We start from the raw sequence: 57671 nt of genomic DNA, 5'->3' as shown, positions 1-57671 counted from the left end.
GTTAAACAATCTTGCAATCTGTACCAGATAATTACAGATCGTCTTAAATACCTTAACGGTAGTATTGTAATCTTCCTGCCACTCCACCGGGTAATCCAGGATCTTCACGCCCCGCTTCTCCGCCCGTAACAGGAATTCGATCATATAGAACCAGCCGTTATCCTGACTGCAGCCCTCAATCAGGGAAAGAGCAGTCTGTCTGCGTACAAAGGTAAAGCCGCAGATGGCATCCGTGGACTTCATCCGCAGGAACAGTTTCAACAGAATCAACAGTCCCTGGGACGTGATCCTGCGATACCATTTTCTTCCCTTTGTATCGGATTCTCTGGCGAAACGGCTGCCGTTAATGTATTCGATCTGAGGCTGTGTTTCAAAAAGATGGATTGCCTCTCCCAGATGTTTGATATTGGTAGACAGGTCAATGTCCATATATCCCACCACGTCACCGTGGCTCAATTCCACACCTCTGCGGAAAGCCGCACCGACACCGCGGACATTGATTCTCTCATATCTTACTGTTTCATATTTCTGACAGAGCATCTCCGCGATCTGCGGGGTCTCGTCCTCGGAACCGTTATCCACAATAATGATCTCATAATTTTCAAATGCGATCTTGCGCAGATACTCCACCGTCCGTGTCACACCGCTTTCCAGCCGCAGACGCTCATTTAATACCGGAAAAATTATCGTAAACATCATTTTGTCAGTTTTTCCACTCCTTCTATTACATAACGCTGTCTCTTAAAGCTCATATTCAGAATGACGGACAGGTATTTGAAGATCAATGTCAGCATCACCGACATCATGAAAAATCCAAAAGAAATCAGAGTCATCAGGCTCATCCAGCCTTCCACCGGGCGTACCGTGCTGAAGATGGAATAAACGATCCACCCGAACATGATCACCATGACTGCAAACAGAATACTACTGATCAGCATGGAAAATTTCTCCAGTACATCCGTGAAAATGATCAGCGTATCCAGAGCCAGACTGCTGCGGGTATTCCGCTCTTCCCGGTTCCTGGTTCCCTTTGCCATCTCTTTATTGTCATAGACTATGGTCTCCGCCCGCAGTCCGCAGTTCATATACATGGCCTTGCGGTAAGGAATATACGCATTCATCTGATTCACACGGTTCACTGCCCGTCTGGAAATAATGCGGAAACGTTCCTGACGCAGCTTATGGGTATTACGGCTTCCCAAATTGTACACCGCATAGAAAAGTCTGGAGGTAAATGCTACATCCCGCTTCGGTGCCGCAGCCACCACGTCATAGCCTTCCAATGCCTTATGATAGATATCCATGATCAGGGACGGTTCAAAATCCAACAGACAACGGTCGAATTCAAAGAGAAAATCTCCAACAGCCAGATCTCTTCCGGCATTCATGGCCATTTCCACCCCCTGATAAAAGCTCAGATTGATCAGGCTCACCACATGGCGGGTATTGCTTTCTTCCAGATACCGGTGGATCTCCTCAATGGTATCATCCATGCAGCAGTCATTCACACAGACGATCTCATATTTTTCAAAATTCTGTTCCATGGTCCCGCAGACAGTCTTCAGGAACTCTCTGATATTTTTTCCATCGTTGTGCAGATACAGCACGCAGGATACGAAATTTTTCTCTTTATTCTGTATTGCTTCTTTCTCCATAATGTTTCCTTTTTCTTCGCGATTAATCTAAAAACGGATCCAGATCATATACGGTATTGATCTTGCCCGATAATACACTGATAAAAACAGGATCTTCGGAAAGAGCCCGGATTACTGTGGGTCTCGAATCGTCGATCTCCGAAGCCTTCAGAATGGGCTTCATGGAAAACAAAGATTTCTCATAGCTGAACGCATACTCTTCCCGCATATATTTCCGTGCCAGTGTGGACATATACTCCCAGGCGCTCTCCGGTCTGCCGGGGCAATCGTTACAGTTCCCCAGAAAACCTCCCTGACAGCAGTTGCCATTCTCTCCCACACAGGGAAACTGTGGTGTCGCATCATAGCTGGTCTTATGAGGAGTAAAGGTTACCGAAGTCAGGGAATGATAACCGGTCTTTCCAAACGGCATAATGGAGAAAAAGGGGCCATCCATTACCGTAAAACCGATATTCCGGATCTTATCGCTGGCTTTGCAGAGAATGATCTCGCACAGTTCATATTTCAGTCCGAAATCCTGAGTCTCTGCGCCCTTTACTTTCCTCAGGATCTGATTCACAGAAGCATAGGTGGCATTCAGGACAAAGGGAGCCCGGTAGACCTCCTGTTTTCCTTCGTGAAGTGCCGTCACCTCATAACAGTCCGTCTGCTTTTCGATCTCCGTGATCTTCCGTCCGAAATGCAGCTTTATGCCGGGATATTTTGCAATCTCCTTCATGAGGTAATCCCGCAAAATATGGGCATCGTACGTATATTCCTCCGTCAGGAACGCTCCATCACACAAGCCAGGCTGAAAATACTCTTCCACCGGAAGAGGTTTGCAGGGGATCCCCGCATCCTGACAGAATTTGCGGAACTCGGTTGCGTCTGTCCAGGAAAAATGGCTGGAAGTCGCGTAAATCTGCTCAAACTTCGTATGAATACAGAAGGAATAGTCCTCCACAAAACGCTTGAAATACCCCGCTGATTTCATAGCGGTGGACAGAGATCTGGGATAATGGTAGCCCATGTGAACTCTGGCCTGATTGATATATGTGGCTCTGGTAAAAGGAGCCTGTTCGATCTCCAGTACCTCTACCTGTTGTCCTCTTTTTCCACAGTACAGGGCCGCGTACAAGCCATACAGTCCCGCACCGATGATCAGTTTATCCATTTTTCCTCCTGCCGGTGACAAGCGCCAGTACATAAGGCAGCGCCAGCATCACCGGATATACATATCGCATCTGTACGGTGGGCCCGAACAACATGGTCCCGTAATAGCCTGCCACAATGGCAAGGGGCAGACAGAACCGCTTCCTGTCTACGATCACCAGCACTGCTGCCAGGGCCAGATACAGCCACAGATAGCTTCCCGGCACGAAGAGATATTTCAATACCGGAGTCCGCAGATAACTGTTGTTCTCCGCCCAGCTCTCCAGCTGTTCAAAGAGCCACGGCCATTTGCTGTCCTTGTAGATCCCTCTGTCATTCAGCGTGTCTTCTTCCCATCTGGTCTGCACATAGCTTAATCCTGCTCTGCCCTCCACACGGTTCACATCCGCATGGGTCGTATCAAACGGAGACAGGAACCCGGCATTGGTAGCCAGTGCCGCATTGATCATATCTCCCGGATACTGCGTCAGCAGGTGCAGATATACCCGGATAAATTCACCGGAACGGTAGCGTGCCACATAAGTGTTGGTATGTCTTTTGACAGGATCCGCAATTCCGGGATCATAATCCCGATACGCCTCATCCAGAATAAAATCATTGATCAGTGCTTTGTCCGCCGCATCCATGGTATTGTCATCCTCCGCAAGGACGCTGACTCCCCCGTGATAGATCATACAGCGGGATAACTGCTGGATCGGCATGCTCAGCATCTCCCGGCGGTCTCCCTGTTCCGCATGCGTGACGGAAAATACCGCAGACAGCACAAAAAGCCCTACGCAGAAAGCTGCTCCGCATACCACCAGCAGTCTCCCCCAGAGCTTCCTCGCTTTTTTTCCGAAACAAAAGGTCAGGAATGTAAAAGTCAACAATACGATCATTGCATATTTTCCGTTGTTACGGAATAAGATCATCCCCACGGTTCCCAGGGCAAACAGCAGATCCCGGATCCCGGGCCGCCAGGCATTGCGGTCTTCCCACAGCAGATCTGCGAGACTGACCAGCTGCAACAGCAAAAATGCACTGAATACCGTGTCCTTGGTCATGCTGACACTCATATACCAGTGAAACGGGAAAAACATCCCCAGTAACTGAATGGCCAGCTGCCACCCTGCGGCAGTTTTCCGGTGATGCAGTACCAGCATTCCATAAGCCATGCTTCCCGAAAGTAACAGCATCTGTACTGCCGTATAGAATGCCATTCCGGCATTCACACTGCCGAAGATATGACTTCCCAGCCACAGCATCCCCTGCAGAAACAGAGTGTGCACAATGGGGTGATGATCGAAATAATAATGTTCCATGATCTGTCCCGTCTGCACCGGTGCATCATAGGCACAGATTCCGGGATAATATGCCAGATATACCGGCAGCCAGGCCAACAGCAGAAACAACAGACTTCCGAAAAATATCTGCACACCGGAGCGGCGCTGCAGCCAGGCGGAAAGGCGGGCATACCATGCAGCCTGCTTTTTCCCGGTGTCTTCGGCGGTCTGTGCCCGGTTCCAAAGTCGATGCACCACCCAGGTTCCAAGAAATCCCAGAAGGCACCCCAGCACTACCGTCCACAGCAAAGTACTTCCGATGTAGCCTGCCGTCCACAGGATGTTTCCCGCAGATGCCAGGTCTTTTTCTGTTTTTGCAAAAAATACAAACAGACATCCCAGAACACTCAGCAATACAACGCCTTTGCGTCTGGGAAGAATTTTCTTTTCCTGCATATTACAACCCTTTACGCACCTGATGCTCCCCATGGACGCGATTCAGGCGATATTCAAAATCTTTCCGGTCCTTGGCCGCCATGACTTCCAGCATCATACCGGCAAAAAACGACTGGATCCCCGCCAGCAGGATAAAGCCACAGGCGATCAGTGTCGGGAATCTGGGTACCAGACCGGTATTCAGATATTCCAGGAAGACCGGTACGAACAGGATCGCGGAAACAGCGATCAATAACAGGGCCAGCATACCGAAAAAGTGCAGCGGCTTGTAATTTTTGTACAGCTGCATCATTTTACGGATCACACGGAAGCCATCGCTGTAGGTATTCAGCTTGGACTCACTGCCCTGGGGACGATCGCGGTATTCCACCACTACGTTTTCCACCTGCATGTTGTAGTTCACCGCGTGGATCGTCATCTCTGTCTCGATCTCGAATCCCTTGGAAAATACCGGGAACGTCTTTACAAATTCATAGCTGAAAGCGCGATAGCCAGTCATGATATCCTTAATGTTGGCATGAAACAGGCTGTTGATCCCCGCCCGCATCAGACTGTTGCCGAAATTGTGGAACGGGCGCTTGTTCTCCGTAAAATAAGTAGAGGAAAGCCGGTCTCCCACCACCATATCCGCCTGGTGCTGCAATACCCTGTCTACCATCTCCTGTGCGCAATCCAGCGGATATGTGTCATCTCCGTCGATCATCAGGTAACATTCCGCATCGATCTCACGGAACATCCGGCGTATTACATTTCCCTTTCCCTGTGCATATTCATAGCGTACGATTGCTCCTGCCTCCGTAGCCAACTCCACAGTGCGGTCGGTGGAATTGTTATCATATACATAGGCCACTGCCTGGGGCAGGAACTTTTTCACATCCGACACCACCTTGGCGATGGTCTTTTCCTCGTTATAGCAGGGAATCAATACCGCAATTTTATCCATTTTCCATTCCTCGTATTTCATTTTATCATTCAGAGCATCACATAAATTTGCAAAACCGCCTGATAAATCAGGCTTTCCTTTTGCATATATAAAACTATTGTACCACGCTTATTGATTTACAGCCACTGTTTTTTTATGCTATAATCAAGCGTGAAAATGCAGCGCTCAAAAGTTCCGGAAGACTTCCTGTCTCTCGCCGGTGCTTGCTGGCAAGAAAGGACTTTTCCCATGCAAAAGTTTTATCGTCTGTCTGTAAATATCGTAAAGCTCCTGACACTGCTGCTGGCAGTTTTTCTGTTTATTGGCAGCTTTCTCACTACCTGTTATGCCGAAAACATGGAGACCCAGCAGGTGCTTCTGCGCTTTGACAATCCCTTGTGGAATCTGCTGGAGCTTGCCGGATACGGGCTTTTATTTGCCTGTTGTCTGTCTCTGTCCGGCAAGGCCGGTGTGAAATTCCGCCGCGGGCTGCTTGTTTTTACTCTGGGGCTGATCCTGCTTCTGGGTGGGATGCTCATCGTCTTCGGCCGCACAGTTCCTGCTGCGGACGCCTTATCTGTATATAATGCTGCCGCTGAATGGATCCTTGGAAATAAAGATATTATCCACCCCACTGTCTCTTATCTGTCCTATTATCCACAGCAGATCGGCCTGATGGCCTTTCTGGAGCTGTTGCTCCGCCTGTGGAATCTCCCCGGGCTGAGCGCTCCCGCCTGGCATTTTGTCAAGCTGGTCTATGTCTGCCTGCTGTGCGTGGCCGTTCTGTTCCAGTACCGTTCCCTGCGCTATCTGTGGCCGGATGATTGGGAACCGGTCTCCTGCTGTTATCTGATTCTGGTATGCTGTAACCTGCCTATGATCCTGTACAGTTCCTTCGTCTATGGCGAGATCCCTTCCTTCGCAATGCTTTCTGTGGGACTATTTCTTCTGTTAAAGCTGTTGGCAGACTGTATTCCGGCACATTCCGTGGAGACCACTTCCCCGGACGACACCCGCGTCGTGGGTACTTCCCACGCATTATCCGCAGTTACGGTCTTTACCGCCCTTGGCAGTATCCTGTTCCTTACTTTAAGTGTGATGCTGCGCAAGAACTCCCTGATCCTCATTATTGCTGTGCTGCTGGTGCTGTTCTTCGAAGCGCTGCGTCCGGGACGCAGCGGCAGGGCGTGCATCGGCCTGATGGCTATGACAGTCTGTCTTATCATTACCTCCGTGGGAGTCCTACCGCTGGTGCAGAAGTGCTACGAGAAAAAAGCCGGCAATACCTTAAGTTCCGGTGTCACCGCCATGTCCTATTTTTCCATGGGGATGCAGGAATCTTCCCGGGGATGCGGCTGGTACAACGGCTTCAATATCGATACCTATGATGCTGCCGGGATGAATTCCGACGCAGCCAATGCAATCAGCCGGGCGGCGATCAACGAGCGTATAGCCTATTTCCGGGAGCATCCCGGCTATGCCGTGAACTTCTATCTCCACAAGCATCTGTCTCAATGGGCAGACGGTACTTATGCCAGCCGGCAGGCCACTCTGGCCACCTACGGTGGGCGAAGCGACTTTTTGAAGGAAGTCTATGAAGGTTCTCTTGCCTCTGCTTATATCGAATGGGGCAATGCCTGGCAGAATGTGTTGTATCTGGGCATGCTGTTGTTCTGTATTGCTACAGTCAGAAAGCGCCGTCCCGGCAATGGCTCCGCGAATGCCACAGCCAACGACGATTTCCGTTTCCGCAACAACTGCCTCTACACCTATACGGGACTGATCGCCGTGCTGGGCGGTTTCCTGTTCCACACGATCTGGGAAGCCAATTCCCGCTATATTTTCGTGTACAGCCTGCTGCTGATGCCTTACTGTGCCGCCGGGATCCATGATGGACTGGTGCGTCTGGCAGCATGGCGCAGCAACAGAACGCTGACACGTCACTCAAATTCATAAAAGCAAAAAACTCCCGTGAATCGAATAAAATAACATTCCATTCGGTTCACGGGAGTTCTCGTTTGTATTTTAAACCTCAAAATTCACAAATAAAATACAAAAATATGTTTTTTCAAGCCTAAAAAAATTATTATTTTCGTTAATAAAATATTTTGAACAAATTTCGTACAAAAAATCCTATCTTACCATACTTTTTGTACGAGAATGCTTATAAACGGCTTATTTACGAAAATCCTACGGAAACAGTATTTTCTAATAATACATGGCCCCCTGTAAAAATCCCCAGAAATAATACAATCCACACACCAGATGCCACAGATAGGCCAGCCATTGTATCGCAGCCAGTCCCTTTTTCTTCTTCGTATCCGCCTTTCCGGTAGCCCGCAGCAATACCAACAGTGCTCCCACAAATGCAAAAAAGATACCGTACATATATCCCCAGGAAAAGTTAAAATCCATCTCCCGGAATCCCTTCTCGTACAGGCAAAACGCCATCAGAAAACTCATACCGTAAATCTGCCAGGAGAAGCGGTAAATGCTGTCTCTGCACAACTCCTTATAGTTCAACAGAAGCACCAGGATCGGGAAACCGACAGCCAGACCGATAGCCAGCGGAAGATTACTGCAATACTGCAGCCACACATGTCCCAGCGTAAAACCGATGCCGCCTTCCTGTCCCTCCTGCGGGACGAACACACCGCGGAACTGGTACAACAGATCCGCAAAAGTAGGAAGGAAGCATACTCCCAGCCAAATGGTGGGCATGAAGTTCCGGAATTTGCTGTGGAACATTCTCCACAGCATCAGAATTCCCGCGGCCCCCACCAGTACGATCGTAAAGCTCGGCTTCGCCATCGTTGCCAGTAACAGATAAACAGAAAAGAGGATATAATCTCTTCCATACTCCTTGTGGGCATTGTCCTGTTCATACAGAGGCATCAGCTCTGCATACTTGAAAAATGCCAGGATTGCAAAGGGTCGTGCCGCCATATAAGTAGCGTTATGGAAAGGATTTGCCGTAAATACTCCCAGATACTTGTACTTGATCCCCGGCAGATAGATTCCCGTTGGCGGATATACCATGGATACGAAAAACAGGGATACCGCTACCGTTCCTGTGAGTACGCCGGGAAGCCAGGCTTTCCCGGGCATGGCTTTACTCAACTCCGCCCCCACGTGCCTGTCCAGCATTATTTTCAGGGCGATCATCGCTGCGCTGTTCAGCAACATCGCTGCCAGCGCCATGGCCAGTTCCGTTCCGGTGGGCAGACTGCCTGTGACCAGATGGATCACTGCCGCCAGCTTGAAGAGGATCGGATAGGGAAAGCTGTAACCGCTGTCCAGTCCCTGCATTTCCAGAATGTATGCCTTCATATCGGAATGATACAGTCCCGTCCCCAACATACTTTCCACGCACTGCCGGTAAAACAGCCAGAGAGTAACCGCCGAAGCAATCCCCACCAGTACGGCAAACACAACGATCTCTATGAAATTTTCGACATTATTTCTTTTTCCCGTACTGTTTTCTGCTGTTTTCTGTCTCATGCCGCCTTTTCCCGCTATCCGTCCAGGTTTCACAGTCGGATCCTATTTCAGCTTCGTGTAATATGCTACCACTTTTTTCACCGCATGGATCACATCTTCCACGTCTTCGTCGGTCAATCCGTAGTACAGAGGAATACTCATGACTTCGTTGTAGTATTTCTCCGCATTCGGGCACAGCCCTTTTTCATAACCCAGTTTTTCATAATAAGAGTGCCAGTATACCGGCAGATAATGTACCTGTGGGCAGGTATTCTCTGCATACAGCGCGTCAAAGAACTGCCGTCTGTCGCAGTTCAGATTCTCCAGATTCAGATGCAGTACATACAGATGCCAGGTCGTGTCAGACTCCGGGATCTCCTTCTGCAGGATCAGTTCCGGCATGTCTGCGAAGGCTTCGTTGTAGCGTTTGCGGATTTCCTTTCTACGTTTCTCAAAAGCAGGAAGCTTCTTTAACTGGCTAAGTAACAATGCTGCCTGAAAATCCGTCATACGATAGTTAAAGCCCAGTTCCACCTGCTCGTTGTACCACAGAGCATCTGTAGGATGTACCATTTCCTCCGGATTTCTCGTAATACCATGAGTTCTCAATCTCATCAGATGGCGATATAGTTTCTCATCATTCGTTGTAATTGCTCCGCCTTCTCCACCGGTTACTGTCTTCACCGGATGGAAACTGAAGCAGGTCATATCTGCCAGGCTTCCCACCGGCTGTCCCTTATAGGTTGTCCCAATGGCATGCGCCGCATCCTCGATCAGGAGCAGGTTATGCTCTTTGCAGATTTTCCTGATCTCATCCAGTTCCACAGCCTGTCCGGTGAAATCCACTGCGACAATTGCCTTGGTTCTGGGGGTGATCAGCTTCCGAATGGATGCCGGATCAATATTATAAGTCTCCGGGTTAATATCCGCAAAGACCGGCTTTGCACCGGCATATAATACACAGTTGGAAGAAGCTGCAAATGTAATGGAGCTTACGATAACCTCATCCCCTTCGCCAAAACCCGCTGCCAGAGCCGCCAGATGCAGGGCTGCCGTTCCGTTGCATACTACTACTGCATATTTGGCATGTGTCAATTCACACAAATGTTCTTCCAGTTCCTTTACCTTAGGTCCACAGGTAATGTAGTCGCTGGTCATTACTGCTGCCACTGCATCTACATCTGCCTGGTCAATATATTGCCGTCCGTAGAAAATTTTATTCTCTCGTACAGGTTTTCCTCCAAAAATAGCTAATTCTTCCATAGGGGCCTCCTTTGGTCACTTTTTGCCTATTTACTGACTCATCTTATCATATTGAAGAAAGAAAAACAACAATGGTGTTGGCATCCATCGCTTTGCTGCGGTATAATAAAACCGTTATAAATCCATACTTACTGTTCACAGAAAGGATCTCTTCGCCTTATGAGTTCAAATACGAAAAAGAGAATAAAATCATGGAAACTCTTTTCCGGTATCGTTATTGTAGTTCTGCTGCTTGCCGTAACAGCCGCCGGAATTCTCTATGTGAAAATATATGAACCCGGAAAACGTTCCGCCGATCTTGGGCGCCTGCAGCAGGAATCCTATCAGGGGGTCTTCTGCTCCATGTATGCGCCGGAAGCTTTCCCGGAAGACATTTACTCTACCTATATGGGTTACGATGCTGTCAGCTGTTCCCATCGCCTGACTTCCTTTTCCGATATCTCCGATTATCTGGAAACTGCTTTTTCCTCCGGAAATGAGGTCACTCACGTATTGCTCATTTTGGACCCCTTACTGCTGTGGAACAGCAATTTCCATAATAACAGTCGATTTTATGCCTCTTTCGATGAGGATCTTTTGGCATATGTCGATTCTTATTCCGGTGTTGAATTTACCATAGTATTCTCCTGTCCTTCTCTGAAATACTGGCAGGCCCACAGCAGTGACACCGAAACCTACGAAAATCTGGTGCAGGTTCTGGCAGCTCCCCTGTCTGTCCGGGAAAATGTCTCTCTGTTCTTCCCCGGCGGAGAAGAATGGCTGATCTCCAATCCTGATGCCTATGACACTCCTCTGGAATTAAATGCTGTCGCTGCCCGCTCCGTCATGCTGCTGGTATTGAGCGGCACCTTGCAATACCATGGTATAGATGCTGATAACTCCAGTCTGACACAGTTTGATACCCTGGTGCAGGCAGCCATTAATGCCCCTGCTTCCTACTCCGATCTGTCCGATTATAACATCGTCTTTTTCGGTGACAGCGTATTCGGAAACTATCAGGATTTTGCCTCCATCCCCGGCGTTATCGGTGCCCTGACGAAAGCCTCCGTTCACAACCGTGCCATCGGAGGTTCCTCCGCCACACAATTGACCCCCGATGACAAATCCTTCCCCAGTGCCGTACAGCGCTTTTTATCGGAAGATACTGCCGAAATCTCCGGGGAGAAAAAACTTTGTTTCGTAATCAATTACGGATTGAATGACTATTTTACGGGATATACTGTGGAGCAATACCGTGACGGTCTGCAAGCAGGGGTGCAATCTCTGCAGGATGCTTACCCGGATGCTGAAATTCTGATCGCTTCCTCGAATTTCATTACAGCGTTCGACAACGGTACCGCTTTCAACAATGATCTGGATGAAATTCTGAACGATTATGTGACCGGTGCCGAAGAAACCGCGGCGGCCATGAACGTTTTCTTTCTCAATACCAACGAGGCACTGCAATGGAATCCCCAAAATGCTGCCTGCTATCTGGTGGATGCCGTTCATCCCAACGAAGAGGGACGTTTCCTGTTTGGCACAGCAATTATAAAGGCTTTAGAGGAGGATATTTTTTCTTATCCTGTACACTGATATCTTTTCCCAGCTGTACTTCGATCACCTGGAGCTCCGTGTCTGCCAGAAGCATATGCCGGCATCCCGCCGGCATCCGCAGCACATCACCGGTCTTTACTCTGCGTTCCTCACCATCTATCACTGCCCGGCCTTCTCCGTAAATCACCGTCCATACCTCATCCCGGAATTCATGGCTGTGATAATTCATCTTATGTCCGGGATTCAATGTCACTTTGATCGTCAGACTTTCCTTTTCCACATCCATGATCCGGAAGCTACCCCAGGATTTTTCTGCGAACATGACCTGCTGGGTAAAACTGCTCACATATGGTTTGATATAGCTTGACTGCTCTTTGTCCGATACCAGAATCCCCTCGGGGCTGGCCGCCACGACAATATCCTGCAATCCCATACACAGCACCGGCATATCCAGCTCATTCACCACATGGACATTCCGGCAGGTCTCATTGAGCACCGCCTCCCCGACGCATGCACTGTCCATGGCTTCCGTCAGGGTGTTCCAGGTACCCAGATCCTTCCAGGTTCCGGCAAAACGCATGACCTCGATCTCAGGTTCCTTCTCTACTACCGCATAGTCGAAACTGATCTTCTGTAGGGTTTCATATTTTGCCAGCAAATCTTCATAATCGGTAAACTCTATGAGTTCATGAGCTTTCTGCAACACGTAATTCAGGCGGAAGGCAAACACTCCGCCGTTCCACAGCGCTCCCTGTCTGATATATTCCGCTGCCTGCTCCTTGTCCGGTTTCTCCTTAAACATTTCCACCGGGCTGATATTTTCCGCTGTTTTCGGAATGATATAGCCATATTTTTCGCTGGGATACGTCGGTTCCATACCCATCAGCACCAGATGGGCCGCACTCTGTGCCGCACGCTCCTCCAGCCGCCGCAAAGCTTCGAAATAATCCTTTTCCACGTACGGATCCACCGGACATACGATCACCGGCTCTTCTCCCGTCACTCCCTGCACATCCTGCAGATATGCCACCGCCAGTGCAATCGCCGGGAAGGTGTCTCTTCTGCAGGGCTCCATGCTGATACCGACATTTTCTCCCAGCTGGTTGTGGATGGAAGAGATCTGTGCCTTGGATGTGGCAATCGTGATCTTTGCCTCCGGATCCGCCTCCCGGATCTGCCGGTACACCCGCTGCACCATGGACTCCAGGCCGCCGTCTTCCGTATGGAATATTTTGATAAACTGCTTGGAACGGATCTCGTTGGACAGGGGCCAAAGCCGCTGTCCGGAACCGCCCGATAAAAGTATGATATTCATAAGCGTCCTCTCTTAATTCTGTACGGTAAGCAGCAGATAATCTCCTACCGTATCCACTACATCATAGGAAAAATCAATGTATTGCAGATCTCCCTGATACAATACCAGCAGGCCGTCTCCCACCATCTACACCAGTTCTGCTGCCTGTTGCTCTGGATAGATGTAGTGATACCGGTCCGCATAAGCCGGAAGCTCTCTTCCGTTGGAGACATTACTCTTCCCCTGATAATACTGTGCGTCTATCTTACAGACATACTGGGTCAGGATCTCCGTGGCATCCCGGTTGAACTGCCAGCCCAGATTGCCGGTGATGTACAGACTTTCGTATTCCTCCAGAGAATCCGCTTCCGCCACCGCCTCCATGAAATCTTTGTTATAGTACTCTCTGCTTTCTTCCGCATAGGTAGTAAAATAAGTCCCGAAGAACAAAATACTGCTGATTCCATAGGCAGCTGCGACCACCGGCCACAGCTTTTTCCATTTTCGAACCGCCAGACCGATTCCGTAGGCACATAACAGGATGATCGGATAGAAAATAATATTCACACGGTTAATGTTGACTTCGTAAGTGATCAGGCCGACCCAGATCCTGGTGACCAGGAAGCCCCATAATGCCAGCATCTGTGTCTGTTTTTCAATATTTTTCTCCCGGAAGAGCTGTATGGTAAATACAATGATCCCCACAAAGACAAATGGGATCGACACATGGTACAACGGGCCAAAAGCCGGAATCGAATTGAAGAAAATATCCGGCAGCTGCAGGAATACATGGCTGAACAGAGCCCAGGCATTTTTCCCCAGCTGTGCAAAGGAAAAGTTCAAAAGCGGAATTTCAGCCGGCGCTTCCACAGGCACCATATGAAGAATACAAAAAGAAATGCAGTTACGGAATAGGCAGCGATACCGTAACAGTAAAATGTCAGTCCGAAAAAGCCCATGGACAAGTATAAATAGCGTCGTTTTTCCAATCCAAGAAGCAGTAAATAAAATCCCAGCAGGAAAATATGCGGGAAGAGATTGCAATCCAGCGACCAGCGGCTCTGCATAAACTGCCAGGGATTCACAGCGGTCAGCAGCATTGCCACCAGGGCGATCCGTTCAGAGAATAATTTCCTGCCCACAAGATATACCAATGCCACCGCGCCGAAGGAGATCAGTACCATCGGCAGCCGCACCGTTACCGTGTTGAATCCGAACAGTTTGATAAAGGGGACCATGCAATAGGCAAGGAGAACGCTCATCTGACTGTATCTCCAGGCAGTAAAATGAACCGGCAGAAAAGTACCATATCTGTCGGTTCCGTATTTTGATAATGCCCAGGCATCCACCGCTCCCATGGCCTCGTCCTGGTTGATACCGTCCGGCACTGTGGCAAAACGGATGCAACGCAGGATCACGGCAAGCGCAAGGATGCTCCAGAAGAAAATTTTTCTGTTTTTATTGTTCCAAAGACCGGTGGAAGAATCCTGTGTCATAGTATTCATAATCGTACGATACCTTTCGATGTTCTCTTTCAGGCCTCCTGCGTCATTTTTTCCGCCGCATATGGCCTGTCACTATCACATCATACCACAGAATGTTGCATTTGTCCCTAGTCTTCCGTATACCGGTCCAGCATTTTGAGATATTTCAAAACCGCTTTCTTCTTATCCTCCGGAAGATTACGATATGTATGCAATATCAATTCTTCCTCCTGTGCATGTACTTCCACCATTTCCCGCTCATCGAAGATATCTTTGATCGAGATTCCCAGCTGATTGCAAAGAATCATCATGGTATCGATTCTGGGAACAGTCTTGCCGGTCAGAAAACAGCTTACCGTAGAGGATGACAGTCCCGAATGCCTTGCAATCTTATAAGGTGTCGTGCCTCTTTCGGCACAGAGCTGTTTGAATTTTTCTGCAAGTTCCCTGCATTTTTCTTTGGTGTCGTACATATTGTTTTACCGCCTTTGTCATTTATTTAGGTCTCTATAAAGTACATGACAAAAATCGACGAATTCTTACAAAATTTTTTTGTGTGGTGTACGCTGTATGCGTTTCACAGAAAGGAAGCAAAAAGACCTGCCTGTCGGCAGATCTTTTAAGTATTATAATATTTTCTGTTTTACATCATCAGCAGGCTTTCATGATTTATTTCATCATAAATAAATTCCGCCCATTCCTCAACAGTATCATGGTCGACAAAATCCTTGTCCATTGCCAGTGCCTTGGATAAATAAGAATCACGAACGGCACGAGTTGCTTCCACTTCATTCAAATGATACTTCCTGACCAAGGTATCCCGTACATAACTCTTAAATTCCCTGATTTCCGCATTTGTCATACCATTCACCTTCTTCCCCTTGCGTTCAAATATTTCTTCTTGTTATTTATCATATCACAAGATAATACTTTTATGCAAGAGACCGCTTTTACTGCATGAAATTCAGTATCCGGAAAGGAAGTAAACAATGGAGTGTTTACACACTAACAGTCCATCTCTTTTACAGCACTTCATCCGTCCATCCGATGTCCTCACCGTCTCCACTATCCGCAGTGTCTCCACCGGTGTCATCTCCGGAGCTGCCACTGTCTGAGCTGCCACTATCTGAGCTTCCGCTATCGGAAGAATCATCATCGTCATCATCGTCGTCTGAATTATCATTGATTACCGGCTGATGCGTTGGCGCAGGGGTTGCTGCCGGAGTCGTTACCGCCAGAGGATTGTTGCCGGTTGTCTGCGGTTTTGCTGTCTGAGCAGCTGTCTTATTGACAGCACTCTGTACCTGGGACGCAGATGCCAGCGTTGCCCCTGCCAATATGCCCTGCTTTGCCATCAAAGGTGAAATCTGCTCTGCGCCAGCGGTTCCATTCTGTACTGCCTCACGATTCTGTGTGATCAGTTCCTGCATCTTATTTCTTCCTGCCAATACCGGATCTGCCTGCTGCAGATCCGCTACAGGTGCCACATCCACCCACTGTTCGTTTTCATCCTGTTGCTGAAGTATGCCGTTCATAACACGAACCGCCTGCATATTGTGTGCACCTGCAAGTTGTTGCCGGCTCTGATTCGTTTCTGCGGTTATCGTATTGGTCTGCCCCTCTGCAAGCTGTACCCGCACAGCTTCCAGAGTACTGTGGGAACGATACAATGCCATTGCCAACACTACTGTTGTCAATGCAAAAATGCATGTGAATACTATCCACACTGTGTTTTTCTTATTTTTACTTTTCATCCAGAATAGCTCCTATCTTTACTTTTCAACGCTGTCTACAATATTTTTCAAAAATTTATATCCGGATGTTCCCGGTTTAAAATCTCCGCGGTTCAGGATCTGTTTGCAGACAGTATACATACTACGGGACATTTCCGGTCCATAGATCACCACACTGCTGCCATCCTTTTCCATCACCGCATAGGCCCGGAAGATGTACGACGTGTTATAGCGTTCCGGAGGAAGTTTTGTCAGAACGTTTGCGAACTGGTCTCTCCCATTCACTCTCCGGATCACTTTATCACTGAATTTGCCGTTTATTACACCGTATGTTTTTCCGCCTCCCAATTTGTTGCTTCCATAGACCATCGGATATTGTGCATGAAGATCAGGGCGCATGATCAGCGTTCCCATCTCCGTGATACGATACCCTGCCAAGCCGGAGCCGCTGATCAATTGTGACTTTTTCGCCGTATCAATACCGAAGGTACACCGTAAACCGGTATTTCCTGTATAACGTACGGAAAATCCATGGTAGGAAAACAGATTCTCAAACTCCGGAATTGCTGTTGCCGTATAACAGCTTCCGTTATAGGAAAGTCTCCAGACATACATGTCTGTAGGGATACCGGATGCATTATATTGATATGCGGCTGCGGTCTTTGCCGTTGTTCCCGGCTGGACAATGCTGTTTATTGCCACCAGCCGCCTGGCTTCGTCATTCTGCCATGCTGTGCTGGCAGCCTCCACTCCATCAATATAAATCTTAGCACTACTGTCATAACCTGCCGGAAGAGCCAGGACAACATTACCATTTCCCACTTCAGGCTCGGTCACAGGCGGATCCGGGATTCCTTCCACCGTCTTCATTGTCTTCACAGAAGCAATACCATTGGTTGTAGCTCCGACAGCATACAACGTATTGTCTCCGCAAAAAATGTCAAAGCCATTGATATCTGTCCCTATAGTGGACGCAAGCTTCTGCCAGCTGTCATCCTTCAGATATGCTGCCTGCAGTGTCTTCTCATTTCCTGACGTCCAGAAGACATATGGTATCCTGTCCTTTACCACAAGTCTTACAACATCCTTGCTCTGAATATCCGTCAGTATATTTTCATTCCATTGCTGTCCATCATATGTAAGCATTGCTGTCGCGGCATTGCTATTGTTTGCTGCTGCCAGATACAATTTGCCACCTGCTACACATGCATCGACAGAGCTGGCTTTTCCGAGTTGGTCCATCGTATAAAGCTTCTGCCAGTATCCATCCTGCAGCACAGCAATACAACCATTACCGCCTGTGCCCTGTGCAAAATAGTCACAATAAACCGCATACCACTTATTGTCATAAAAGAAATGTTTGGTTCCGGAGATGCTGATCCCCGACACTGTCAATGGCGGAAGTGAGCTCTCCGGATGCCATACATTTATCATCTGTAACGTATTTACTGCTGCATAGCTGATCCACAGGCTGTCCTGCTCATACAGCAATTCCATTCTCGGAGGATAGATTGCTGTCTGAGAGCGGTATATCTGCTGCACATTTTCTGCAGAGACCTGCAGCACACACAGATAACCCGAAGCATCCGTATAAGCCACATAGACCTTGCCAGCCACACTCAGAATATCCACCTGGGATCCCCCGTCAGCATCTGCTGCAGCCTGCATTACTTTCCAGCTGCTGTCGGAAGCCTCCAAAGAATATATTTTCAACTGATTTTTTCCATTTTCATTCACAATGCCAGCCAGATACAGGCTGTTTCCTGTCGTATCCCCGGTAATTGCCGGAGAAGAGAGCCCATTGATGCTCTCCCCCTTCGGCAGCCAGTAACTGTCGGCCGAAAGTACCGGAAACTCTACATCAAAGGATACGCTGCCGTCTTCCTTAGTAACAACATTGTCAATCACAATTCCACTGTTGCTGCCATCAGAATAAAAAATAGTATCCGATGTATAATGAGCATTCAGATCGCTGCTTCCCAGTGAACTGCGATACTGTCCACCCACTGTAGCCTTAGATGCATCCTCTTGTGCCTTAGCCGGATCCGTTGTGTCCTTGCGGAACACATAAATATAGTTATTTCCTTCTTTATTTGTATGATAATCGACCGCATTGTTCACCCGATAGACGATCAATCCGCTCTCTGGAATATAGTAATCATAGTCCTGCCTGTTTTCGTTTTCCGGCTTTTTCCGGTATTCCACTACAAAAAACTCTGAATCGCTGCGGGATGTCTTCAGAATATACGCACGGTTACCGGATACTCCTTCCGCCGGCCACAAGGTATATGTCCCACTTTCTTTTAACGTTTCGATCTGCATCCACCCAAGCTCACTGCGCATATACGCCAATGGATAACTTGCAGTAAAGTTGGCTCCTGCCATCAGGTCCCACCAGCGTCCTACCGGGTGCCCAACCTCTCCCGCAGTACGATACAGATCCGGTGCTCCCAACGTATGCAGAAATTCATGCGAAGCCAAGGCATATCCCTGATCATAATCAGTTCCTAATCGAAGCATATTGGTCGGAAGAACATTATAAGCGCCCACATGCCAGCCATGCAACAGTGTCTGGTTATCTCCCCAGTCTGCTTTGCGGGAACTAAACGCACCACTGGTATTGTTCCCATCTATCTGGACAATAATCGTCAGATTATCGATATAACCGTCACCACGCATACTGTCCAGCTTCGTCGGGAAAGACAGTCCACTCGTATTTTGTGCCGCTGTAATCACCTGCTGGACAAATTGCTCACCAGAGGATGCATCCGGATAGTCCGATGCCGACCCTTGAATGGTGACCGGCAGGAATACATTATTCACCACCTGTGGGAAATAGGTATTTACCATCACCTGTCCATCCGATACGGTTGAAATATATTTGCTCAAGGACCGGTTCGGTTCTGATTCCGGGCCGGTGTACATTTCCTGATATCTGCTAAAATTAGTCTGGAAGGTATTAGCACCGTCCTCGCTGAAATTCACCATAAGTACCAGATTATCAACCTGTGTTGCTGCCTCCGCCTGAACAGGCTTCCACAGCAGCAGGCCGCATACAAATAATGCTATACTCAATAAACTTTTTTTCATATGTGTCATAAATAACTCCTGTTGAAAAACATATCCCTGTGCCTATTCCCAGATATTGCAGATTCCCATCCGGACCGGTGCAAATGCATCATTGCCATCTTCTGCAGTCATAGTCAGGTAATAGATATTTTTCCCTTCCTGCCTGGAAGCATATGCCATCTGTCCTTCTTTACTCAGATATTCCGGGGTTGCTGTCTCTGGCCTTCCTTCCGCAGTAAAATCTCCGTCGTAGCTGACTGCCTGAGCGCTACGGTTACGGAAAGCATCTGCTGCTCCGCTACTCAGGTCTGCGGTGCCCATATGTACCGTAAATGCTCCCTCCGGACGGTTATTCGAAGACAAAGTTCCCTCGTATCCTACGTAAGTGCCATCCGTCAGATTCAGGCTTTCACTGACAAAAGAGCCTGTCCGCTCTGCCGCGCATACATAATACCGAATTTCCGGATCCGTTACCTGCACATAGAATTGTCTGCCATCCGCAAGCGGATATTCAATTGCTGTGCAATGCTGTCCCAGTTCATCCGCCAGAATCGTCATTCTCCACTCACCGTTGTCCGCTGCTCCTGTATAGTTTCTCTGCTCGATCAGAAGATCTGACAGCATTACTGTATACCAGTCTTCCGTCAGAATACTGTCTACTGCTGTCTCTGCGTCACCTCCAGCCATGGCTTCCAACAGTACCTGCGCCTTACTCTGTACTTCATCTGTATCCTGTGTCAGATCCACCGTGATCTCTGCCAGCTGCGCCTGTCTCTCAGAACTGTAGTCCAGACGCTGCTCCCACTCCAGGGCATCCCGCTGTGCCAGGGGGCTTTCGGTGTCTGCCGCCACTTCCGTATTTGTGTCCGTTTCCCGGGTACCATCCGTCTGAGTCACTTCTTCTACCATTGTCAATGTTTGGGAATTCTGCGTTCCACAGGCAGTCAGTGCCAGAGTAAGCAGCAGAGGGATTGTGGAAGTTACTTTCATGATTTTTTTATTATTCATATTGATTTTCTCTTTCTGTATTTTGTTTGTAATTGTTATATATGGAGGATTTCCGATCACATAAGAATATTTCTTCATTTGTGCCTTCAGATAATCCCTATTATGTATATTCCATCTTACTCCATCAATATCGTATTCTCTTAAAACAGCATTTAGTCTTTCCTTGCATATTTCTATTTTTTCTTTGTCTGTTTCATAGGCTTCAATATCTCTTTCCCATATAAACCCTTTTGATACCCCGCATAATCCAGCATCGTCTTAGCATACTTTGTACTGCAATTCGCCGTTCGCCACTCATGCAAGCATATTGGCTCACTTGCGCTCATTATAACATAAGCCCAGTCAAACAAATGTCTGCTTTGCAGCCACTTGTTTTTCCTTGAGGCTCATTATATCAGAAAACACAAATGATTGCGAACATAGATTTCGGAGTGACCACAAAAGGATCACACTCGATGTGATCCTTTTCCGTTCCCAATTTTTTATTCCACCGTAACACTCTTCGCCAGATTCCTGGGCTTATCTACATCCAGTCCCTTTGCGACACTGACATAATATCCCAGCAGTTGCAGCGGTATCACCGCAAGGCTGGCCATGAAATGCTCGTCCACCTTCGGCACATAGACAGCGAAGTTCACCTGATCTTCGATTTCGTAATTGCCATAGGTAGTCATGCCCATAAGGTATGCACCACGGCTCTTGCACTCCAGCATATTGCTTATGGTCTTCTCGTATAACTCGTTCTGAGTCAGAACACCGATCACCAGCGTTCCCTGTTCGATCAGGCTGATGGTTCCGTGCTTCAGTTCCCCGGCCGCATATGCTTCGGAATGAATGTAGCTGATTTCCTTCAGTTTGAGGCTTCCTTCCAGACAAACAGCATAGTCTATACCACGTCCTACGAAGAATACATCCGACGCATTGGCATACTTTGCGGCAAACCATTGCAGGCGCTCCTTGTCTTCCAGAATTTTCTGTATCTTCTCCGGAATCGTCAGCAGTTCGGCAATATAATAACCATACTGCTCTTCTGTGATCTTACCACGAACTTTGGCAAACTGCACTGCCAGGCAGTACATTGCTGCAAGCTGCGCACTATAGGCCTTCGTGGTTGCCACCGAAATCTCCGGGCCTGCCAGTGTGTAAAATACTTTGTCTGCTTCTCTGGCAATACTGCTGCCTACCACATTGACAATGGCCATAGTGGTAATGCCCTTTTCTTTTGCAAGTCTTAATGCAGCCAAAGTATCCGCTGTCTCACCGGACTGGCTGACCACGATCATCAGTGCCTTCGGGTTCAGGGACATTTTCCGGTATCTGAATTCTGATGCAAGTTCCACACGCACCGAAATATCTGCCATGTCTTCCAGAACATACTGTGCCGCCATGCCTACATGCCATGCAGAACCACAGGCTACAATATAAATCTGTTCAAATCCCTTGATCTCATCTTCGGTAATTCCCACTGCTTCGAAGTCAATCCTGCCATCCTTGATCACAGAATTCAGTGTATCCTGAACTGCTTTCGGCTGCTCATGGATCTCTTTCATCATGAAATGTTCAAAACCGGCCTTTTCCGCCGCTTCTGCATCCCATTTGATTTCCGTAGTCTGCTTCTCGATTTCATCCCCGTCCAGGTTATAGAAATGAGCTTCTCCCGGAGTCAGCTTTGCAAACTCAAGGTTGCCTATATAATACACATTTCTGGTATATTTCAGAATTGCCGGAACATCAGATGCCACATAGGTCTCCCCATCCGCAATACCAATGATCATCGGGCTGTCCTTACGAGCTACCCAGATCTCACCGGGATAGTCACGGAACATCAGCTCCAACGCATAGGATCCGCGAATGCGCACCATGGTTTTCGCAATGGCATCAATGGGACCGAGTTTATACTTCTTGTAGTAATAATCCACCAGCTTGATCGCTACCTCTGTATCGGTCTGGCTGTAAAATGTATAACCATGCTTCAGCAGTTTTTCTTTCAGTTCCGTGTAATTTTCAATGATACCATTATGTACGCCAACGACTTCCGATTCTACCGCGCCGGAACCGGATCTGCTGCAGTTGCCGGAGACATGGGGATGGGCATTGATCTGACTGGGTTCGCCATGGGTTGCCCAACGGGTATGTCCAATACCACAGGTTCCTTTCAACGCATTTCCATTGTCCGTTTTCTCGACCAGATTCGAAAGACGGCCCTTCGCCTTTACTACCTGTGCCAGGGCATCGCCATCGCGGACTGCCAGTCCTGCAGAGTCATACCCTCTATATTCCAATTTTGACAGTCCGTCCAGAAGGATCGGTGCTGCCTGTCTATTTCCTGTAAATCCTACAATTCCACACATATGCTAATACTTCCTTATCATTCTACCGTGATTCCACCAAGTACGGGAATCTCCAGTCGTTTCAGTAACTCTAATTCTGCAACAATCTCATTATACAAGGTCGATCCTGCCTTTTCTACCAGAACCGCTCCCTGGGCTGCACTTACTTTCTCCATAGCTTCGGCATCATACAGCACGTTATTCAGTATTGTAACGCTAAGGCCTTCCTTTTCCAGAGCAGCCTTAAGTCCTTCACATACCTTGTCCGCTCCGGCCCCCAGATTGCATCCCATCAGACAGATACTGTTCTGTCCGTTCTTGGCAGCTGCTATCTTTATCGCTGCGAACACCAGCTCCATGGACTGCTCTGCAGTAAATTCGCGCTTGCCGTAATGTCGTAAACCGTTAACCCATCTATCCAGGAACAGCTTTTTCTTGGAATCTTTTACCACCACGCCAATCTGAGGAATACCATATAGATCCTGCAATCCATCGTTTACACGAATTCGACTGTTAAAAATATACCCCATACACAGGACCGCAGCATATATAAAGGCGAACAGGACAGCTCCCAGCACCACATATTTCTTGCTTACCGCAGGATTTTCCGGAACCAGCTGCTCCTCTTCCACAATGCTCTGTTCTGCGTCTGTCGTATCTTCCAAACCGTTTTCCTTCATCAGAAGCGTATAATACTGTTTTTGGTCTTCTGAAAATGCTGCTTTTGCAGCGGCAATGGTTGTTTCCAGGCCATAAATCGAATTTCTGTAAGCTGTCTGTTGATTCATCACATCCATGTTCATTATGTTGCCAGACACTTCAGAAAGCAACACCAATTCATGACTTCCCAACCGGGTGTTCAAATTTCCCTGTTGCTGTTCCATATAAGTCTTTACCGCTTCTGCAATTTTCCCGCAAGACTCTGCATCGACTCCTCGGATTATTATTTTCAGACTATCGCTTCCTCCAATAGTCAAGGGCTCCCCATTGGTAAGCGTCAAACCGGAATCCACGCTGACAGAGACCAGTTCCCCTACATATGCAGCTTCCAGTCCGGTCTGTTGTTCTATCCAGTCGTACAATCCGACACTGTTAAGGGTATTTCTATAGATTGTTCCCAGGCGCTGAGATCCATTTTCATCTTTTTCCTGAATATTGTAAATCAGTTCCTCCTGTGCAACATTCATAGGATCTAACTGCATATAGATGGATTCCTGCACATATTGCTTCTTCAACGCATATTCTTTTGCATCATCAACAGTCGTCAATACCGCTGTCAGCTGACTATCATCCAGATTTTCACTTAATTGTGCTAACTTTTCTTCTATAGCCATCTCATCCTCAGATGTATTTTCTGCCTCCTGTGACTGCATATTCTGCATATTCTGCATATTCTGCATATTCCGATAAGATCTCGTATAACTGAATGCTCCCAGCAGAACTGCTCCCAGAACTATGGCTATCAGTAATCCTCTCCAATGTGACAATATATCTGCTATCATATCCAGCAAATCAATTTCTCGTTCTTTCATTTTTTTCTTTGCCCTCCTGTATTCCATGATTCGCTTCTGTCATTCCATACTAATAATTCATTTTCCTACACCGGTTCAAAAAATGTATCCGGATGTCCCGGATCAAATATTTCATTACAGGTCATAACCGTTATCAGATTTTCCGTTTCAGACAGATTTATAATATTATGGGACCATCCCGGTATCATATATATTGCTTCAATCTGGTCTCCGGATACTTCGAATTCGATTTTTTCTCCGGTATTGATATTCCGTTCCTGTATCAGTCCATGGCCGGACACTACAATAAACTGTTCCCACTTACTGTTGTGCCAATGTTGACCTTTTGTGATTCCCGGCTTACTGATATTAATGGATACCTGACCGCAATTCACCGTATGCATCAATTCTGTAAAGGACCCTCTCGAATCCGCATTCATCCTCAGCTGATATTTGAATTTTTCCGTCGGTAAATAAGTAAGATACAGGGAGAACAATTTCTTTGCAAAAGACCCCTTCGGCATTTCCGGCATAAGTAACGAAACCGGCTGTTCCTTAAATTCCTGTAACAGATCCACGATTTCGCCTAAAGTAACCTTATGCGTTACCGGTACACAGCAATACCGTCCATCTTCTTTCAGAACAGTATCAACACCGTCAAATTCGCAACGCTGCTCCTTACCTTCCATGAGATCAAACATACCTTCTATCAGATCGTCTATGTACAGTAATTCCAGTTCTGTTGCCCTGTCGTTTACCGTAAATTCTTCATCGTTCGCAACAGCCCAACAAAATGTGCTGACTGCGGAATTATATTTAGGCCTGCTATGTCCCATCAGATTAGGAAAACGATACACGGCAACTTTGGCATCGGTCTCTCTCGCATATTGAAAGAAAAGCTCTTCTCCCGCCTTCTTTGAACGACCATATTCGGAATCTCCAAATCTTCCAGCCAATGTTGCCTGAATGGAAGACGACAGCATGATTGTCGCTTTATTCCCATACTTTTTAAGCGTATCAAGTAGCTTCGATGTAAATCCAAAGTTCCCCCGCATAAAATCTTCCGGATTCTCCGGGCGGTTTACTCCTGCCAGATGGAATACAAAATCAGCTGACTTGCAATAAGCATCCAATTCCGCTTCTGTCGACTGTATATCATATTCATAGATTTCATCGACATGAATGTTCGGTCTGGTTCTGTTCTTATTCTCTTTGATATTTTTCAGGTTATTGACGAGGGCAGTTCCTACCATCCCCTTAGCACCTGTAACTAATATGTTCATCAGTTATCTCCGTACTCTCTCTTTTCGTTACTGCTCTTTTCTCCATACCATCTTATTCACGACATTTACATAGCCCTGTATGATCCGCACTACCTTCATAGATACGTTCTCATCCGTATAATCCGGGCACGGTTTTCCTAGAACCCCCTTCTGTTTCATATCAATAGCCATACCGGTTGCCTGCAGAAGTTCCTGTGTCGTAATTCCGGCCAATATGAAATTCCCGGATTCCAGTGCCTCCGGTCGCTCTGTGGAAGTCCGAATGCATACCGCTGCAATAGGATGTCCGATTGACAGATAAAAGCTGCTTTCCTCCGGCAATGTACCGGAGTCAGATACGATCGCCAATGCATTCATCTGAAGTTTATTGTAATCATTAAATCCCAACGGTTCATTTACCCTTACGCGGGGATCTAATTTAAATCCACTGGACTCAAGCTTCTTCCTGGATCTTGGATGACAGGAATAGAGAATCGGCATATCATACTTTTCTGCCAATGCATTAATTGCTTCAAACAGAGAAGTAAAATTCTTATCCGTATCAATATTTTCTTCTCTATGCGCTGACAACAGAATATATTTATCCGGCTGCAAGTCCAGTCTGTCCAACACCTCCGATGCTTCTATTTTGTCAAGATTACCATGCAACACTTCTGCCATCGGAGATCCTGTTACATAAGTTCTCTCCTTAGGCATTCCCATCTCATGCAGGTATTTTCTGGCCGGTTCAGAATACGGCAGATTCACATCCGAAATCACATCCACAATTCTCCGATTCGTCTCTTCCGGAAGGCACTCATCCTTGCATCTGTTTCCGGCTTCCATATGGAAAATGGGAATATGAAGCCTTTTTGCGGAAATGGCTGACAGACAGCTGTTCGTATCTCCAAGTACCAATAGAGCATCCGGCTTAATCTCTGTCATCAGTTCATAACTTCTCGCAATAACATTCCCGCAGGTCTGTCCCAGATTCTCTCCTACGACATTCATCCAGACATCCGGTCCACCCAGTTCAAAGTCAGACCAGAAAATATCGTTCAGATTCTTATCATAGTTTTGCCCAGTGTGGGCCACACAGCAATCAAAATATTCTCTGCAACGCTTAATAGTTGCTGCCAGACGGATAATCTCCGGTCTTGTCCCAACTATAATCAACAGTTTGATTGATCCATTCTCTTTCCACTTAAAGTCAAACATTGATTAATCCTCCGCCAGTCTTTCCTGGATATATGCCAGTTTTGCAATCGTAGCCTTAGTTTCCTCCAGACTTAACATCTTAGTATTATTAGAATTAAATTCTGTAAGTGTGTTTCTCTTAGCATCTCCATCTTTGAAATACTTATCGTAATTCAGACCACGGTTGTCCGCAGGCACTCTATAGAAACCTCCAAGATCAATTGCTTTTGCGCACTCCTCATTTGTGAGCAGCGTTTCATACATTTTTTCACCATGACGAATACCGATTACTTTAATATCTTCCTTCTTACCTCCGAACAGCTCGCACACTGCTTCTGCCTGTGTTCCAATCGTACAGGCTGGTGCTTTCATGATCAACAGATCTCCGTTTTCTCCCTTTTCAAATGCAAAAAGTACGAGATCCACCGCTTCCTCCAGGCTCATAATAAAACGGGTCATGGACGGTTCCGTCACAGTAATCGGATTGCCGGCTTTAATCTGATCAATCCACAGCGGAATTACGGACCCGCGAGAGCACATGACGTTACCATAACGGGTACAGCATATCTTCGTCTTTCCGGAATTTCTGGATTTTGCCACTGCTACCTTTTCCTCAATCGCTTTTGTAATTCCCATTGCATTAATGGGATATGCTGCTTTATCCGTAGAAAGGCATATTACTGATTCTACACCTGCTTCAATTGCGGCGGTCAGGACATTATCTGTTCCAATAACATTCGTTCTAACAGCTTCCATCGGAAAAAATTCACAAGATGGTACCTGTTTCAAAGCTGCTGCATGAAAAATATAATCTACACCATACATAGCAGAACGAACTGAATTAAGGTCTCTCACATCTCCAATGTAAAATTTGATCTTATCCGCCACTTCTGGCATCTTCGCCTGATATTCGTGGCGCATATCATCCTGTTTTTTCTCATCTCTCGAAAAAACACGGATTTCTCCAATATCTGTCTGAAGGAACCGATTCAAAACTGCATTTCCAAAAGAACCTGTTCCACCAGTAATCATTAATGTTTTTCCTGTAAATAAAGACATATTTTTCTCCTCTCATAACTACTTTTCTGCCGAATTAAACCATTCTACATAGTCAAAATCATCATAATATTTTTTGTAAGAAATTTTACTTTTATAGGCCATGCATGGTCCAACACACCCATCATTTTCAAATCCTCTAATATATACTGCTGATTTTATATTGGGATGTGGTTTGTTAACAAATATTACTTTATTCTTATATGGCAAATTATCAAACTCTACGATATCCTGCTCAGTGCATCCATCTCTATCTGTAAATAGAATAAAGAGTTTATTATAGTCCATTCGCTTCGCCCGTTCATTCCATTTTGCTTTTGCCTCTTCTTCTGTCTTATAATGTTGAAAGTAAATCTTAATATCCTTCAATAAGCCAACAGGGTACTCTATTCCTTCCTCTGTTGTAAACTTCAAATCATACCCCATATATTCTCTCAGTGATGATAATAACTTTATGAAATCCTTAGGTCTTAGCCAAAGATTAACAAAAGGACTTTTAAATTGTAACCCCAAATCATGAAGTATCATTGCCCCGTTACAATTGCTGGCAATCAGGCAAATATCCTTATTAACGAGTCGTTTCCTTTGCTTAGATAAAAACATTATATTTCTATATTCATTTCTCAGTTGCCTAAGTGCGTCCATCTTGCGCTTCCTTTCTTGGCCGTCACACCTTTTGCAAATACTACAACTACTCATTCCTTTTACATATATTACAAAAGCATACTTTGTCTTTCATAACTTCTAGCCCTATATCACATTAATTAATAATTATCGCATTCATTTTTTCTTATGCAATTCTGTTTTCCCAAATTTGTTTCTGTATAGATTGATTTAATATTCTATAAGCATTTTTAGAAAGGAAATTTATACTGTAATTATCTATTATTTACATAGTATTGTGATCTTTTATTCTCGCCGGTACCCCATACACCAATGTTGCAGCTGGTACATTATGTGTTACAACACTTCCCATTCCCACTTTAGAATTTTCTCCTACCACTACTCTATTTAGTATAGATGTATTTACACCTATCCACGCTTGATTTTCTACTACACAGCTTCCACAAAGTATTGTACCTGCTGTAATAACCGCATTATCTCCTATGAAAACATTGTGACCAACGTGAACCAAATTATCTATTTTCGTATTTTTTCCTATGTGTGTGTTCCCTTCAAATAGAGAATTGCATACATCTGTATTATCCCCAATGCTTACATCCTTATCAATAAATACCCCTCCACAATGTTTTACCTTTCTGTTTACTCCATCTATTCTAAGAACCTGAAAACCTTCAGAGCCAATTGTTGTATTGCATCCGATTACACAATCATCACTTATTGTTGTTCCTCTCTTTATTACGGTGTTATGTCCAATCACTACCCTATTTCCTATTTTTACACCATCTTCTATAATTGCACCTTCTTCAATACTACAATCGCTGCCTATTTCCTTTACAAAATTATATTTTTCATAAAAATGCTTCTGATAATATAAATAATCATGTATATCATAAAATATTTTTTCAGGACATTTGCAAACAATATAAGTATATTTTTCCCCCAAGCTCATAACGTATTGAAAATAGTTCTTTTTATCTAACACAATCGCCGCAACTGCGGAATTATTTTTTATAATATCAACATATTCTCCCGAGGTAACATACGTCAAAATTTTACTATATTGACTGGGTCGATTACAAAAATTCAAGCCATCAATTTCTATATCATTACCCTCATAGGTTAATCCAAATGTTTTACATATTTCTGATATTTTAATACCTCTATTCATGTTTATCTCTCTTTCACTTATTATCTTGGGTCCACCAACCGCATGGTAATGCGACAAATTTTGAATAAAACTCACTTACACCAGGCAATGCACTCTGTTTTCCAAATATTGTGTATCTATCATTATTTAAGTGTACCCCTGATGCATACCATCCTTTTTTTCTATAATCTTCTATCACTGCTCTTTTATTTGCAACCAGCATTCCAAAGACCCAGTAATTAGGATTTATCTCCTTTCTTTCAATAATTTTTATATCTTTGCTGTCTTTCAGCCTATTCTTCCACATTTCAGCGCAAATTTTCTGTTTCCTTATAATATCTTCCATGCACTTCATTTGTTCTATTCCAATATAGGCATTTACATTACTCATTGTTGCACTATAGCCTCTTAGTGTTATATCACATTGTGGGTTTATTTCTCCTAAGTCATCTCTAAAAATAGATCTGTCAATTCCACAGTCCCGAATCAACTCTGCATTTTTTAATAGCTCTGCATTATTTATAATAATGGCCCCACCATCTATTGTATTTGGTAATCGAACTGCATTAAACGAAAAAATAGTGATATCGGTTCCGCAATTGCCTATTTTTTGCCCTTTATATTCACTTCCAAAAGCCTCTATCCCATCATCAATGACAGGTATCCCATATCTTCTGCCCAGCTCATTTATTTCATCAATATAACCTGGGTATCCGCAAAAGTGATTATGTATTATTGCTTTTGTTTTTGAAGAAATTTTTCTTTCTACGCTTCCCGGGTCAAGTGTTCCTGTTGTCGGATCAATATCTGCCCATTTTATGTTAATTTCATGTGCAACAAAAGGCTGTGTAGATGCTAAACATGCCATTGGCGATGCTATAACTTCATCACCAGCATGTATATTCAGCACTGAATTTACTACAGCTATTGCCATGTTAAATGAGTTCGTTACAAGAACTCTGTTCTTCACACCCAAAAATTCACGCAACACTTCTTCAAATTTTAAAGAATACTTTCCATATGCAAGCTGTCCAGAATAAAGGATTTCTTCTAATTCAGGTAATTGGGGCATATGTGGTTTATATAAAGGTATCATTCTACCATCCTCTTTTTATAATATCTACAATGTATTCTCTGTCTTCGTCACTTACCCACCAGCCACACGGAATATGAACAAATTTCGAATAAAAATCATCTAATGCCGGCAGTTCACATTTAGATTGTTCAAAAACACTATGCGTATCACTTCTATGATGCAATTGAGATGCTGTAATTCCATGCTCTTGTAACATTTTACAAAACTCGTCTCTGTTTTCAACTTTCATAGTATACAACCAATACGATGGCTCTGTGTTCGAATAATATGGAATTAATTCTACTCCCGGAATCCCTTGCAATGCTCTATCATAATATTTTCCATTTTCAATATGTCTATTAATAATATCCCGAACGTGTTCCATTTGTACTAATCCAATCATTGCATTCACGTTATTCATTCCATATTTATAACCAGCCCTCTTAATATCGTTGTTAAGTCTTGACACTTTTTTATCCAATCCAAACCAACGAAGTTTTCTTGCCTCTACCATTTCTGATTCATCGGTAAAACTAATAGCACCACCATCTACAGTTGTCATATGTTTTATAGCCTGAAATGAAAAGCATGTATATCTGGAATTAGCCCCCACCAGTTTACCATTATATCTGCTTCCTAAAGCATGTGCTGTATCTTCAATAATGGGAATGTTATATTCCTTTGAAATTTTATTAAATTCGTTCATATCACAAACCATTCCAGCATAATGTACTAACATTATTGCCTTAGTATGTTCTGTTATTTTTTCTCTTACCGCATTGGGATCCAGCAGCCCAGTCCTCACATCGACATCAGCCCATACAACTTTCGCACCTGTTATAGCAATTGTTGTATTTGTCGGTTCTGCCGTCATCGCTGTACTGATTACTTCATCTCCTGGGCCTATATTCATTAACAGCAACGCAATATGTAATGCAGCCGTTCCTGAATTTAATGCTAAAATATTTTTATTTCCTATATATTCACCAAATTTCTGCTCAAACTCGTCTACAGTTTCTCCTGCTGCAATATAGCCACTATAAAGTATCTTTTCTAATTGAGGCATCATTTCATCTCGTGGTGCAATATATGGTTTTACTAAAGGTATCATTTTCTTTTCCTCCTAAAAATTATTCATTTTTGATTTTATAGTACAGTAAATATACAAAAGATAAGCCTTAACTTTAAATAATTTTCTTTCTTTATACGCATTTGATTTTTTCAATTTTGTATAACAATCCACATATTTCGAATATATGTTATATCTTTTCTTAATGTCCCCATTTACTGACTTCAAAATATTTATTAGTATTTTGAAATATTTTATATATATATAGTCTATTATATATACACAATTTTTTTCAACAAAATCTATTAATTTATTATACACATTTATGTACTGTTTTACTCTTGCTTCCGAGTATTTTTCTCTTGATACACTACCGTATCTAACGGAAACAATATAGTAAACTTCACTAATGCTTACAAGCGAATTAGCTTTTGCCAAAAGTTCAACGATAAGCAATTCGTCTATTCCAATATTTTGGTTAATATACTGTGCCTCCCAAAATAATGATTTTGCAAAGCACCTACATGCCAATGAAGGTGTAACAAATTTTTCAAAATGATCAGCCAAAATTTCTGCTGTACCTTCTATATCATACTTAGGCGGAATTTCCTGCGTAATAAGATTCCCCTGCAAGTCCCTAAACTCTAGTCCATATTGTATAACATCTACTTTTTTTTCATTTTGAACAACTATATTATATAAATCATTGAGCATGCTTTTTTTAACAGTATCGTCACTGTCCACAAAAACTATATATTGACCGCTCGCAAGTTCAATGCCTATAGGTATTGCTGTTCCTATTCCGCCATTTTCTTTATGTGAAAAAATAATGTTATCACATGCTTGAGCATAACTTGCTATTATTTTTAACGTATCATCTGTAGATCCATCATCAATGATTATTATTTCATAATTTTGAAAATTTTGTTCTAAAATACTTTTTATACAATTTTCTATATAGTCCTGCGCATTATATGCAGGAATTATAATCGAAAAAAATGGCATTTTCTTCATATTTACTATAACCTCTTTTAATATTGTTTATTATCCCACAAAAGAAAAAGCTTATCAACTTTTATATCTTTTGATGTTTATACTTCAACTTGGTCTTTTGCACTCTTTATTTGAAGCATTTTCCATAATCTATAAATATTTAATCTGCTTTAAATATATCTCTGGTATACACCTTTTCTTTCACGTCTTCTAACGTTGCATCATATCGATTTGCAATTATTACGTTGCTCTCCCTTTTAAACTCTTTCAAATCATTTACAATTCTGCTTCCGAAAAATGTTGTCTCTGCATTCAGCGTTGGTTCATAAATAATGACTGTTGCACCTTTCGCCTTAACACGTTTCATAATTCCCTGAATAGAGCTTTGCCGGAAGTTATCCGAATTTGTCTTCATCGTCAGTCTATAGACACCTATAACTATATTTTTTTCCTTTTTTGAATCATATACATTTTCGTTTTCATAATCATAATACCCAGCCATCTGTAATACACGATCTGCAATAAAATCCTTTCTGGTACGATTACTTTCCACAATAGCTTCTATCAGATTCTCCGGTACATCCTGATAATTAGCAAGCAACTGTTTTGTGTCCTTAGGAAGACAGTACCCACCATATCCAAAAGAGGGATTATTATAGTAATCACCGATTCTCGGATCAAGGCATACTCCTTTAATAATCTGCTGCGTATTCAATCCCTTTAGCTCCGCATAAGTGTCCAATTCATTAAAATAACTGACTCTCAGTGCCAGATAGGTATTAGCAAACAGCTTCACTGCTTCCGCTTCTGTAAATCCCATAAACAGTGTATCGATATTTTCCTTAATTGCACCTTCCTTTAACATATCTGCAAAAATATGTGCTGCTCTCTGTAAATTGTCATCGCTCATATCTGTCCCGACAATGATTCTGGATGGGTACAAATTATCATATAATGCCTTGCTTTCCCTTAAGAACTCCGGGCTAAACAATATATTGCTGTATTGAAACTTTTTACGAATGGCTTCTGTATATCCTACCGGGATAGTACTTTTGATCACTATAACTGCATGTGGATTGCATTCTATCACCATTCCTATTACTTCTTCCACCGCAGAAGTGTCAAAAAAGTTTTTCCTGCTATCATAATTCGTTGGGGTTGCAACTATAACATAATCCGCATCCCCATACGCACTTTTAGCATCCAGTGTTGCTGTGAGTCGTAATTTTTCCTCCCTCAGATACTTTTCCACATAATCATCATGGATTGTTGCTTGTTTGTTGTTTATTTTCTGCACTCTTTCCGGCACAATATCTACTGCCATAACTTCATGATGCCGCGCTAATAGTATAGCAATAGAAAGTCCAACATACCCTGTTCCTGCTACTGCAATTTTTAAATCACTGTATGCTCTCATCCGCAACCCCATTCTCTCTCTGTTTATGGAACACCATCTTCTTGCTCAGAATATAATTCAATACAATTACTATCACACTCAATGCGCATTTACTAAAAAAGAACGATTGTTTCATCACTTCTACCAACAAAATAACGCCAAAATAGTCTACCAAAAATGTAATCCATCTGGCACAAACAAAGCGGACAATTTCCGTTATAAACCTATGAAAAGATCCGAACGGTGTTTTAAATACAAATATCTTATTTGTGAAGTAGCAAAACACCTTTACAATCACCAACGTAATAGCATTCGATATTTTATAATCAATTCCGCTCCATACCACCAGTTGAGCCAGTCCAATATTCAGGATTGTACTGAGTACGCCCCAAAATACGTAGCTATATAATTCTTTTTTTTTCACTTGCTTATCCCTTCCTTGCAAGTACCATCGTCCATGGGAATGGAGTTTTTACCGATACAATTTTCATATCATTATTAACAACCATTCTGCAAAATTTCTTTTTGGTCCAATGTTGGATATGCCCCGGTGTATTTCCAAGATCCTTCCAGTACTTTCCTCTTGCCATGTTGCATATTCGCCAAATAGGTTCCTTGGGAACACTTAAAAGTATAAATCCATTTTCATTACACAGTTCTTTTATATTTTTCAATGCTTGTTCCGGATCTTCTAGGTGTTCCAACACTTCTGAACATATCACAAGATCATATCTTCCCTTGTTCAAAATGTGTTTTTCAGCTTCTCCCGGCTTTCGAACCTCCATTGTATAGATATTTCCAGTATAAAAGTTAATACCATGAATCTTTTCACTGGCCTCTGCTATTACCTTTTCCGATATATCAAACGCATCAATCTCAGCATTCTGATACATATCTTTTATAAATGAGGTTATTTCGCCTTCTCCGCATCCGGTTTCACATCTCTGACAAAATTCCTTTCCTGCTATATCCAACAACTCGCTGATGGCATCCTTGAACCCTTTCATCATCCATTTTACGATCGGATTGGTCGAATGATATTTATCATAGTAGTTACCCTCCGGTTGAACTACCTCAGTGCTTTTTGTACTCATCTCTGCCATATGCCTCCTGGATACTTAATCCTATATTCTCTTTTCCTTCATAATCAATTTTTCTCACATGATACTGAATATCTTCCAATATCATTCTGTTCTTAGCCAGTATATCTGCCATAAATCCTATTATAAATGTGATGAATCCCATGAGTAGCAACACACTTGACAATATCAGAGATTGTATATGTCCAGTGGCATTAATCGTTGTAAGTAAAATCAAATATCTAATTCCCAATACAGTTCCAATTAAAAAGGGAACCGCTCCCACGCAAGTGAAGAATTTCAATGGCTTATACATTATATATGCTCTTATAATCGTTACCATCGATTTTTGTACATAACTTGACATACTATTGAAAAGTCTAGAAGGACGAAGTTCTCCATTGGTACGAATGGGAACATGTGTCATAGGAATCCGCTCTCTTCCAGCTTGTACAATAGTCTCTAACGTATATGTATATTCATTAGTTACATTTATTCTTAATGCCGCTTCTCTACTAATCGCCCGAAAACCACTCGGAGCATCAGGAATATCGGTATTTGATGCTATCCTAACCACCCAACTTCCAAAATGTTGAAGTGTTTTCTTTATCATGGAAAAGTGTTCCGTTGTATCGATTGGCCTGTCCCCTATAACAATATCAGCTTTTCCCTCAATAATTGGTCTTACTATTTTTTCAATATCTTGTCCACTATATTGATTATCAGCATCAGTATTTACAATAATGTCTGCCCCGTTACGCAAACACGCATCCAGTCCTGCCATAAATCCTTTGGCCAAGCCTCTATTTTGTTTTTGATATACGATGTAATTAACTCCCCAAGATTTTGCAACCTCTACAGTCGCATCTGTGCTCCCATCATTTATAATTAAATATTCAATCGCATCAATCCCATCTATATGCCTAGGTAATTCATTTAATGCAATTGTTAAAGTTTCTGCTTCATTATAACAGGGAATCTGAATTATAAGCTTCATATTTATTCCTTTCTTAAGATAATCAACTCCGAAAGGCCTTTTCTGGGCAAAATTATCTTTTCAACCGGCTCTATCAGCATTGATGCAAAATTATATATTTTTGAATTATTCTCATTCAAAGAAGAGCTAAAGCTTTCTTTCGTCTTAGCTTTCCTTTTTCCTTTCCACCAATAAGGCAAAATACCCAGTTGGTTAAAATATATATTTTTTTTAATTGTCAAATGATTATCCTTGGCAAGTCGTTGCAAATCACCTTTGTCATATCTGCGATAATGTCCTACATTTTCATCTAAGGAACAATATAATTTTTGCAAAGCCGGCACCATTATTATTAATTTTCCTCCAGGCTTCAACAATTCCTTCATTTTCTGTATAGCCAGATTGTCATCCTTTAAGTGTTCCAATACATTGATGCAAATTACTGTATCATACTTTCCTTTATAATCTCCTACTTCATCTTTCATAATATCCCATAATACGGCATTAAAATTAGTATATCGACGAAATCTCTCATTCATATAGTCTACCTGCCTTTGAAAAATGTCCGTCGCAGTTATCTGCGCTGCTCGATTAATATAGAACTTCACCATACGTCCCATTCCTGCACCAACATCAAAAATTCTATCTCCATCGTTGATATATTCCTGATACGTATGATACATCCATCTGGAATACCGATCAATATAATCCCAATGATTCAGATTCTCTGACAACTCATTTTGTTCCTTTTCCATGACTTTATCATCTTCCTCCATGTGAAACTTCTCTCTGTTATAAATTATTTGTAACTATTCAGAACCCCATTCGCAAAACCGCCTCTGCGAGGCTTTTCTTTTACTCATGTGGTTACTTCGCCCTATAAAGATTATCAATTACTCTTACGAAGTAAGCACTCTATCATGAGTACCTTACCATAATACCACATTCATGAGATAATTACCTCCAAATATTCGCATTTCCTTTGCGTCTTATCTCAGGAGGTTCTCATGAACACTACTAAAAAGTTACCACAGGCCAAACACGACCAGTGGACTGTCCTTTGCAAAGAACAATCCGAAAGCGGTCTGACCGTCAGACAATGGTGTGAACAGAACGGCTACACCATCCACACCTACAACTACTGGAAACACCGTCTGAAAGAAAGCTATGTGGATTCTGTTCTCCCGGACATCGTTCCTATTATTCCGCAGGCTCCAGCACCATTACACGAATTGTGCGATTTGCGCAATTCGGCCGATTCGTGTATTAACAACACGATCTCTGTTTTGCTTTGTGGTGTCACCCTCTCTCTTGATGCCTCAGCCTCTGAGAGGTGCTCTGCCGTATCATCACGGCTCTCTGTCATGCTTAGGGATGCTGATCCTTCCTCCTTCTCCGCCATCTATGTAGTCTGTGGCTACACCGATATGCGCTACGGCATGGATACCTTCGCTGCCATCATCGAGACCCGGTATCACCTGCCCCTCTTTGTTCCCAACACCCTGTTCCTCTTCTGCGGCAGGCGTGTTTCCTGAGTTTGTGCAAAACAGAGAAATTTCCGAACGGCTTTTCAGCCTTTTTACTGTGCCCGTGGGACTCTGTACGACCTTTGTGATACCTTGTATCAGGTCTTTACAGGCTCCCACGGGTACAGTTCTTTTTTCTTTCTGCCTCTGCATTCCCACCTCTGCTTCCCTTCCTGGCTTTGTTCTGCCCATAGTCATTATCACGAACATCCCATTCCCCGAAAGTGGCATATTTACGGCATTTCTGTTATAATACTTACAGAAATGAAACGAGGTGCAGCATGACAGATTTCTCCAGTCTTACCGAAGAACAACTCAATCAGATGGACAAACATGTCCTCATTACCATCATCAAAGGACTGCAGCTTCAGCTGAATTCCATCAGTTCCCAGCTGGAGTTCCTCACGGAACAGATCGCTCTTATGAACTAGCGTTCCTTCGGCCGTAAGACGGAAAAGGCGGATCAGATGCATCAGCTGTCCCTTCACCCTTAGGCGTAAGAACTGGGTCAACGTGGATTCCATCCGCGGAGCAGAAGCCAACACCATCATGTACAGTCTGGTAGAGACTGCAAAAGCAAACGGTCTCCGGGTCTACGAATATCTGGAGTATGTGCTGACCGAACTGGCAGCACACCAAGACGATACCAGCCGTGACTTCCTTGCTGACCTGCTTCCCTGGTCTAAAGCAGCCCAGAAAAAATGCAGCAGTCTGAAAAAAAGTCTCCAAAAAAAGTTAATTTAACTGTCAAAGAGCAAATCTATAGGAATCGCCAGTAAAATGGCGGTTTCTTTTATTTTATGGTACCCATGTTTGAGTACTTACCATCGCTGACACTCACACAAGTTCCCTTTGCATACACATAAATCAATTGCAGGAAAAAATATATAATATATATAATAATGTAGCTTTCATATGGTATTCGTTTCTGTTTTTTCATTTATATTCCTCTTGTTCCTTATTCTCTTTAATACGTAAAGCTACAATCTCAAGCACACTACATATTAATGCAAAAAATACAACCGGAATTGCCGACATCATAATTCTATTACAGGAATCACCATATCCATTTCTCAAAGGTTGCTTTCTTCCAAGGCACAATATCAGATTTATGAGCACATATCCTGTAGAAAAAATCAGCCCAAAATTAATTTTTTTATTCAAAGCAATTACAATATATAATACAAGAATTAGCGCTGGTAAATACCCCCAATACTGCGTTTTAAAGTTATAAATGATACTTTCTATACTTTTAACATATTTTTCTTTATCGAGAAAATAAATTGCTATACATATGCCTGGCAAAACAGCAAATACTATAATATTTATTTTTTTTCGTATCCAACTAAAAAATTTACTATTTATAAAAAAAGAATAAATTACACACCCTACTGTTGCCACGGTTATTATCGCCTGAATAGCCGGTGTCAGCATTGAATCATATACGTTTTTCACACTAATCGCCTGTTGATAGTTCAGTTCGATTAAATATAACAACTGCACTACCATCATCGGAACAGATAACGTAAGCATTTCTCTTTGCGTCAGCGGTAGGAAACTTATCAGGCAGACTATACAAGCCATGCAGACACTCATTTCAGCACGACTCAGCGTAAGCCAGCAAATTACCATAGAGATTAACATCAACAATGCCTTGTTTTCCCTCTCGCCAGTTGTATATAAATTCATGCCTATCATAAGTAGAAAAATGTAAACCATGCAATAAGTATTAGAGATAACCCAGAAAGACAAAAGTTCAAACGCCGGAATTACTATAAGCATTACCGTAAAAACACCTGCCCCGACTATTGCCTGGTTTTCTCTGGCTCCCAAATTACTTATCTGCTTTTTCATCGTTAAATAAAAGCAAATAAGCATACTTATTATTAATAAATTATGAATTACCGTAATCGTCTCAAATCCACAAAAATATGCCAAGGAACTTATCAGGGCAGAAGATACCCCCGTCCACGTCATAGTGGCTCCTGCAGTATCAAAATTCAAGCTTCCAACCTTAGCTACAACTTCTCCATATTGCATTACATAATAATAGGAATCCGAAGACATGACCGTTGGAACAATTCCCGTAGAAAAAATCGTAGATAATGCTGCGCACCAAATAATATATCTGCATAGCACGCCCCAATTGGTCTTTTTAATATATTCTTTTCGAATATATATCATGGCACCTAGTAATGCTCCCACTAGTCCAAATGCAAAACTACGAATATATGGCAGTCTTAAAAGCAGTATTACTGTACTACACATGCACCAACCTACAACAGCAATAGGCACTGCCCATGCTGCCTTCATAGCATCTGTCTGTTTATCGAATGTCCCTTGTGCTACTAAATAGCCAGCAATAAACAATACTACGGATGCAATAATCTGTTTTATCTTGTACCCTCTCGTAATTGCATCTACTGTTGCAAATAATTCATTTGTGCCAATGTTTTTATATGTAATTGTCGATGTGTAAAAAAAAATGATAATTGAAATCAGCAGAACCAGCATTGGAGCTACCCATTTCCCTACACTATTTATACGTTTCATTCCAATAATCCTCTGTCATCAAGTATATATTTCCCTCTTCGTCATTCAATGCAACAACTCGGTCAGCGTCTTTCATTCCCTTTAGGCGTATAAACAAAATAGGTACATCTTTTTTTTGAACTATATCAAACACTGCATGATCTACCAGTGTGGAATGAACATATGCCAATGAATAACCAACTTCTTCAAACTCTGTTATATTAATTTTATCTTTCCTAATAATTACCGGAATGTCATTTTTCATATCCGTATCTTGGGAAAACACTTCAAAGTATTCTGCATACCAACTATTTGGATTACATACGCATGTCTTATGTCCTAGTAAGGTATTGATCAATACGTCATTATGATAGCAATTTTCCGGATTATACCACACAGTATCTACTGCAAGATAATTTTTATTCACATTGCCCACATCAAATACGTATGACCATAATTTTACTATACTGTTTAACATTAATAAGAAAAATATTATACAAACTCCAAATAGCAAAAATCTCTTTTTCCCTTTTAGCATTGTTATTTACACTCTTTTATTCTGATTTTCTCTTCCTAATGTAACCTTTAATAAACTGGCAGAACTCACAATCCCAAAATTTGGATGCCAATAATATAGTTATTGTATATAAAATTAAGATTGTTATCCCCTTAATTATAAATCCAAAAGTCCCCTCCAGTGAGATGAATTTTAGCAAGTTTCTCCCCACTACTGTCATTATACCTAATGGTATTCCATATACTACAAAAACTTCTTTTATGAATTGGTGCAAACGTATGGGCAAATATTTTTTATAAACAAATATTAACGCAATTCCTTTAAAACTATTTGCCACTGCTATGGATAAAACTGCACCAAACGCTCCTAGTTTACCGACCAAAATGCACTCCATTAAAATATTAATACAAGCCGTACCCAAATTGACTAATGCCGGTCCTTTGACTCTGTTTGCCACTGTCAATCCCACGCTCGCAGTCATAAAAGGCCAAATAAATATACTGGGAATGAGTAAGATGACCGTCATAATATAAGTTATTTCATAACCATTTCCCATCCATAAATTGATAAAATCATTTCCCACACATATAAATCCACCTAAAATAATTACACATAATAAGAACTGTATTTTCCCAGTAGTAATAATCAATTTATTAAATCCTTCATGATCACCGGATTCTAATTGTCTAGTAATTTTGGCCAAAAACAGCGTGCTAATAACGCTTCCAAAACTATAAGCATATCCCTCCAACGCACTTGATACACTATACAATGTCACCTCATTACTACTGGATAATGCACCTAATATGCTGGGTGTAATACTGTATATACATCTCTGTGTTATTACCAGCAAGGCAACCCAAACAGAGAAGGAAAATATCTTTTTTAGTAAATCATTATCTTGATATGCCAAATCAATTTTAAATCTATGATTGGATTGAATGATGTATAGCTTATAGGCAATAACTGCCACTCCTGCAATTGCATTCGCCATAACTGCCGAATATAGTCCAAGGCCATTTATAATTGCGATAATCGTGATAACTATCGTTAATAAACGTAAAACTATATCGCACAGTTTCAGACTTACCAGATGTTCATATGCCAACATAATTCCGGATAAGGGAGTAAATGCAAATGCAAACACATTATAAATAGCAATCATGATATATACATTCTTAAGTTTAATTAATTCCCCGGCTGTCAATCCAGCATATATATTTCCAAGGAAAAAATATAATACGGAAAATAATGCCAAAAAAATCAGTGCAAGAATCAAGTAAATTTTGGTCACCAGGCTGAGCAGCTCTGTTACCTTCTCCTCTTTTCCTTCCGTTCTATACTGGGCCACATACTTGGCTACGGCCTCACTGATACCAAAATCCATTATTAATAGCGTAATAATAGATGTTCCAATGCTATAAATTCCATAATCACCGTCTCCCAATTGATGAATCAGCCAGGGAGTGAACAACAGTCCGGAAATTATATTAACGGCTATAGATATATAAGAAACCAACGTTGCCACTTTTATTTGATTTCTACTATGCACTTCAACATTCTGTTCCATTCAAATTATCCTCTTCTATTTTTTTTCGGAGTAGCTTAATATCATGAAAATATTCCCCATATTTTTCCCACCACGATACATCTTTATTCCACCATTTTGTTTTCTTCAGCCACTGAATATCATCATCATCAAAGCGATATCGAATATGTCTTGCCGGAATCCCTCCTACAATACTATAGGGTTCCACATCTTTAGTAACAATAGCTCCCGAAGCGATAATCGCTCCATCACCTATTTTAACGCCTGATCGAATCATTACTTTTTTGCCGATCCACACATCATTTCCAATAATGCAATACCTGTCGTTTTCTTTATCAGCATGTGGATATGCCTGTTCCAGCGTCCAATAGTCGTTCTTTACAAAACTCTGATAAGAAATACCCGTTTTAAAATAAAATGCCTGACTTGTGGATGCAAAAACAGAAGACGGATGTTCTCCAAATATAATTGTAACATTGTCCGCTATACTACAAAATCTCCCAATATCTGTCTTAAAAAAAATAGTGTTGTTTCCAATATAAGACATGTAACCTATCTTACAATCAGTTAACCCCACATGCGGCATTACTGTATTACATCCCTCGAATTGCGTTTTTGTATCTATCTCCGTATGCCAATGTATATTGCACTTCTTTTGAGTATTCAATTTTCGTGTATAATTGAATCCTTTTACAAAATTTATTATTCTCCTAAACATTCTGTCATTCTCCGTCTTTTCTATTTCTAGTCCAGTTTTTTTCACTGGCTACTACTTTTGCCGGATTTCCACCAATCACGCATCCTTCTGATAGTACTGCGTTCAAACTTCTGTTACATACAGCACCTACTGCAATAATAGAATTATTACATATTTTGCATCCCTTAGTCAAAATTGCTCTATATCCGATCCATACATGGTCACCAATAATAATATCTTGAGAATAATTTGTACGTTTTCCATGCTCATCCACAATCCCATGCCCATCCCCTGTAAAAAACCAGACATCTCTCGAAATCATACCATCACTGCCAACAATTATCTTACTTCCTTCAATTGCTGAAAAAACAACTCCTCCCGTAGTGGTTGTCCCTGCTCCGAGTGTCACACTGTTATGATCCTCTTCCATAGCAAAAATGGTATCTTGAATAGAACAGTTCCTACCAATTATGATCGTATTATCATTACCACTTATTTGAATTTTTACATGATGTAATCGTACCCCATCCTCTATTATTACTCTGTTATTTTTTCCATGGGATCTGATTTTGACACAGTCCAACACAATGTTGTGCCCCTGCCTTTCTACTATTGCACCACCCTGCTTCCAAAATGGACCGTTCTTTAAATTATATACTTTAATGCCTATTCTTTTTACTATGGTTTTCATATTTCACCTTGCCATTATCAAAAACAGCTTATACTTTACAGGAAGTTTTTTTAATGCTGTTATGCTTTTTCTATTTTTTTTAAGGAATTGAAGCATCTTTCTATATTCTTCAGAATTCCCTTTCTTCTCTTTTAACAGAATCCTCATGCTCCCACAAGCAAACGTCGTTGATTTCGTCAATAATGTTTCTTTGTACTCAGGGTATTTACTGCATGCCTCTTCATATCTGCTTTGATATTCTTCTGCCCTTTCATAGGAATTTATAAATGTTCTCGCATATACAAAAGAAGTATTGTTCTGTCTTACCGTATAAAAATATAATTTTTCACTAGTGTGTGCTTCAAGTCTGATATTTGGTAATATTTGGCGCATAAACCGCATATCTTCGATTGTTTTACTATGCGGAAAACGACAATCACCTATAACTTCTCGTTTAAACAAACGATCTGTTACGTGTCCGCCCCAAATATCACAATAGATCAACTCATGATATTGTTTTCCCCCACACGTAGTCTCTTCTACAAAATTCTCTGTATCAATCTGTGTCTCGTCCGACAAATCGTCGCACCTCGCTACATCTGCCTCGTACTTCCGAATAAGTTCCACCATTCTTTCATACATTGTGGGAAATATCCAGTCATCATTATCCACAAAGCCAATATACTCGCCTGTGCAATGATCCAATGCCAGATTTCTGGCACTCCCCTGTCCACCGTTCTCCTTATGGAATACTTTTATTCTATCATCTTTTCTCTCATACTCCCGGCATATTTGTAAAGAATCATCCGTACTTCCGTCATCAACCAACAAAATCTCCAGATTTTCATATGTTTGATTTACTATGCTGTCCACGCATCTTCGAATATAATCGTGTGCATTCCACACGGGAATGATTACTGATACTTTACCGTTATTTATCTGCATGTCTTTTCAATCTCCTTTTTACACCCTGAAATAGTTCCCTCAGATGTCCATATCTTATATATAAATAAATATGTTCTATATCATCCTTCCACTTTTGAAATTCATTAATCGCATACGTCCTGTCATGCATCTGTTCATACTTGACATCTCGGATAATATACAAGGGGTGGCGCAACGGAAATTCCAATTCTAAATTATCGTTTTCAAAAATTCTTCTATATCTTTTGGGTATTGTCCGTATATCATTCCCTGAATGTGTAGCACCCGGAACCATCCCTATATTTTTCACCAGATTTACCATCGGGTTAATTGCCAAACGCGATTCCATTATCATTGCGGCTGACTGTGCAAATTCCCACGACTGTATACTTCCGGTAGTGCGATTGTCTTCTCTGTTTTTAGCAGCCTTAGGTATATAATCTCTATATACTTTCAGACAACATTCCTTAACGTAATCATCCACCTTTTGTGTCAGATCAGCATCATCCAGGTAATCGTAATCCTTTGCAATTCTCTCCACATCGTCCCAACAACGTTTCCAGGTAGCCCATCCGCAACCGGAACAAGCCTGTGTAAAGTAATAACTGTCTTTACAATAAGGATTCCTTCCAAAACGCTCCATTCCACAGATCATACCGATTCTCTCATCCTTCTCATAGCGAAGTAATAATTCCTCCATGAACGGGAAAAAAGAACTTGAGCACAAACAATCATCCTCTAAGATAATCAACTTGTCTACTATCCCAAACGCCCAGGAAATCGCACTATATTCCCTGGGATCACAACTCATATTTTTCTCTGCATAATTGCGGTAGATCTCACAAGGCCAATCAATCCCTGCCAAAAGTTCTTCTACTCTTTTCCTGCATTCCGGAACTGCCTTCTCATCATGAGCATTTCCTTCTCTGGCTCCGTCTTGTGCCAATAGCAATACACTTGGCTTTGCCTCCAGTATTCTCTCCAGTACAAGTCCCGTCGTGTCTACTTTATTAAAAAAAAGTAATAAGACTCCGATTCCTTCTTTCATAAACTCTCCTCAATGTTTTTAAAAACAAAACTTATATTGTAAATTCAATTTGTAGGCATAGATCAATAAAACTCCATATAAAATACATTTAACTATTTTTGCAGATTTTCCTTCGAATGATTTAAGAAGCATCGGCAACAGACATAGCATAAAGAAAATATAATAATATCCAAGTCTGAACAATACATCCAATATCGCAGATGTCGCTATCAGTACTTCCGAAATAATCGTTCCATTTATAATATTTCTGTCCCGTTGATCCCTTATTTTCAAATAATGTGACTTGTCAAGAAGTCCCGTTGCTATCACAATTAACAGCATTAAGAATATAAATGTATACGATCCGATTCCCTGAGAAGCGGCATAATTGGAAAACATTCCTAACGGTATGTATTGAAAAATTTTGGAGCCAAACAGCATAAATACCACAGACGCCCCAATTGCTATTATGTATTTACCCAAATAGTCCTTTTTATAATTACATACAAAATAAAACGGCAGCATAATAATTGCAGTACTGTGAAATGTCATTGCAACCAGACACAACAGCAAAAATTTCACAGGCTTTTTATCAAGAATTAAATCATATCCCCAAAAGACAACCAGACTCACTGCAATCGTCTGACGAATACCTGTAAGCAAGAAAAATTGGAATAAAAAGGATTGGAATATTACATAAGACAAGCATAGATTTTCCGAATACTTATATAAAAACCTTCCTAATCCCCAGCATACAAAAATTGCTACTGCAAACAAATATATCCGAAAGTTTGGAATTAATGTTGCAAATAATTTTGTCACCAACTCCGATCCTACATCTCGTGAATTATAATTTCCAAATTGAAAAATTCTTAAAAATAGATTTTTCCAGGAATACAAGTCCAGTTCAATTAATTCACGGAAATGATTTTCATAGTTCCAAGTATCTGCTCCAATTGAAATATCTCTTAATGCTGATATTAAAATCATTTGCAAAGATACTATACCTATAAATATCTTCTTCTGTGGATTACGTTTATTCAAAAGGATACTTCCCCAAAAAATAGTAAGAAGCATATTAAATAAGTAAATATTCATAAGTTCAATTTTCCTCAATTAGTGAATGTATTGCGTCCATATATTGCAACATATTCGTTTTACTATCAAATTTTCTATGTGCAAAATCCAGTGCCGCTCCCCTATAATACCCCTTACCGTTCTTCAACACCTTTTTAACTTCCCTAATATACCCTGCAACATCGCCCAACTCAGCCAATGCTCCTCTGGTATCGTCAATCAGTTCCGTACATGCCGTAGTTCTATATGCTACAACCGGGGTTCCACAAGCCAACGCCTCTGCCGTTGTCTTTCCGAAGGTTTCTTGCCTGGAAGGATTCAGAAAAACACTTGCAGCTGAATAGTATTCAGCCAACTTTGTGTTATTATTTACAATCCCCACTGTATAAATGTTTTCCATTGTTTCTACACCATTTATATTAGCTCCAATCATGACGATTATCAGTTCCGGGCAATCCAATGCCACTCTTTTAATTTCCTGAAGTCCTTTATCGTCTCCCCAGACGGACGCAACTGCCAACGCAATCTGTTTTCCCTTAAAGTTCTTCCATTCAATTGGAAATTCTACAGTGGGTTTAAAGATTGTCTGATCTACCCAATTATAAACAGTGGTAATCCGGGCATCTTTTAAAATCGACTGTCTTGCTTCGTCTTCTAACCAATGAGATACTGCAATTACTCCTTTTATCTTAATAGCATCATACCATCTTTTCTTATCTGCTAATGCCCTTCTCGATGTGTCAAAAAAAAGACTTTTATTCCATTTTCTCATAGATGGACATCCGCCACACTCTTTTTTCCACTTTTCACATTTTACATCAATATAATGGCAACAATGTCCTGTAAAGAAAAAACAATCATGTAAAACAAAGATTACCGGTATCTGGTTTTCAGCTATATACCTAAATAATAGTTCAAAATTAATACAATTGCTATGAAGAACATTTAAAAGGATAACGCTGGGACAATACTGTTTTAATTCTCTTATCAGTGCTTTCGTAGTAATATGTGAAAAATACCCTTGAAATCCGGTTACTCTTGACAATATTGCATGACCTTTTTCATCCAATTTGTTAGAAAAAAGAATAATGTCCGATGTTTTTTCTTCTTCCTTGTTGTTGATTCGTGTCACATATACTCTGGATTCACAGCCGGTTTCTTTAAAAAATTCATGAAGTTCTTTTACATTTCTCCCCGTGCTGTCAGCACTTCCATACGTTGTATTAATTTGCGCAATTCTCATCATCTGATTTTTCTCTCTAAAAGGATATTTACAGCAAACGGGAGATAATAATATGTTTTTAAAAAAATGCTCTCTTTCATGCCAAAGCGCTCTCCCTTAATTTGAAAATACTCCGCTTTATACATTTTCTTCAAATATTCTCTCTTCTCTTTTTCATCGACACAATCTTTTGCTCTTGCATAGAGTAATGTTTCTCTGATGCATTTTTCCTTTTGCGATATAATCGCCAATCTTTCTTCCTGTCTGTTGCGAAAATATTCTATTCTTTCATCAAATGCATCCAATATATCTATGTTCAAATAGGCTTTTTTCTTGTGCATTATGCTATCTGGCTGTTGGAAATAGTAATACAAGCCATCTGACATGACCGCTATTCCATCGCTCTCATAAACACATTTATAGGTATAGTATTCATCCTCATTGATTCTACCTTTGGGAAAATATCTGTCCTTTATAACTGAACTCTCATACAATTTTCCGGGTGCACACACATGTACATCCCTATTTTCAAAAGCATTTCTTTTATTATATACTTTATATTTTCCATTTCCGGTAAATTTATAAGCATCATCCTTCCCTCTGACAAATTCACATTGTACTATCTGACAAGATGATTGTTTTAAAACTGTCAGCATCGATGATATCATATCAGATGACACATAATCATCCGAATCAATAAAAGTAACATATTCGCCCGTAAACACTTTAATTCCTGCGTTTCTGGCATCAGACAATCCCCCATTTTCCTTATGGATTACTATGATCCGGTCGTCTGTTTCCTTAAATGTATCACATATGGTACCTGAATTGTCCGTTGATCCATCATCTACTAATATGATTTCCAGATTTCGATATGACTGCTGCATAATACTTTTGATGCATCTTCCGAGATACCTGTCTACATTATACACAGGAACAATTACGCTCACTAATTTATCCATTACATTCCATCCTATGTTTTATTTATTACATATCATTTCAAAATCTTTCAATAAATTTTCTTGAACTATTTTTTTCTGATGGTTTTTCTTACAGCATACGAAAGCCTTTTGCGCATATGTTTCAATGAGATCCGGATGATCACAAAGCTTTTGCAGGCTACGCCTTAGTTCTTCTTTGGATTCTACACAAATTGCTGCATCTTCTCTCTTTAAATAGGTCCACCCCGATTGTTCTTTCCAACAATATGCAAGAACTGCACATCCACTAAACAGGCAATCAATTATTTTAGTAGAAAACGATAATCTGGTTGTCAGCCTCTGGCTTAACTGTTGTGATTCCGTATGCAGTGCAATGTCGGCTTCTCTATATATCTCCGCTAATTGTTCTTGTGACACTGCCCCTTTTACATAGCTATTGATGTTATCATTTAATATTGCATTTTGTTTCTTTGTAAGCTGGTCTTTTGTATAAATCTCAAGTACCATTTTAACACTATCCTTGTTAACTTCCCTTAAAATTTCTACAATATCCATCAATGCCTTCCAACGATTCATATAAAGCTTTCCAGCATATATAATTCTAATTGGTGAATTAATCGGTCTGGCTATATATTCATCATTTACGAGTGTACCACATTTCTGCAATATTTTCATATTGCAGCCGAAACGTTTCTTATAATCCTCCAATTGTTCATAAGACAGCGTATAATATATCTTATATTTTTTGACCATATCTCGCAATCTACGCCGTACCATGAATCGATTAATCCAATATAGCGGAGAAAATTTGAATTGTCGTAATGAATATTCATCGTCTCCTGTAAATGCCACAAGGGGGGCGCTCGATATCCCGGATACTATCTTTTCTAATCGAAGCATCTTGCAAGATGCCATTCTTTCGCTAAATATAATATCCGGTTGAAATTCATCAATAAACTTTTTCATTCCTTCAATATCGTATTTTCCCCACAACCACAATACTTCTCGAAGAAATCTTAACCAATCACCACTTATAGACTTTAAGAATCTATATAATTTTTGCGGTTCCTCTTCTGCTAATGAATTTTTGTCCTGGGATGTATTCTGTAACCAAACTACTTCTTTTCCTGCTTTTTTTCCGGATATAATACTTTTAAGCATCATACTGTCAGTGATCTGGTAGTATTTCTGGCAGCATTGATTATAAGGTTCCCCCGGGCTTGCATAAATATTTGCAAATTCGGCGTCCATTCCCTCAAACCAGTTTGATGTTACATTATTTCCGTTTGTTATATCATTCCACGCTTCATATGATAGTACTAATATCTTCATAAATCTTTTACCGTTTCTGCTTATAGGAATTGAGAATAAATGTCCTTCATAATCTCGTCCGTATTCTTAATATCAAATCTTTTTACGGTTTTTAAATTATTTATTCCACACTTTTTTCTAAATTCCACATTTTCATACATCTTTTGAATAGCTTTCTTCATTTCTTCTACAGACAAAGGATCAATCAAGCAGCAACCGCTTACGCCATTCTCAGTATAATCCTTTATTCCATTTACATAGGAAGATATCAAAGGTAAACCACCCGCCATTGCCTCTAACGGCGCGATTCCTAATCCCTCTCTTACAGATGGATGCACAAAGCAATCTGCCGCATCACACAATTCTACAATATCGGTTCGAAATCCTAATAACGTGACCTTATCCTTTAATCCATATTTTTCAATTAACTGCTGATATTCTGTAAACAATTCTCCTTTGCCTACAGCCCAATAATAAATATCCGGATTATTTAGTTCATGCAAGGCTTTTATAACAACTCGCTGATTCTTTCGATCCTGCAATTCTCCCACAGAAAGCAATACAAATCCTTTTTCAGGAACCGCAAGCTCTTCTCTTTTCAGTTTTCTATTCTGTTCCCGTTCTTCCTGGCCAAGTTCAAATCGGTCTATGTTTACTCCGACTCCCGGAATATATTTTGTTTCTTTAGCATGAAACTTTTGTTTTGCTCTTCCATAGTCCTCTTTATTGATGGTAATCAGCACATCTGTCCATCTGGAAAGCAATTTTTCAATTGGATAATATATCATCCAGTTTTTCTTAGGCCCACCCGTGTAAAAGTGAAAACCATGTGCCGTGTAGATTACTTTGATTCCTGTCTCATGTGCCACAATTCTTCCAATCACACCACCAATAGGTGAATGACAATGAATTAAGTCGTATCGGTTATTCTCCACCAGCTTCCTAACCTGTCTGTACGCTTTATCATCCTGAATAAGATTCATTACGTTACGTGTAAAGTCCACCTGATAACACTCTACACCTTTTTCTTTAAGCTTGCTCTTCAATTCAGTAATTTTTTCATCTGAACATGTACTTCCAAATCCAAAGTTGCATGCCACATCTACTTTATATCCCATGTTTAACAGGATATCAATGTTTGACATATTAAACTGGTCAATCATAGATGCTACAGATGCAAGCATTAATACACATTTCTTCTGATTCACAATATTCGCCTCTGTTAATTTAACAGATTCCTCGAGTGTGCTTTTCTGATAATCAATTCCCTGATACTTTGACAATTCATGTGCATAGCAGTTATTTCCAAATGCTTTATTAATCAATCCACCAATCTTTCCAGGCATTTTTCCTCCGACAGCCACCATTGGACGCATTATTTTAAATACAGCAATTTTCTTACCACTTATATTAGCAATCTGCCTAACCATAACTGATGTATTTGTCCATTCTGCATTCTGAGGAATCAAAACAATCACATTTCGTCTTATTTTCCTCACTAACATTACCTGGCATAAAAACTCGCATAAGTTCTCAATATACAGCATGGATCTCTCATTATCCACATCCGGAAATACAGGGAGTTTTTTTGCAAGTTTTGCCAAAACAGGGTAATTCCCCTTACTTCCTTTTCCATAAATCATAGGCGGTCTGAGTACGATTACCTTAAAGTTATCATCCGCCAATTCTCTTATTGCTACATCCGCCTGTAATTTACTATCCCCATAAAAATTAGCCGGTGTCGGAATAGTATTTTCATCTATTATCTTCTTTTTCCCATAGGGAGCAGACTCTCCATATACGATCATAGATGACATAAAGATAATTTCTTTTACGTTTTCCTCTTTTGCTTTTTGGGCTACTTCTATCGTAAGATCCGTGTTCACCTGATAGTATTTTTCTTTTGTTTCATCAGATACATTGCCAACATCAGCATGTGCAATTCCTGCCACATGATAGATAATATCATATTGAGAAAAATCGTATTCTTTCCACGCATCTCCCATCATGTCCAGTTCGTCTATCTCAAAATTTTCCGGATAGTATTTTTTTGCATAGTCAATAAAGGATTGACCTATATAAGATCCTGCGCCTGTAATAAGAACTTTTTTTTTCAAGGCTTTATCAACTTCCACCGCCTCTCCAAATCCAATATTACCAATGAGTTCTTCTTTTGTTTTCCCTTCTGTATAGTTGCGACAAGCTTTTGTCATTGCTCCCGTGCCACCTTCTACTACAGTATCGTCATGTCCTACTTTTGTCACTGTTCCAAGCAGGCATTTCAAATCAAATGCAGGGGAACTATGCTTAACCCCATATCCGTCCAGTTCGCTTTTCTTTTCTATGGAGATAGAATCTCTTCCATTGATCTGCGCCCATCCGGTAATTCCGGGCTTGTACTCATTTACGCCATATTTATCTCTCTCAGCTGTAAGTACATCCTGATTCCACAATCCTGGTCTGGGCCCCACCAAAGACAACGATCCATCCAGCACGTTAAACAGCTGGGGAAGTTCATCCAGAGAATGCGCACGTAAGAATTTACCCACTCTGGTAATGTACTGCTCCGGATTCTCCAGCATGTGTGTCGGGGTGTCATGGGGTGTGCACATTTTCATGCTGCGGAACTTATACACACGGAAGTATTTCTTATTCTGCCCCAGTCGCTTCTGCGTAAAAAACACAGGCCCCGGATCATCAATCTTGATTGCCACAGCAATTCCCAGCAATAGTGGAGATAATGCCACAATTCCACCAAAAGATAATACAATGTCAAAGCAGCGCTTTACGTATTTGTCATAAAAAGACGGCGCATAATCGGAATTACCCACTGACTCCAAATGTCCTTTGGCTCCATCTGCATTTTCAGCGTCTTCTTCGTTTTTAACGAAGATTACCTTTTTTCCTTCAAAAGGGTTCTTTTCATCACCTGCACACTGCTTTTTCTGCATTGCAGATGCTACTTTCACCCCCGCTGTCGTCAGACCTGCCAGTGCTATAACACCGTATAATATCTTTTTCGTTGTCTTTTTCATAGCATTCCTCTACTTTACACCCTGATATGTCGGTACGATTTCTTTAATGTCCTCACGGATATTATCTGTCTCATCATAAGCGTCTTTGTAAATCTTGTCCAATTGCTTCTTGAAAACGTCATCATCAAATTCAATCGGTTTTCCAATATAAATCATCTTGTTTGCAGTCTTCTTCAGTCCCTCTTCGCTCATGAGGAGTTCCTCGTACATCTTCTCACCGGGGCGCAGTCCTGTAAACTTGATCTCAATATCTTCTCCCGGCTTGTATCCGGAAAGTTTAATGAGGTTCGTAGCCAGATCTACAATTTTTACCGGTTCTCCCATATCCAGAACGAAAATCTCCCCGCCCCGGGCATAAGCTCCGGCCTGCAATACCAGAGATACTGCTTCCGGTATTGTCATGAAATATCGAATAATATTGGGGTCTGTAACGGTGACCGGTCCACCCTCTGCAATCTGTTTCTTAAAGAGAGGAATGACACTTCCATTACTGCCTAACACATTGCCAAACCGAACAGCAACAAAATTGGTCTTTGACTGGCGGTTCATCATCTGAATGACCATTTCGCACATTCTCTTGGATGCTCCCATGACATTGGTGGGGTTCACAGCCTTGTCCGTTGATATCAGTACGAATTTTTCCGCACCGTATTTATCCGCCGCCTGGGCTGTACGATATGTACCAAATACATTGTTTTTTATTGCCTCATTTGGACTCACCTCCATGAGAGGCACATGCTTATGCGCCGCCGCATGATAGACAATATTCGGACGGTATTTTTCGAAGATGGCGTCAATTCTCTCTGTATTTCGTACGGATGCAATCAGTACAACCAGATTCAGTTGGGGGTACTTGCGAATCAGTTCCTGCTGAATCTCATAAGCATTATTTTCATAAATATCTACAATAATTAATTGTTTCGGTTGATGACTGGCAATCTGTCTGCACAATTCACTTCCGATGGAACCTCCACCGCCGGTAACCAATACCACTTTATCTTTTACATAATTCAACACTTCTTCGGTGTTAATTTGAATAGGTTCTCTTCCCAGAAGGTCTTCAATTTCTACTTCTTTTAGTTTAGCAACAGACACATCGCCATTAATTAATTGATACATGCCCGGTAAAGTTCGTAATTTACAACCGGTTTCCTTACAAATATCCAAAATTTCTTTTTTTGTCTTCGTATTTGCAGAAGGTATTGCAAAAATAATTTCATCTATATTATATTCACCAACTGCATCTATAATTTTATCTCTTCCACCTATAATTGGTACTCCGCGCAGAAATTTCCCATGGCATCCATTGTGATCATCAATAATGCATTTGACATTTAGGCTCAAATATTGGCTACTTTCTATCTCTTTTAAGATTGAATTAGCTGCCGCTCCAGCACCTATAAGCATTACATTATTTGCTTTCTTTCGTCCTGTAAATTCCGTTCGTTTAGAATTGATTAGACGTAAAATCCGATAACTAAATCTTATCGCACTGGTCATAGCAAATAATAATGCCCAATATATTACGTAATAGCTCCGTGGCATCTTTTCATCTAATATATAACAGAGAATCACCTGTGCTATTGCTGCGCATGTCGTGGCAAATATAATGTTCAATAATTCAGTTGCACTTGCATATCGCCATACGCTTTTGTAAAGTTTCCATAGTGCAAAAAAAACCAGTGTTACTATAATATTAAATGCAATAATATTTTCAAGTTTCTCAAAATACCCAACCGGAATGGAAGAAAAATTGAAATCAAACCGAATATATAGGGCTCCCACAGAAGCCACTATAATAGACATAATATCAAGTAGAATCAGTGCTATGATTCTATTAATTGGAATTCTTAAAAAATTATTGTTTTTCATCCTAGCATTCTCTTTTCTGACATCTTTATATCCATTACCATTGCTCTTTTCCACGCAAAAAATACAAGAATAATCGTTATTGCCCCACTTCCCCATGAATATTCCAACATTCCAAACAACAACGGTATCAGCAGAAGTAACAAATACGTATCACTTTCTATATTCCCTCTTTGTTCTTTCATCGCTAGTCGAACAATACTCCATAGCGCCAAAAGAACAAAACACGCTCCCATGCAAATGCCAAAATCTGTACTATATTGCAAATATATGTTGTGTGCATGTCCTATCCAATAATCAGCCACCAATTGGAACCCCTGCTCCGATTGTGGATGTCCAAAAAAATTTAAATGGTGTAAGTAGTAATTATAAATCGTCTTTCTTACTATAAAAGGATTTGAATATTCTTCGTATGTTTTTAAGACAGCTCTTTCTTCTCGTGTGAGTTCAGCTGCATATGACATTATAACAAATGGACTAGCTCCAAAAATTTTATCAGTAATAACTGTAGTTCTTCCGATTGCACTTTCTACTATTTCATTTATGTCTACGTATTTTTCTGAATTCCACAGATCCCATGAATGCACCTTTTGCTCACTCCATTCTCCCCAAAACCATACCGGATGATGGAACACCGGAGGCAAATACCTTGTTATCCCAAACGTCACCGGAAACATCATACATATGCACAGCATCAGAAGTAACCCGTTTCTAAAATAATGTTTTTTCTTTTTCACTCCCTGATAAAATCCAAGGAATAACAAACCGAGTATAAAGGATACCAGCCATACAGTTCTTCCAATTGTCATAAAAATAAACGAGTACACTACTCCTGCCCCAAGCCAGTAATACACTCTCCAGAATTTATGTTTGTTTTCTTTCGTCACATACAGTATTTTTCCAAACACTGCTGCCAACACAACCAGATAAAACAGGCCATTCAGGTTGCAGTTATTATAAATTCCAGTATATCTTACCTGATCATACGGTCGGAACACACAGCAGAATGCTTGAAATGCAAAAAAAGCGAAGATGACTCCGTTCATGATTCCCTGATACAAGTCCTCCTGCTCCTCTTCCGTAAAATCCGTAAGGTAAAAACATCCGAACATAATAAAATAGCAAAATGGCCATACATAATCACTTCTGGAAAAGATCATCAGAAGCATCATGACTACCCACAGCCCGAACATTCCCCTGTTCAGTTTCGGATACTTCTTTTCTTTCACTACACTGATAAACGTATGGATCACCACATAGCCAAAGAGAAAAACATCCAGACTGACCATCACACGTTCGTTCATGAAATATGCAAGAGGCTGTCCCAATACCACAAACAATGCCCCCGCCACCAGACCTATTCCTGTCCAGACAGCATACGGAATCTTATATGCCATAAATTCTTCCCATTTATAGTGTGACATAATAATAACGGCCATGAGCACTCCGGCCATATCCCGAAACATCTCTATGATTCCATCCAGCCCGGAACCCGTCTTGGTTCTCTGGTCAATTACACAGAACATGAAAAAGCAGATGGTATATAATATCCGCTTCTTTGACCATATGTTGAATGTTTTATCCTTTATTGTAAGTTGCATATTGATATCCTCATTTTCTGCTTTTTAATAAGACCATATCTTATTGCATACTCTTTTCTATTGTAATCAATTTGGACTATAAGTACAAGCTTTTCTTTATCAGTCTATGAATTCTTAAGAAAGCAACGGATTTACATATCGAATAGACAAACCCGATACAACTATTCATACTTGATGAAAAAAGGAGATTTACTTATGAATACTTTAAACAGATACACTGCAGAATATCTCAGCTATTGCGAATATCGAAAACGTCTGAATTTCAAGACATTGAAAGCATATCGGATCGATTTAAACCAGTATTCTGTATTTTGTAATAGCTCCATGGATTTTCTATCAAGAAATACACTGGATCTGTATATTACAGAATTGCATAAACACTACAGGCCCAAGTCCGTCAAGCGAAAAATTGCCAGTCTGAAAGCATTTTTCCATTATCTGGAGTACGCAGATCTTTTAGTACAGAACCCTTTCGACAAACTGGACGTACATTTCCGTGAAGCCAAGCTCCTGCCCAAAACCATTCCTTTTCATTCCATTCAAAAGTTCTTATCTGTACTCTATGCACAAAAAAATCAGGCTGCCTCTACTTATCAGTTGAGGTGCTGCCTGCGGGATATTGCTGTGATTGAGTTGTTATTCGCTACAGGAATGCGGATTTCCGAATTATGTTCCCTTCGTCCGTCGGATATCGATCTGGAGAATAACACTGTTCTAATATACGGAAAGGGATCCAAAGAACGCATCCTGCAGCTTGGCAACCCTGAGGTTATTTCTGCCTTAATGTTGTATCAAGATTCATTCAAAGCAGATATTTCCGACTGTGGATATTTCTTTGTCAACAAGCAAAAGCACAAATTATCTGACCAGTCCGTCCGTTTTATGATCAACCGCTATGCTGATCTTGCCGGAATAGAACAGCATATTACTCCCCATATGTTCCGACACTCCTTTGCTACTCTGTTGCTGGAACAGGATGTCGACATCCGCTATATTCAGAAAATGCTTGGACACAGTTCTATCAGCACGACAGAAATCTATACCCATGTGTCCAGCGCTAAGCAGAAGGATATTCTGGTGAATAAACATCCGAGGAATTTTATGGTGGTCAATAAAGGATAATACACAATTATCTGATGTTGCA

Annotated in this window: 50 protein-coding genes (1 of these 50 running past the window's edge); 6 read left to right on the top strand and 44 right to left on the bottom strand. The window is 41.6% G+C overall.

Features of this window, described 5'->3' with window-relative positions; translation table 11 throughout:
- The 5 genes in view from DWZ61_RS07145 to DWZ61_RS07125 are tightly spaced (at most 22 nt apart) and all read right to left on the bottom strand, a layout consistent with a single transcriptional unit that may run on beyond the window.
- A protein-coding gene (locus DWZ61_RS07145; protein WP_118537910.1) for a glycosyltransferase crosses the window boundary here: on the bottom strand, window positions 1-699 show its 5' portion. It extends 27 nt beyond the left edge of the window; 699 of the gene's 726 nt are visible here — the first part of the coding sequence; the start codon lies at window positions 697-699; its stop codon lies beyond the left edge, outside the window.
- Window positions 696-1655, bottom strand: coding sequence for a glycosyltransferase (locus tag DWZ61_RS07140; RefSeq protein WP_118537909.1), 960 nt, complete (start codon window positions 1653-1655; stop codon window positions 696-698). The genes DWZ61_RS07145 and DWZ61_RS07140 overlap by 4 nt, the downstream gene beginning before the upstream one ends.
- Window positions 1656-1677: 22 nt before the next feature.
- Window positions 1678-2808, bottom strand: coding sequence for an FAD-dependent oxidoreductase (locus DWZ61_RS07135; RefSeq protein ID WP_243026370.1), 1131 nt, complete (start codon window positions 2806-2808; stop codon window positions 1678-1680).
- On the bottom strand, window positions 2801-4525 hold the full coding sequence (locus tag DWZ61_RS07130; protein WP_118537907.1) for a DUF6020 family protein: 1725 nt from the start codon (window positions 4523-4525) through the stop codon (window positions 2801-2803). Before DWZ61_RS07130 ends, DWZ61_RS07135 begins: the two co-directional genes overlap by 8 nt.
- 1 nt (window position 4526) lies before the next feature.
- Window positions 4527-5468 carry a glycosyltransferase family 2 protein gene (locus DWZ61_RS07125; protein ID WP_118537932.1) on the bottom strand — a complete coding sequence of 314 codons (942 nt, stop codon included), beginning with the start codon at window positions 5466-5468 and terminating at the stop codon, window positions 4527-4529.
- Between the two features lie 228 nt (window positions 5469-5696).
- On the opposite strand from DWZ61_RS07125, the gene DWZ61_RS07120 reads away from it, so the two are divergent.
- Window positions 5697-7403 (top strand): hypothetical protein, encoded by a 1707-nt coding sequence (locus DWZ61_RS07120; protein ID WP_118537906.1) that lies wholly within the window; start codon window positions 5697-5699, stop codon window positions 7401-7403.
- 252 nt (window positions 7404-7655) lie between these two features.
- Here the strand turns inward: DWZ61_RS07120 and DWZ61_RS07115 are convergent, their stop codons facing one another.
- Window positions 7656-8948, bottom strand: a complete 1293-nt coding sequence (locus DWZ61_RS07115) for a hypothetical protein (RefSeq protein ID WP_118537905.1) — start codon at window positions 8946-8948, stop codon at window positions 7656-7658.
- Between the two features lie 42 nt (window positions 8949-8990).
- Window positions 8991-10190 carry a UDP-4-amino-4,6-dideoxy-N-acetyl-beta-L-altrosamine transaminase gene (gene pseC / locus DWZ61_RS07110; RefSeq protein WP_117466123.1) on the bottom strand — a complete coding sequence of 400 codons (1200 nt, stop codon included), beginning with the start codon at window positions 10188-10190 and terminating at the stop codon, window positions 8991-8993.
- Between the two features lie 159 nt (window positions 10191-10349).
- Here pseC and DWZ61_RS07105 point away from each other — a divergent pair, with 159 nt between their 5' ends.
- Window positions 10350-11765 carry an SGNH/GDSL hydrolase family protein gene (locus DWZ61_RS07105; RefSeq protein WP_022312321.1) on the top strand — a complete coding sequence of 472 codons (1416 nt, stop codon included), beginning with the start codon at window positions 10350-10352 and terminating at the stop codon, window positions 11763-11765.
- Here the strand turns inward: DWZ61_RS07105 and DWZ61_RS07100 are convergent.
- The 23 genes from DWZ61_RS07100 to DWZ61_RS06990 all read right to left on the bottom strand — a co-directional run bounded on the left by DWZ61_RS07100 (window position 11719) and on the right by DWZ61_RS06990 (window position 36805).
- Window positions 11719-13041, bottom strand: a complete 1323-nt coding sequence (locus DWZ61_RS07100; RefSeq protein WP_117466121.1) for a sugar phosphate nucleotidyltransferase — start codon at window positions 13039-13041, stop codon at window positions 11719-11721. The two genes, DWZ61_RS07105 and DWZ61_RS07100, sit on opposite strands and share 47 nt — an antisense overlap.
- Before the next feature lie 126 nt (window positions 13042-13167).
- Window positions 13168-13890, bottom strand: a complete 723-nt coding sequence (locus DWZ61_RS07095) for a hypothetical protein (RefSeq protein WP_147354694.1) — start codon at window positions 13888-13890, stop codon at window positions 13168-13170.
- A complete protein-coding gene (locus tag DWZ61_RS07090; protein WP_117466119.1) occupies window positions 13860-14525 on the bottom strand; it encodes a glycosyltransferase family 39 protein in 666 nt (221 codons plus the stop codon). The genes DWZ61_RS07095 and DWZ61_RS07090 overlap by 31 nt, the downstream gene beginning before the upstream one ends.
- 107 nt (window positions 14526-14632) lie before the next feature.
- Window positions 14633-14977 (bottom strand): helix-turn-helix transcriptional regulator, encoded by a 345-nt coding sequence (locus DWZ61_RS07085; protein ID WP_118537903.1) that lies wholly within the window; start codon window positions 14975-14977, stop codon window positions 14633-14635.
- A gap of 170 nt (window positions 14978-15147) precedes the next feature.
- The gene (locus DWZ61_RS07080) at window positions 15148-15366 is read right to left on the bottom strand and encodes a hypothetical protein (protein WP_117466117.1); all 219 of its coding nucleotides are present in this window, start codon (window positions 15364-15366) and stop codon (window positions 15148-15150) included.
- Between the two features lie 160 nt (window positions 15367-15526).
- Window positions 15527-16258, bottom strand: a complete 732-nt coding sequence (locus DWZ61_RS07075; protein WP_118537902.1) for a hypothetical protein — start codon at window positions 16256-16258, stop codon at window positions 15527-15529.
- An 18-nt stretch (window positions 16259-16276) separates the two neighbouring features.
- Window positions 16277-19327 carry a hypothetical protein gene (locus DWZ61_RS07070; protein WP_147354693.1) on the bottom strand — a complete coding sequence of 1017 codons (3051 nt, stop codon included), beginning with the start codon at window positions 19325-19327 and terminating at the stop codon, window positions 16277-16279.
- A gap of 42 nt (window positions 19328-19369) precedes the next feature.
- Window positions 19370-20314: a hypothetical protein gene (locus tag DWZ61_RS07065; protein WP_147354692.1), complete on the bottom strand. Its 945-nt coding sequence runs from the start codon at window positions 20312-20314 to the stop codon at window positions 19370-19372.
- 482 nt (window positions 20315-20796) lie between these two features.
- Complete coding sequence (gene glmS, locus DWZ61_RS07060; RefSeq protein WP_022312330.1) at window positions 20797-22665, bottom strand: glutamine--fructose-6-phosphate transaminase (isomerizing); 1869 nt, start codon at window positions 22663-22665, stop codon at window positions 20797-20799.
- 17 nt (window positions 22666-22682) lie between these two features.
- Entirely contained in the window at window positions 22683-24176 is a 1494-nt protein-coding gene (locus DWZ61_RS07055; protein WP_118537899.1) for a hypothetical protein, read from the bottom strand.
- 65 nt (window positions 24177-24241) lie between these two features.
- Window positions 24242-25438 carry an NAD-dependent epimerase/dehydratase family protein gene (locus DWZ61_RS07050; protein WP_118537898.1) on the bottom strand — a complete coding sequence of 399 codons (1197 nt, stop codon included), beginning with the start codon at window positions 25436-25438 and terminating at the stop codon, window positions 24242-24244.
- Window positions 25439-25465: 27 nt separating this feature from the next.
- Entirely contained in the window at window positions 25466-26635 is a 1170-nt protein-coding gene (wecB, locus tag DWZ61_RS07045; RefSeq protein ID WP_118537897.1) for a UDP-N-acetylglucosamine 2-epimerase (non-hydrolyzing), read from the bottom strand.
- A 3-nt stretch (window positions 26636-26638) separates the two neighbouring features.
- On the bottom strand, window positions 26639-27673 hold the full coding sequence (locus DWZ61_RS07040) for a polysaccharide biosynthesis protein (RefSeq protein ID WP_118537896.1): 1035 nt from the start codon (window positions 27671-27673) through the stop codon (window positions 26639-26641).
- Between the two features lie 18 nt (window positions 27674-27691).
- Complete coding sequence (locus DWZ61_RS07035; protein ID WP_118537895.1) at window positions 27692-28315, bottom strand: DUF1919 domain-containing protein; 624 nt, start codon at window positions 28313-28315, stop codon at window positions 27692-27694.
- A 244-nt stretch (window positions 28316-28559) separates the two neighbouring features.
- Window positions 28560-29462: a DapH/DapD/GlmU-related protein gene (locus tag DWZ61_RS07030; protein ID WP_118537894.1), complete on the bottom strand. Its 903-nt coding sequence runs from the start codon at window positions 29460-29462 to the stop codon at window positions 28560-28562.
- Between the two features lie 13 nt (window positions 29463-29475).
- Window positions 29476-30537: an aminotransferase class V-fold PLP-dependent enzyme gene (locus tag DWZ61_RS07025; RefSeq protein WP_118537893.1), complete on the bottom strand. Its 1062-nt coding sequence runs from the start codon at window positions 30535-30537 to the stop codon at window positions 29476-29478.
- Window position 30538: 1 nt separating this feature from the next.
- A complete protein-coding gene (locus DWZ61_RS07020) occupies window positions 30539-31627 on the bottom strand; it encodes a DegT/DnrJ/EryC1/StrS family aminotransferase (protein ID WP_118537892.1) in 1089 nt (362 codons plus the stop codon).
- Window positions 31628-31639: 12 nt separating this feature from the next.
- A complete protein-coding gene (locus DWZ61_RS07015; RefSeq protein WP_118537891.1) occupies window positions 31640-32599 on the bottom strand; it encodes a glycosyltransferase family A protein in 960 nt (319 codons plus the stop codon).
- Window positions 32600-32738: 139 nt separating this feature from the next.
- Window positions 32739-33995, bottom strand: a complete 1257-nt coding sequence (locus DWZ61_RS07010) for a nucleotide sugar dehydrogenase (RefSeq protein ID WP_118537890.1) — start codon at window positions 33993-33995, stop codon at window positions 32739-32741.
- Window positions 33979-34398: a GtrA family protein gene (locus tag DWZ61_RS07005; RefSeq protein ID WP_181968695.1), complete on the bottom strand. Its 420-nt coding sequence runs from the start codon at window positions 34396-34398 to the stop codon at window positions 33979-33981. The genes DWZ61_RS07010 and DWZ61_RS07005 overlap by 17 nt, the downstream gene beginning before the upstream one ends.
- 4 nt (window positions 34399-34402) lie before the next feature.
- Window positions 34403-35077 (bottom strand): class I SAM-dependent methyltransferase, encoded by a 675-nt coding sequence (locus DWZ61_RS07000; protein WP_118537889.1) that lies wholly within the window; start codon window positions 35075-35077, stop codon window positions 34403-34405.
- Window positions 35049-36050, bottom strand: coding sequence for a glycosyltransferase family 2 protein (locus tag DWZ61_RS06995; protein WP_118537888.1), 1002 nt, complete (start codon window positions 36048-36050; stop codon window positions 35049-35051). The genes DWZ61_RS07000 and DWZ61_RS06995 overlap by 29 nt, the downstream gene beginning before the upstream one ends.
- Before the next feature lie 2 nt (window positions 36051-36052).
- Window positions 36053-36805 (bottom strand): class I SAM-dependent methyltransferase, encoded by a 753-nt coding sequence (locus DWZ61_RS06990; protein WP_118537887.1) that lies wholly within the window; start codon window positions 36803-36805, stop codon window positions 36053-36055.
- Between the two features lie 231 nt (window positions 36806-37036).
- On the opposite strand from DWZ61_RS06990, the gene tnpB reads away from it, so the two are divergent.
- From tnpB to DWZ61_RS06975, 3 genes are all read left to right on the top strand, one after another.
- On the top strand, window positions 37037-37564 hold the full coding sequence (gene tnpB / locus DWZ61_RS06985) for an IS66 family insertion sequence element accessory protein TnpB (protein WP_118537886.1): 528 nt from the start codon (window positions 37037-37039) through the stop codon (window positions 37562-37564).
- Window positions 37565-37836: 272 nt separating this feature from the next.
- The gene (locus DWZ61_RS19695) at window positions 37837-37986 is read left to right on the top strand and encodes a hypothetical protein (protein ID WP_182427025.1); all 150 of its coding nucleotides are present in this window, start codon (window positions 37837-37839) and stop codon (window positions 37984-37986) included.
- Window positions 37987-38068: 82 nt separating this feature from the next.
- Window positions 38069-38299, top strand: a complete 231-nt coding sequence (locus DWZ61_RS06975) for a transposase domain-containing protein (RefSeq protein WP_118537884.1) — start codon at window positions 38069-38071, stop codon at window positions 38297-38299.
- A gap of 192 nt (window positions 38300-38491) precedes the next feature.
- Here DWZ61_RS06975 and DWZ61_RS06970 read toward each other — a convergent pair whose 3' ends face one another.
- The 14 genes from DWZ61_RS06970 to DWZ61_RS06905 are packed head-to-tail and all read right to left on the bottom strand — an operon-like array spanning window position 38492 to window position 56527.
- The gene (locus tag DWZ61_RS06970; RefSeq protein ID WP_118537883.1) at window positions 38492-40108 is read right to left on the bottom strand and encodes a hypothetical protein; all 1617 of its coding nucleotides are present in this window, start codon (window positions 40106-40108) and stop codon (window positions 38492-38494) included.
- Entirely contained in the window at window positions 40092-40625 is a 534-nt protein-coding gene (locus tag DWZ61_RS06965) for a hypothetical protein (protein ID WP_118537882.1), read from the bottom strand. The genes DWZ61_RS06970 and DWZ61_RS06965 overlap by 17 nt, the downstream gene beginning before the upstream one ends.
- 16 nt (window positions 40626-40641) lie before the next feature.
- Window positions 40642-42174, bottom strand: coding sequence for an oligosaccharide flippase family protein (locus DWZ61_RS06960; protein WP_118537881.1), 1533 nt, complete (start codon window positions 42172-42174; stop codon window positions 40642-40644).
- The gene (locus DWZ61_RS06955) at window positions 42158-42871 is read right to left on the bottom strand and encodes a CatB-related O-acetyltransferase (RefSeq protein WP_118537880.1); all 714 of its coding nucleotides are present in this window, start codon (window positions 42869-42871) and stop codon (window positions 42158-42160) included. The genes DWZ61_RS06960 and DWZ61_RS06955 overlap by 17 nt, the downstream gene beginning before the upstream one ends.
- A 4-nt stretch (window positions 42872-42875) precedes the next feature.
- A complete protein-coding gene (locus DWZ61_RS06950; protein WP_118537879.1) occupies window positions 42876-43541 on the bottom strand; it encodes a hypothetical protein in 666 nt (221 codons plus the stop codon).
- 3 nt (window positions 43542-43544) lie between these two features.
- Window positions 43545-44465 carry a glycosyltransferase family 2 protein gene (locus DWZ61_RS06945; protein WP_118537878.1) on the bottom strand — a complete coding sequence of 307 codons (921 nt, stop codon included), beginning with the start codon at window positions 44463-44465 and terminating at the stop codon, window positions 43545-43547.
- Window positions 44452-45492: a hypothetical protein gene (locus DWZ61_RS06940; protein ID WP_118537877.1), complete on the bottom strand. Its 1041-nt coding sequence runs from the start codon at window positions 45490-45492 to the stop codon at window positions 44452-44454. Before DWZ61_RS06940 ends, DWZ61_RS06945 begins: the two co-directional genes overlap by 14 nt.
- Before the next feature lie 18 nt (window positions 45493-45510).
- Entirely contained in the window at window positions 45511-46515 is a 1005-nt protein-coding gene (locus DWZ61_RS06935) for an EpsG family protein (protein WP_182427024.1), read from the bottom strand.
- Between the two features lie 58 nt (window positions 46516-46573).
- On the bottom strand, window positions 46574-47794 hold the full coding sequence (locus DWZ61_RS06930; protein ID WP_118537875.1) for a glycosyltransferase: 1221 nt from the start codon (window positions 47792-47794) through the stop codon (window positions 46574-46576).
- On the bottom strand, window positions 47791-48732 hold the full coding sequence (locus tag DWZ61_RS06925; RefSeq protein WP_118537874.1) for a glycosyltransferase family 2 protein: 942 nt from the start codon (window positions 48730-48732) through the stop codon (window positions 47791-47793). The genes DWZ61_RS06930 and DWZ61_RS06925 overlap by 4 nt, the downstream gene beginning before the upstream one ends.
- Before the next feature lie 18 nt (window positions 48733-48750).
- A complete protein-coding gene (locus DWZ61_RS06920; RefSeq protein WP_118537873.1) occupies window positions 48751-50043 on the bottom strand; it encodes a glycosyltransferase family 1 protein in 1293 nt (430 codons plus the stop codon).
- Between the two features lie 20 nt (window positions 50044-50063).
- Entirely contained in the window at window positions 50064-53057 is a 2994-nt protein-coding gene (locus DWZ61_RS06915; RefSeq protein ID WP_118537872.1) for a sugar transferase, read from the bottom strand.
- A 9-nt stretch (window positions 53058-53066) separates the two neighbouring features.
- On the bottom strand, window positions 53067-54929 hold the full coding sequence (locus DWZ61_RS06910; protein ID WP_118537871.1) for a nucleoside-diphosphate sugar epimerase/dehydratase: 1863 nt from the start codon (window positions 54927-54929) through the stop codon (window positions 53067-53069).
- Window positions 54926-56527 (bottom strand): hypothetical protein, encoded by a 1602-nt coding sequence (locus DWZ61_RS06905; protein WP_118537870.1) that lies wholly within the window; start codon window positions 56525-56527, stop codon window positions 54926-54928. Before DWZ61_RS06905 ends, DWZ61_RS06910 begins: the two co-directional genes overlap by 4 nt.
- 195 nt (window positions 56528-56722) lie before the next feature.
- Between DWZ61_RS06905 and DWZ61_RS06900 the strand changes: the two genes are divergently transcribed.
- Window positions 56723-57649: a tyrosine-type recombinase/integrase gene (locus DWZ61_RS06900; RefSeq protein ID WP_118537869.1), complete on the top strand. Its 927-nt coding sequence runs from the start codon at window positions 56723-56725 to the stop codon at window positions 57647-57649.
- The last annotated feature ends 22 nt before the right edge of the window (window positions 57650-57671 follow it).

The organism is Clostridium sp. AF34-10BH (assembly GCF_003478095.1).
Taxonomy (GTDB): Bacteria; Bacillota; Clostridia; order Lachnospirales; family Lachnospiraceae; genus Acetatifactor; species Acetatifactor acetigignens.
This window is presented reverse-complemented; position numbering and strand designations above follow the sequence as displayed.

Coding starts and splice junctions, on each gene's coding strand:
- DWZ61_RS07050 (WP_118537898.1), bottom strand. CDS start 25,438: ATGAACATATTAGTTACAGGTGCTAAGGGGATGGTAGGAACTGCCCTC.
- DWZ61_RS07070 (WP_147354693.1), bottom strand. CDS start 19,327: ATGAAAAAAAGTTTATTGAGTATAGCATTATTTGTATGCGGCCTGCTG.
- DWZ61_RS07020 (WP_118537892.1), bottom strand. CDS start 31,627: ATGATACCTTTAGTAAAACCATATATTGCACCACGAGATGAAATGATG.
- DWZ61_RS07080 (WP_117466117.1), bottom strand. CDS start 15,366: ATGACAAATGCGGAAATCAGGGAATTTAAGAGTTATGTACGGGATACC.
- DWZ61_RS07115 (WP_118537905.1), bottom strand. CDS start 8,948: ATGAGACAGAAAACAGCAGAAAACAGTACGGGAAAAAGAAATAATGTC.
- DWZ61_RS07090 (WP_117466119.1), bottom strand. CDS start 14,525: ATGAATACTATGACACAGGATTCTTCCACCGGTCTTTGGAACAATAAA.
- DWZ61_RS07055 (WP_118537899.1), bottom strand. CDS start 24,176: ATGAAAGAACGAGAAATTGATTTGCTGGATATGATAGCAGATATATTG.
- DWZ61_RS06945 (WP_118537878.1), bottom strand. CDS start 44,465: ATGCAGATAAATAACGGTAAAGTATCAGTAATCATTCCCGTGTGGAAT.
- DWZ61_RS07120 (WP_118537906.1), top strand. CDS start 5,697: ATGCAAAAGTTTTATCGTCTGTCTGTAAATATCGTAAAGCTCCTGACA.
- DWZ61_RS07000 (WP_118537889.1), bottom strand. CDS start 35,077: ATGGCAGAGATGAGTACAAAAAGCACTGAGGTAGTTCAACCGGAGGGT.
- DWZ61_RS07125 (WP_118537932.1), bottom strand. CDS start 5,468: ATGGATAAAATTGCGGTATTGATTCCCTGCTATAACGAGGAAAAGACC.
- DWZ61_RS06965 (WP_118537882.1), bottom strand. CDS start 40,625: ATGCTAAAAGGGAAAAAGAGATTTTTGCTATTTGGAGTTTGTATAATA.
- DWZ61_RS07100 (WP_117466121.1), bottom strand. CDS start 13,041: ATGAATATCATACTTTTATCGGGCGGTTCCGGACAGCGGCTTTGGCCC.
- DWZ61_RS06915 (WP_118537872.1), bottom strand. CDS start 53,057: ATGAAAAAGACAACGAAAAAGATATTATACGGTGTTATAGCACTGGCA.
- DWZ61_RS06910 (WP_118537871.1), bottom strand. CDS start 54,929: ATGAAAAACAATAATTTTTTAAGAATTCCAATTAATAGAATCATAGCA.
- glmS (WP_022312330.1), bottom strand. CDS start 22,665: ATGTGTGGAATTGTAGGATTTACAGGAAATAGACAGGCAGCACCGATC.
- DWZ61_RS07135 (WP_243026370.1), bottom strand. CDS start 2,808: ATGGATAAACTGATCATCGGTGCGGGACTGTATGGCTTGTACGCGGCC.
- DWZ61_RS07140 (WP_118537909.1), bottom strand. CDS start 1,655: ATGGAGAAAGAAGCAATACAGAATAAAGAGAAAAATTTCGTATCCTGC.
- wecB (WP_118537897.1), bottom strand. CDS start 26,635: ATGTTTGACTTTAAGTGGAAAGAGAATGGATCAATCAAACTGTTGATT.
- DWZ61_RS07085 (WP_118537903.1), bottom strand. CDS start 14,977: ATGTACGACACCAAAGAAAAATGCAGGGAACTTGCAGAAAAATTCAAA.
- DWZ61_RS07040 (WP_118537896.1), bottom strand. CDS start 27,673: ATGTCTTTATTTACAGGAAAAACATTAATGATTACTGGTGGAACAGGT.
- DWZ61_RS19695 (WP_182427025.1), top strand. CDS start 37,837: ATGACAGATTTCTCCAGTCTTACCGAAGAACAACTCAATCAGATGGAC.
- DWZ61_RS07010 (WP_118537890.1), bottom strand. CDS start 33,995: ATGAGAGCATACAGTGATTTAAAAATTGCAGTAGCAGGAACAGGGTAT.
- DWZ61_RS07075 (WP_118537902.1), bottom strand. CDS start 16,258: ATGAAAAGTAAAAATAAGAAAAACACAGTGTGGATAGTATTCACATGC.
- DWZ61_RS06970 (WP_118537883.1), bottom strand. CDS start 40,108: ATGAAACGTATAAATAGTGTAGGGAAATGGGTAGCTCCAATGCTGGTT.
- DWZ61_RS06920 (WP_118537873.1), bottom strand. CDS start 50,043: ATGAAGATATTAGTACTATCATATGAAGCGTGGAATGATATAACAAAC.
- DWZ61_RS07035 (WP_118537895.1), bottom strand. CDS start 28,315: ATGGACGCACTTAGGCAACTGAGAAATGAATATAGAAATATAATGTTT.
- pseC (WP_117466123.1), bottom strand. CDS start 10,190: ATGGAAGAATTAGCTATTTTTGGAGGAAAACCTGTACGAGAGAATAAA.
- DWZ61_RS06995 (WP_118537888.1), bottom strand. CDS start 36,050: ATGAAGCTTATAATTCAGATTCCCTGTTATAATGAAGCAGAAACTTTA.
- DWZ61_RS07105 (WP_022312321.1), top strand. CDS start 10,350: ATGAGTTCAAATACGAAAAAGAGAATAAAATCATGGAAACTCTTTTCC.
- DWZ61_RS06905 (WP_118537870.1), bottom strand. CDS start 56,527: ATGCAACTTACAATAAAGGATAAAACATTCAACATATGGTCAAAGAAG.
- DWZ61_RS06950 (WP_118537879.1), bottom strand. CDS start 43,541: ATGAAAACCATAGTAAAAAGAATAGGCATTAAAGTATATAATTTAAAG.
- DWZ61_RS06900 (WP_118537869.1), top strand. CDS start 56,723: ATGAATACTTTAAACAGATACACTGCAGAATATCTCAGCTATTGCGAA.
- DWZ61_RS07130 (WP_118537907.1), bottom strand. CDS start 4,525: ATGCAGGAAAAGAAAATTCTTCCCAGACGCAAAGGCGTTGTATTGCTG.
- DWZ61_RS06930 (WP_118537875.1), bottom strand. CDS start 47,794: ATGATGAGAATTGCGCAAATTAATACAACGTATGGAAGTGCTGACAGC.
- DWZ61_RS06990 (WP_118537887.1), bottom strand. CDS start 36,805: ATGGAGGAAGATGATAAAGTCATGGAAAAGGAACAAAATGAGTTGTCA.
- DWZ61_RS07015 (WP_118537891.1), bottom strand. CDS start 32,599: ATGAAGAAAATGCCATTTTTTTCGATTATAATTCCTGCATATAATGCG.
- DWZ61_RS06925 (WP_118537874.1), bottom strand. CDS start 48,732: ATGGATAAATTAGTGAGCGTAATTGTTCCTGTGTATAATGTAGACAGG.
- DWZ61_RS07030 (WP_118537894.1), bottom strand. CDS start 29,462: ATGAATAGAGGTATTAAAATATCAGAAATATGTAAAACATTTGGATTA.
- DWZ61_RS06955 (WP_118537880.1), bottom strand. CDS start 42,871: ATGTTTAGGAGAATAATAAATTTTGTAAAAGGATTCAATTATACACGA.
- tnpB (WP_118537886.1), top strand. CDS start 37,037: ATGAACACTACTAAAAAGTTACCACAGGCCAAACACGACCAGTGGACT.
- DWZ61_RS06940 (WP_118537877.1), bottom strand. CDS start 45,492: ATGAAAGAAGGAATCGGAGTCTTATTACTTTTTTTTAATAAAGTAGAC.
- DWZ61_RS06960 (WP_118537881.1), bottom strand. CDS start 42,174: ATGGAACAGAATGTTGAAGTGCATAGTAGAAATCAAATAAAAGTGGCA.
- DWZ61_RS07065 (WP_147354692.1), bottom strand. CDS start 20,314: ATGAATAATAAAAAAATCATGAAAGTAACTTCCACAATCCCTCTGCTG.
- DWZ61_RS07025 (WP_118537893.1), bottom strand. CDS start 30,537: ATGATACCTTTATATAAACCACATATGCCCCAATTACCTGAATTAGAA.